Origin of the sequence: Streptomyces sp. NPDC001832 (genome assembly GCF_040297265.1) — a bacterium.
Classification (GTDB): Bacteria; Actinomycetota; Actinomycetes; order Streptomycetales; family Streptomycetaceae; genus Streptomyces.
The window spans coordinates 1-55965 of record NZ_JBEOYU010000002.1 but is presented as its reverse complement, the minus strand read 5'-3'; the positions used below and the strand labels follow the sequence as shown (position 1 = coordinate 55965).

Below are 55965 nucleotides of genomic sequence, written 5' to 3'. Positions count from 1 at the left end.
TGCCGGTCGAGATCGAAGACATTGTCCATGCCGGCGCCCGCATGGATGTTGTACGTGACCACGCGCAGCGGCACCGCGTGCCCCTGCCCGGCGGCCGATGCGGGGGGCGCGAGGGCGGTGCCCAACAGGCCCGCTGCGATGAGCACTTCCACCGTACGACGACGCAGTGACATACCACTCCAGTCCTTGTCGGATCAGCGGCGAGCACGGTACCGCGCGGAAATGAGCTGTACACCGTATGAGAGCAGCTATACGGTGTACAACTACCATTCGTGCACCGTACAAGGCATCAGGAGTCCGCATGACGGCGACCGCCGCCGAGCAGAACCACCTCGCGCCGCCGAGCCACCCGCAACGCTGGCTGATCCTCGGCGTCATCTGCCTCGCCCAGCTCACCGTGCTGCTCGACAACACCGTTCTCAACGTCGCGATCCCCTCTCTCACCCGGGAGCTGGACGCCTCCACCGCCGATGTGCAGTGGATGATCAACGCCTATTCGCTGGTCCAGTCGGGTCTGCTGCTCACGGCCGGCAGCTCCGCCGACCGCTACGGCCGCAAGAAGATGCTGGTCGCGGGGCTCGCCCTGTTCGGCATCGGTTCGCTGGTGGCCGGACTGGCCCAGACGTCCGCGCAGCTGATCGCCGCCCGCGCGGGCATGGGCATCGGCGGTGCGCTGCTGATGACCACGACCCTGGCCGTCGTCGTGCAGATCTTCGACGACACCGAACGGGTCAAGGCGATCGGCGTCTGGTCGACCGTCAGCTCACTCGGCTTCGCCGTTGGCCCGCTGGTCGGCGGAGTGATGCTCGACCACTTCTGGTGGGGCGCGATCTTCCTGATCAACATCCCCGTCGCGGTCATCGGTCTGGCCGCCGTCGTCCGGCTCGTCCCGGAGTCCAAGAACCCCAGCAGCGAACGCCCCGACCTGCTTGGCGCGCTGCTCTCCACCATCGGTATGGCATCCGTCGTGTACGCGATCATCTCCGGCCCGGCACACGGCTGGACGTCGGGCCGGGTGCTGCTGGCCGCCTTCGTCGGGGTCGCCGTCCTCGCCGGATTCGTGCTGTGGGAGCTGCACATCCCGTACCCGATGCTGGACATGCACTTCTTCCGGAACCAGAAGTTCATCGGGGCGGTCGCGGGCGCGATCCTGGTCGCGTTCGGGATGGGCGGCTCGCTGTTCCTGCTCACCCAGCAGCTTCAGTTCGTCCTCGGTTACGGGCCGCTGGAGGCCGGTCTGCGTACGGCTCCGCTGGCGCTGAGCGTCGTCGCGCTCAACCTGACCGGACTGGGGGCCAGGCTGGTGCCCAAGCTCGGCACGCCCGTCACCATCGCGGCCGGGATGAGCCTGCTGGCCGCCGGCCTCGCCGCGATCGCGCTGCTCGGCGGCAACGGCTACGGCGGCATGCTGCTCGGCCTGGTCGTGATGGGCGCGGGCATCGCGCTCGCCATGCCCGCCATGGCCAACGCGATCATGAGCGCCATTCCGCCGGAGAAGGCCGGCGTGGGCGCCGGGGTCAACGGCACGCTCGCCGAGTTCGGCAACGGTCTGGGGGTCGCCGTCCTCGGCGCGGTGCTCAACTCGCGTTTTGCGGCGCTCGTGCCGGCGGCCGTCGGGGCCGCCTCACTGCCCGCCGCGCTCGCCTCGGCCACCGACGACGGCGAACGGGCGCGGATCACGGACGCCTTCGCCTCGGGACTGGAGACCAGCCAGTTGGTCGGAGCGGTGGCGGTGCTGGCGGGCGGCCTGCTGGCCGCGGCGCTCCTGCGCCGCGCGGAGCGGGCAGAATCTGCTCGGGCGGACTCGGCCGAGGCAGTGGTGGCGGCATAGCATCGAGTCGGGGCGCATCGGACCGTACGAATCCGCTTCGTGCGCACGCGTACGCATTCCGGTCCGTCCCGCCGGCAAGACGAGGAGAGTGCGCCATGGTGTCCGCCGCCGACCGTGTGAAGAACCCTGCCAGGACCAGTGTGTGGTTGGATCAGCGGGAACCGTCGCGCACCCGTAAATCGGACCAGCCGCCCGGTCTCGACCGCGACAGGATAACCGCGGCCACGGTCCGGCTGCTGGACGCGGAGGGCCTCGCCAAATTCTCCATGCGACGGCTCGCCGCCGACCTGGGCGTCACCGCGATGTCCCTCTACTGGTACGTGGACACCAAGGACGATCTGCTGGAGCTGGCGCTCGACTCGGTCTACAGCGAGATCGCGCCCCCTCGCGAAGGCGCGCACTGGCACGACCAGCTGCGCGAAATGGCCGTCTCCTACCGCGAATTGCTGGTCAGGCATGCCTGGGCGTCGCCGCTCGCCGGTCACTTCCTCAACATGGGCCCCCACTCGATGCTGTTCTCGCACGCCATGCAGGACGTGATCCGGGCGACGGGGCTGCCGCTGCACCAGCAGACGGGGGCGCTCTCCGCGGTCTTCCAGTTCGTGTACGGATTCGGCACCATCGAGGGCCACTTCGTGCAGCGCAGCGCGGAGTCGGGGATCAGCCAGGACGAGTTCTTCCAGCAGGCGATGGGCGCCGTCCGGAGTCAGCCGCAGCTCAGCCGGATCGTGGAGTCCTCGCAGGACCTGATGGACGCCCGCGGCGGCGACACGGTCGAGGAGATGCGCGAGCGGGACTTCACCTTCGCCCTGGACCTGCTGATCGCGGGCATCGAGGCGATGCGGGACCGCTGAGGTCCTGCCCGTGGGTCAGCAGGATCGTCCGGTGCCTGGGCTGCACGAACGCCGGCAACGCGTCGAGTTCCACGATGGTGCTCGCCGCGCTGCCGGTCGCGGCACTACGACGGCAGGGACTCACCCTGCACGGCCTGGATGTCGAGCTCCACCCGCAGCGTCGTACCGATCGCCGCGATGCCCGCCTGCACCACCTGGTTGTAGTTCATGGCGAAGTCCTCGCGGCGCAGCTCCACTGTTGCGTTGAAGGCCGCACGCATGCCGCCCCACGGGTCCGGGCCCGTTCCGAGGTAGCTCAGGTTCAGATCGACCGGGCGCACGACGCCGTGCAGTGACAGTTCGCCGTGGACCAGCCAGCGGTCGGGTCCTGTCGGGGTCAGCCCGTTCGAGCGGTACGTGATCTCCGGGAACCGGTCCGAGTCCAGGAAGTCCGGCGAGCGCAGGTGCTTGTCGCGCATGCCGTTGCTGGTGTCGATGCTGGCCGCACTGATGACGGCGTCGACCCGGGACTGCTCGACGTTCTCCGCGATCTCGATCCGGCCGCCGAACTCGGTGAACCGGCCGTGCACGCTGGAGATCCCCAGGTGCTGCGCCACCGCGGCCACCGAGGAGTGCGCCGGGTCCAACGACCAGGCGCCCGGCGGCGGCAGCTCCACACCGCCCTGGCGGGCCAGCACCACCGTGCCGGCCTCGACCCGCCCGCTCGCCGTGACGAGGGCGGTAGAGGCGGCGGGGGCGTACCCGACGGCCGTGACGATCACTGTGTACGCACCGACCTGCAGGGGGCTGTCGGTCCGCACTGCCCCGTCTTCGTCGGCCGTGGCCCGCAGTACCTGCGCGCCGGTTGTGTCGGTGACCGTCACGACCGCGTGCGGGACCGCCCAGCCGTCCCGCGTTCGTACCTGTGCGCGAAGTCCCATCCCGTTTTCTCTCCTTGCTCAATGACTCAATGAGTCGGCCCCGGGGGCGGGGGACGACAGGCCGTCCCCTGCCTGCCGCCCCCGCCACCGGGGCCCATTTCCGCCGGCCGGTACAGCGTCTCCGCTCGAAACGCCGACCCGCCAGAGGTCTGTGGTTACTCGCCGGGGTGGGCGAGCTCGATGTCGTGACCGTCGACCCCGGGGCCCGCCACGGTCAGCGCGCCGGCCACCGGCGGGTAGCCGGTCGCGATGACCGAGTACTCGCCCGCGTCCAGGTCGGTGAAGGCGTACGCACCATCGTCCCCGGTCGTCGAGGTGGCGACTACATTGCCCGCCGCGTCGACCAGCGTGACCCGCGCGTCCGGCAGCGGTCGCCGACCGGAACCGGCGCGCACGACGCCCTGCACCAGCGCACCGGACTGCAGCGCGGCCTCGATCCGGGTGACGCCCTGGCCGCCTATCTCCACCGGCAGCGCCAGCGGACGGAATCCTGCGGCGTTCACCGCGACGGTCACCGAACCGGGGACCAGCCCACCGAAGGTGAACTCGCCCGTCTCACCGGACTTGCTGGTGGCCAGCACTTCGCCGCGCACATCGGTCACGATGACCATGGCACCCTTGACCGGCGCAGCGGTCTCGGCGGTCCGCACGGTTCCGGCCAGGCCGCTCGTGCCGAACAGCAGAATGTCGTACGAGAGCGGCTCGTCACCGACGACCACGGTGGACGCCTGCGGCTGGAAGCCGTCGGCGGACGCGATAAGGACGTAGCTGCCGGAGCCCGGCGCGTCCAGACCGTAGCTGCCGTCGGCCTGGGCGACGGAGCGTCCCAGCTGTCGGCCGGCCAACGAGATCAGCGTGACGGCGGCCCGTGCGACGGGTACGCCCTCGGCGCCGCGCACCACGCCGTGCACGGCCGTGCCCTGCAGGGTGGCGACCGGGGCTTCCAGGGTGGCGACCGAGGAGAGGGGGGCGGCAGCGATGGCCGGAGCCTCGACCGCCTCCGCGACGGGGAGCTCGGTCGTGGCCGGGACCTCGCTCAGGGCGTTCGTCTTCAGCGCGACCTCCTTGATGAAGATCGTGACCAGGAAAGCGATCAGCGCGGCCGGAGCGGCGTACAGGAAGACATCGCCGACACCGTGCCCGTAGGCGTTCTCCACGATCGTCCGGAACGGTGCGGGCAGCGCATCCAGGTTGGGGATGCCCCCGCCACCGGTGCCGCCGTGGCCCAGGGCCTCGCCCTTGGGGCCGAGCTCCGCAAGACCTTCATTGACGTAGTGGGTGACGCGGTTCGCCATGACGGCGCCCAACGCCGAGACGCCGATCGCACCACCGAGCGAACGGAAGAAGTTGACGACGGAGCTGACCGAGCCGAGGTCGGACGGATCGACCTGGTTCTGCGCGGCGAGCACCAGGTTCTGCATCATCATGCCGATGCCGAGACCCGTCACGGCCATGAAGACCGCGATGTGCCAGTACTCGGTGTCGTACCGGATGGTGCCCAGCAACCCGAGCCCGGCGGTGACCAGGAAGCCACCCGTGACCAGCCAGGCCTTCCAGCGGCCCGTCCTGGTGATGATCCGGCCGGAGACCGTCGAGGAGATGAACAGACCCGCGATCATCGGGATCGTCATGACACCGGACATCGTCGGCGACTTGCCGCGTGCCAGCTGGAAGTACTGGCTGAAGAAGACAGTGCCCGCGAACATCGCGATGCCGATGAACAGCGAGGCCAGCGAAGCCAGCGTGATGGTGCGGTTACGGAAGAGGCGCAGCGGGACGATCGGCTCGGCGGCCATGGACTCGACAACGACGAAGATGGCGGTGAGCGCGGCGGAGCCGATGAGCATCGCGGCGGTCTGCCAGGAGAGCCAGTCGTACTTGTTGCCCGCGAAGGTCACCCAGATGAGCAGCAGCGACGCGGCGGCACTGATGAAGAACGCGCCCCACCAGTCGACCTTGACCTCACGTTTCACGACCGGGAGCTTCAGCGTCTTCTGGAGCACGATGAGCGCGACGACCGCGAACGGCACACCGACGTAGAAGCACCAGCGCCAGCCCATCCAGCTGGTGTCCGTGATGACACCACCGAGCAGCGGACCACCGACGGTGGCGACGGCGTACACCGCACCGATGTATCCGCTGTAGCGACCACGCTCGCGCGGGGCGATCATTGCCGCCATCACGATCTGCGCGAGGGCGGAGAGACCGCCGATACCGATGCCCTGGACGACACGACAGGCGATCAGCATGCCGCTGCTGGTCGACAGACCGGCGACGATCGAGCCCGCGACATAGATGATGAGCGCTATCTGGACCAGCAGCTTCTTGCTGAACAGGTCGGAGAGCTTGCCCCACAGGGGGGTCGTGGCCGTCATCGCCAGCAGCGAGGCCGTGACGACCCAGGTGTAGGCGCTCTGCCCGCCGCCGAGGTCGGAGATGATCTCCGGAAGAGCGTTGGAGACGACCGTGGACGACAGGATCGCGACAAACATGCCGAGCATCAGCCCGGCCAGCGCTTCCATGATCTGTCGGTGTGTCATCGGCGCGCCGGACGAGGCGTCGGACGATCCCCCGTGCTTGGCGTGGCCGCCCCGCACACCGGATGGTGTGGTCGTAGCCATTGAGTTCCTTGTCTTTGCTTTTGTTACACAGGTGTACGGGTGTGCGAGTCGTTGTCGCTGTCGGCAGGTCGGAAATGGCAGTCACCGACGTGCTTCCCGGGGGCGCACCCCCCTGGGCCGCGACAGGCGAAACTGTCACGCAGCCGGGCCAACAGCGTGTTGAGCTGTCCGACGTCGTCGTCGGACCAGTCGGACAGGTTGTGGATGAACATGTCGGTGGTCCGCCGGTTCAGATCGTTGAGCACATCGTGCCCGGCGGGGGTCAGCCGCAGGATGCGGGACCGCTTGTCCGCTGGGTCCGAGGACCGTTCGATCCAGCCACGCTCTGCCACATGGGCGACATGACGGCTGGTCACCGACATGTCGACGGCCATCAGTTCGGCCAGTCTGCTGATTCGCATTTCGCCGTGCGCACGGAGAAGTGCCAGTACCGCGGCGGAGCCGCCAGGGCATTCGGCAGGCAGTATGCGGGCGAGACCCCGTTTGACAGCCCCAATGGCGCTGAGCTGCCGCGCCAGTTCTTCGTACTGACTCCGTAAGGCCACGGTCCCCCCACCGTCATCTTGTTGCTTAGGGCAACCATATAACTGCTGGTTGCCGCAGACAAACGAAACGGGCCTTGCAGAAGTAAAGGAAAGCAAAAGGCTGTGCAGGGCTCGGGTCAAACGCCCAGCGCGGGTCCCGAGCGCTTTCGGGGCCCGGCCGTCGCCCCGCAGGGGCGTAAGGTGCCGCCGGACCGCTAGGGTCCTGACCCATGGCATACAACCGTTCCTTGGCACCCGGCGCGAGGTGCTGTGCGTCTGGCGGGCCATCCCGAACGGTCTTGGATGGCCTGGTTCTCCGCTTTCGCACCCCGGTGGCGGCACGCGTCACGCGCGTGATCCAGTCCGTGGCGAGCAGAGTCCCTGAGGCGAGAGGGGCCGAGCGCTGGCCGCAGGGTCCTCTCCCAAGTGACGACGCTACAGTTCCACAGACTTCATATCTCAGTATCCGACGAGCACTTCACCCGATCGAGTGGGAATGCATTCATGCGTAATCAGCCGCCGGTAAATGGCAACCCCCAGGGCCCCGAGGGCAATTACGACCCCGCGGGCAGCACTCAGATGTTCCGCGCCTTCGTCGACGACGGCGAGCCGCAGCGTCGGCAGCAGCCGGCCGCCTCGTCCGGACCGAAGACCGGGGTGATCGTCACCGTCGTCGCGGTGATCGTCGTCCTCGCGGCGGTCGCCTGGCTCGCGCTCGGCTGACCGGCGCAGCAGTTCCTCCGTACCTCCTGCCCCCACCCGTCACTTCAATACGGCGGTGACGTCCCGGGTCTCGACGTGCATACCCAGGGGCACCCGCCAGGCGTCCACGCAGACGGTGTACGTCTTGGTCCGTGCCGCTCCCGCGTCGATCGGCGCGGGCAGCGGCTCGGACGACTCGATGGTCGCCCAGTCGATGCCCAGCCCGTCGATGATGTGCGTGGCGAAGGTTACGGCCCCTGAACGCGCCGGTGATCCCCCGGTGTTCCGGAACTCCACGGTCACCTTCTCGCACCAGCGCTCGTCCGCGGCCGCCCGCTCGGGGACACCCAACACCAGCACGGCAGGCGCGGGCGGGGTGGAGCCGGGGGCGGGTGCGGATGGGGGCGCGGGGGCCGTGGAGCCGCTTCCCATACCGCCTGAGCCGCCCGTACCACCGCCCCCGCTGCTACCGCTGCTCGTGCTGCCCGCACCGGCCGTGCGGGCAGCCCCCGGCGTCCGGCCGGTTTTGCCGCCCGCAGCGCCCGTACCCCCGTCGGCGGAGGCGTCTGGCGAGGGCCCGCCGCCGTCGGCCCGGCCCCCGGCACTCCCGCCGCCCTTGTCGCCCTTGGCATCCCCACCGTCCTTGCCGCCCCTGTCCAGTGGCACCAGCGTCACCTTCCCCGACGGCGCCACCGCCCCCGACGGCGTTCTCCCGGGGCCCGTTCCCGCTGCGCCGACCGCCACATAGCCGTTGTCCGCCGTCCCGCCGCCGCAGGCGGCCAGCGCGCCGCCCAGACACAGCACGGCCGCCGAGGCGGCGATCACGGTGCCCCGGCGGCCGGTCGAGTCGAGTATCTGACGTCGCATCGCGCCAGTGTGGCTGACGGTCCGTCAAATAGGAACCCTCGTGTTACGGCACGGCAGTTCACGGCGGTCAGTCGGCGATGAGCCCGTCCCTGAGCTGGGCGAGCGTACGGGTCAGCAGGCGTGAGACGTGCATCTGCGAGATACCGACCTCCTCGCCGATCTGGGACTGCGTCATGTTGGCGAAGAACCGCAGCATGATGATCTGGCGTTCACGCGGCGGAAGTTTGGCCAGCAGTGGCTTGAGCGATTCGCGGTACTCGACGCCCTCCAGCGCCGAGTCCTCGTATCCGAGCCGGTCCGCGAGGGATCCCTCGCCGCCGTCGTCCTCGGGCGAGGGCGAGTCCAGCGAGGAGGCGGTGTACGCGTTGCCGACGGCCAGTCCGTCGACCACGTCCTCCTCGGAGACGCCGAGCGCCTTGGCCAGCTCGGGCACGGTCGGCGAGCGGTCGAGCTTCTGAGCGAGGTCGTCGCTGGTCTTGGTCAGCGCGAGCCGCAGTTCCTGGAGGCGGCGCGGGACGCGCACCGACCACGAGGTGTCGCGGAAGAAGCGTTTGATCTCCCCGACGACGGTGGGCATCGCGAACGTCGGGAATTCCACGCCCCGCTCGCAGTCGAACCGGTCGATTGCCTTGATCAGGCCGATCGTGCCGACCTGGACGATGTCCTCCATCGGCTCGTTACGGCTACGGAACCGCGCCGCGGCGTAACGCACCAGCGGAAGGTTGAGCTCGATGAGTGTGTCCCGTACGTAGGCACGCTCCGGGCTGTCCGTTCCATCGGGGCCCGGTGCGGGCCCCAGTGCGGCGAGCCGCAGGAACAGGGAGCGGGACAGAGTGCGGGTGTCGATGGCTTCCGACGAGCTGGTGAGCACAACGGGTGCGGGTGCGCTCTTCGTGAGCGTGAGCACCTTCGAGCTGCCCTGTTCTGCGGACATGCCACCCCCTTGAGGTCGCGGACGGTCGCGTATTGAGCCGCGACCATCGGAGGAACGCAGCCTCCACCTGAATACCGGAGGCAAGGCCACGGCAAACGCGGTTCCCGCAGAATGTCACATGTCGGCAACACGCTGTAGTGACATGTCGACAAGTCTTTGTGGAATGTGCGCAGTTAACAGGGGGTGTGCGGCATTTCTGCCGTCCGAACCGGACTTCGAGTTCTCTACCCGTTCCGGTTATGCCTCGATCCTGTTTGCGGATCGAAGTCGGGCGAAACTACGGGCAAGAAGCCTTGACACATGCATCTGGGATACACCCAGTTCGGCGCTGATCTGTGACTGCGTCAGATTGCTGTAGTAGCGGAGCAGCAGGATGCGCTGCTCGCGCTCGGGCAGTTGTACGAGCAGATGCCGGACCAGGTCGCGGTGCTCGACCCCGGCGAGGGCCGGGTCCTCGTAGCCGAGCCGGTCCAGGAGGCCGGGCAGTCCATCGCCCTCCTGCGCGGCCTCCAGTGAGGTCGCGTGGTAGGAGCGGCCGGCCTCGATGCAGGCCAGCACCTCGTCCTCGGAGATCCTCAGCCGCTCGGCGATCTCCGCGGTGGTGGGAGAGCGGCCGTGAGCGGTCGTCAGGTCCTCGGTGGCGCCGGTGACCTGGACCCAGAGCTCGTGCAGTCGGCGCGGGACGTGGACGGTCCGTACGTTGTCCCGGAAGTACCGCTTGATCTCGCCGACGACGGTCGGCATCGCGAAGGTCGGGAACTGGACACCGCGTTCGGGGTCGAACCGGTCGATGGCGTTGATCAGGCCGATCGTGCCGACCTGGACGACGTCCTCCATCGGCTCGTTACGGCTCCGGAAGCGCGCCGCGGCGTACCGCACCAGGGGGAGGTTCGCCTCGATCAGCGCCGCCCGTACACGGCCGTGCTCCGGGGTCCCCGGCTCCAGGTTCTTGAGCTGTCCGAAAAGGAGCTGAGTGAGCGCCCTGGTGTCCGCGCCCCTGGCCCTGGCGGGCGGCGTCGTGCTGTCGGGCCTCTCGGTCCGGGCCGTCTCGACAGCCTCTACCGGCTGGACAGTCTGGGCGGTCTGGGGAGGCATTTGAGGCGCTGTACTGGCCGGCACGGTGACGCCACCCCTTTGCGGTCAACTTCGGTCAACTCATCCGTCAAAAGCGGTCATAGCATCACAAGACATGTCCACTGTGTGCAAGCACCGTATAGCGTCGTGTTGGGTTCAACTTGGTTTAAACGCCAAAAAGAGCCCCTCGCCGTGGTGGCGAGGGGCTCAGGGGGCCGACTGGACCAGGCGGACCAGGTGAATCAGAACGGATAGTCGGCGATCACCCAGGTGGCGAACGCGCGCCACTGCCCGGCGGCGGCCTGGTGGGCAGGGTGCTCGATGTAGCGCTTCAGAGCGCCCTCGTCGGCGACCGCGGAGTTGATGGCGAAGTCGTACGCGATCGGCCGGTCGGTGATGTTCCAGGCGCACTCCCAGAACTCCAGCTCGGGAACCTTCCCCGCCAGCTCCTGGAAGGCCTCCACCCCGGCGACGACCCGCGGGTCGTCCCGCTCGACGCCGTCGTTCAGCTTGAACAGGACCAGATGGCGGATCATGGGGTACTCCTACTTCACGAGCTCGGACATGAAGTCGCCGACGCCCTGTGCGGCACTCGAAATGCCCTCGAACCCTACCTGGACAAGTTCCGCCGCCCGGGCCGGGGACGTGATGATCGTGTACGCGACGAAGCCGACTATCACGTAGAGAGCTATCTTCTTCGCTTGCACCATCAGCCCCTGCCTCCCCTTTGCTCCCCTGCGCAGTCGGGCGATTCTATCCGCACGAATGGCCGTATCCCGCTGATGTTTCCGACCGCTCACACAGCCTTTAAGGACCAAGGGCCCGGCGATCGGGGCCGTTTGTCCGTTCGTAAGGCTTCTGCTCGGCCGCAGGATGGACGGTGAGCCCAGCGGATCTGGCAGGAATCCGAGGGGCGAGGAACAGGACCTCACTGTGGGGTTCTCGCCGCGAGCTTTCCCCCGACTGCGGCGAGGGCTTGAGGAGCCTGTTCTCATCGGGGGGAGCGGCTTGTCCCCCCGATGCCGCTTCCCCCGACCAACGGTTCACCGGTCGGCTGCGCGTCATCGAAGTGCTCGCCTTGTCAGGGGCTGGTGCGCTTGCCGCCCTCCCGCTGAACAGCCGGAATGACGCGTCTCCCCGTGTGCCCGCCTTGCGAGGCGTGATGGTCGCCATGGTCGAAGATCTCAGGGGTTCGGTGTGGCACGGCGTATTGCACGAGTGGTAGAAGAAAACCGCCCCCAACCTGTCCTTGCAGGTCGGAGGCGGTTTTGCTGGCGGTAGCGGAGGGATTTGAACCCTCGGTGAGTTTCCCCACACTCGCTTTCGAGGCGAGCTCCTTCGGCCGCTCGGACACGCTACCGAGAGAGAGCTTAGACCATCTCGGTCGTTCGCCGAAATCCGATTCGCCGCAACAGGCCGGGGACGCGCGGAAGCCTGGTCAGCGGCCGCGGAAGAAAGCTGTCAGCTGATCGGCGCAGGCGTCCTCCAGCACTCCTTGGATCACCTCGGGGCGGTGGTTGAGCCGGCGGTCGCGTACGACGTCCCAGAGCGAGCCCGCCGCACCTGCTTTCTCGTCCCGCGCCCCGTAGACCACCCGGTCCACGCGGGACTGCACCAGCGCGCCCGCGCACATGGTGCAGGGCTCCAGGGTGACCACCAGGGTGCATCCGGAGAGCCGCCATTGACCGAGCGCTGCTGCGGCCCGGCGGACAGCGAGGATCTCGGCGTGCGCGGTCGGGTCGCCGGTCGCCTCGCGTTCGTTGTGCCCCGTGGCGAGCAGGGAGCCGTCCGGGCCGAGCACGACGGCGCCGACCGGCACATCGCCGGCCCGCGCCGCCAGGTCGGCCTCGGCCAGGGCGCGGCGCATATGCGCCCGCCACGGGTCTCTCACGGGATCGTGTGGATCTCTTACGGGTTCGTGCGGTTCCGGCGGTCCTTGCGGGTGCGGTGCTTCGCTCACCCGCGGACCTTAACGGACGGACTCCAGGACCTCGGCCGCACCCAGCGCGTCCGCGATCTCCACCAGTGCGTCCGTGCGCAGCATCAGCAGCCCGGCCTCGGGGAGCCCGAGGTCGGCCAGGACCGCGGTGTCACCGAGCGGGCCCGTCGGTACCGCGTCGGCATCGAGTTCGTCGTCATCGTCGTTGTCGGGGGTGATGTCCGGCTCGCCGTCCTCCGTACCGTCGAGGCCGACGAGTTCTTCGAGGGCGGCAATCGTGTCCTCGGCCCCGGGTTCGCGGCCGAGCAGTTCATCGGTGAGCAGGATCTCCCCGTATGAGGAGCGTGCGGCGGCGGTGGCGTCCGAGATGAAAATCCGGGGGTCCTCCTCACCGTCCACCCGGACGACGCCGAACCAGGCGTCCTCCTGCTCGATGAAGACGAGCACCGTGTCCTCGTCCACCGAGGCCTCACGGGCCAGATCCGTCAGGTTGGAAAGGGTCTCCACATCGTCGAGTTCCGTGTCGCTCGCTTCCCACCCGTCTTCGGTGCGCGCGAGCAGTGCGGCGAAGTACACCGTGACTCTCCCACTGGTCATAGGGGTGTCGGTCCGGCGGGAGGGCAGTCGGTGGCCCGGCTGTCCTCCCGCCCATCGGAATCGTGGCAGAAACATAGGCTTTGCGAGAGGAGTTCGGCCGTTGCGTCGGCCATCAGTTCTCCTGGACGCCGCCACCAGAGGGACACCGTGCCGCCGTCCGACCTACCAGCGGAAGGTCCGCATCCGCATGGCCTGGCGCATCCGGGCCGCCCTGGCCCGGCGGGGCTGGACCCGGTCGCGGAGTGCCTTCGCCTCATGAAGCTCGCGCAGGAACTGGGCGCGCCTCCTGCGGCGCGCCGCGGCGGCCTCCTCCGTGTCCTGCGGGGCCGGTATGTCCGGTGTGTCTGGCGTGTCCGGCTGTTCCCGCTTCCGCTGTTCTCCGTCCGGCATTGGCTCATCACCCCAAGGCTGGGTCCGCATGCCCCCACCTTCCCTCCGAACGTGTGGTTGATGCCAGCGCACGGGTGCGGGAGGCCCGGTTACTGTTGAGCCCATGCGGATCCACGTCGTCGACCACCCACTGGTCGCGCACAAACTCACCACCCTGCGCGACAGGCGCACCGATTCCCCGACCTTCCGGCGGCTCGCCGACGAGCTGGTCACCCTGCTCGCCTACGAAGCCACCCGGGATGTGCGCACCGAGCAGGTCGGCATTGAGACCCCGGTCACACCGACGACCGGTGTGAAGCTGTCGCACCCGCGCCCGCTGGTCGTACCGATTCTGCGGGCCGGTCTCGGCATGCTCGACGGCATGGTGCGGCTGCTGCCGACCGCCGAGGTGGGCTTCCTGGGCATGATCCGCGACGAGGAGACGCTGCAGGCGTCCACCTACGCGACGCGGATGCCGGAGGACCTCTCGGGCCGCCAGGTGTACGTCCTCGACCCGATGCTGGCCACCGGCGGCACGTTGGTCGCGGCCATTCAGGAACTGATCAAGCGCGGTGCGGACGATGTCACCGCGGTCGTGCTGCTCGCGGCACCCGAGGGCGTCGAGGTGATGGAGCGCGAGCTGGCGGGTACGCCGGTCACCGTGGTCACCGCCTCGGTCGACGAGCGGCTCAACGAGAACGGCTACATCGTCCCGGGCCTCGGTGACGCGGGCGACCGGATGTACGGCACGGTCGACTAAGGGCTGTCCCGTAATCCGTAGCTGTCGTCGCGCGCCCGCCACGGATTACGGGACAGCACTTAGCCAGGACGCGCTGGGCTGCCGGGGACGTCCCGGCAGCCGTCAGCAGGACGGTGCGGGGGCCGGCTTCGTCAGGGCGGCGAGGGCCGCGGCGGCCGCCTGGGGCGTGCTGAACGCCTGGAACTTCGTACCGAGAATCAGGTCGACGTCCGCCGTCTTGCGGGCGTCGGTCTTCGCGACGGCCCCCTGTAACTGCGTACCGAGGACCGGGAACGAGCCGTTCGTGGCCGACGGAGCGCCCAGCAGCACCCCCGGACCGGGGACCTTCTTGTCGTACGCGGCCGTGGCGTTCCCCACCTTGCCGATGGTGAAGCCGCGCTTCTTCAGCTCCTCGGCGGCCTTCTTGGCGAGTCCGCTGCGCGGCGTCGCGTTGTAGACGTTGACCGTGATCTTGGCGGGCTTCGGCAGCGCCTTGGCGGGCGCGGACGCCTTGGCTGACGCGCAGTCCGTCGTGTGGTGGGCGGCGCTGGCCTTCCTGTTGCCGCCCGTGAAGACGTCGATGAGCTGCAGCGTGCCCCATCCGGCCAGCCCGAGGGCAACCACGGAAGCGGTGGCAGTGAGGATCAGTTTGCCGCGACGCCGGGGACGGCGCATACGCGGGTACTTGTCGCCCGTGATGCGGTACTTTCCGCCCATGCCGGGGGGAGTGAGCATGCTCATGGGCGCAGCGTAGTGCGACCCGGTGATGATGCCTACTAAATGATCAATGGATCGCAGCTGTCCGGGTGTGAAAGCACCCGAACGAACCCCGAGCGGCCCGCAGGGCTTGCGAGTCCGTGGAAGGAACCCGCGGCTCCGTCAGCCGAGTTCGAGTACCCGGGCGTGCAGTACCTGGCGCTGCTGGAGTGCGGCGCGGACCGCGCGGTGCAGTCCGTCCTCCAGGTAGAGGTCGCCCTGCCACTTCACGACGTGCGCGAACAGGTCGCCGTAGAACGTCGAGTCCTCGGCGAGAAGCGTCTCCAGGTCCAGATTGCCCTTGGTGGTCACCAGTTGATCGAGGCGGACCGGGCGCGGCGCGACATCCGCCCACTGCCGGGTGCTTTCCCGGCCGTGGTCGGGATAAGGCCGCCCATTTCCGATGCGCTTGAAGATCACACGGAAAGCCTACCGGGCAAGAGCCTCCGGGCGCAGCCATGGGGTGGGACTGCGATGCTGGCGAGAACGCCACAAAAGCGAGCATTCCGGAATAAGGGCCGTGATGAGTAACAGCGGCAACATGGGCCCAGACGCGAGTTCGGGTACCGGCGGCGGTTCCGGCAGGCCGCCCTGGATCTGGGCGTGTTGCTCTGGGAGCGGCGCGTCCTCGTCTTCCTGCGCACCCGCACGGGCTGATATCGCCGAAGGCTCTTCCCGCTGTTCCCACCAGGCCGCTCGGTGGGGCACCCCGAAAGCTTCGCTGGACCGTACGAACGGTTCTGATGCCCGAAGGGGCAGCGCCGGCTGCCCCTGGCCGGCGGGGTCCGGGCTGGACGAGGCAGTGGCACGTCGTGAAGGTGGAGTGGTGGGGCCATCACGACGCGCTTCCGACCGGGGCGCGGCCAGGGGAGATGACGATGCACGCACAGGAACGGGACCAGGAACACGACCACGAGCGGGATCACGGGCACGGGCAGGAGCACGATGAAGCCCTCCACGCGTCGAGGGCGACCGAGGGCCGCGAAGCGGTGGACACCCCGCACCTCTACCGCGCGGCGGCCGCAGGGCGGGCCGATGTGGTCGGGGCCGGCGGCATGAGCGTGCTCCAACGGGCGGTCGGCAACAGCGCCGTGGGGTCGATGCTCCAGAGGCGGGAGGAGGAAGAGCGCTCCCCCGTGCACGACGTGGTCTCGTCCGGCGGAGGGCAGCCCTTGGACACCGATACCCGCACTGATCTGGAGGGCCGGATGGGCGCGGACTTCTCCGACGTACGAATCCACACCGGCTCCGCCGCGCACGAGTCGGCGAAAAGTGTCGGCGCCCATGCGTACACGGTCGGCAACAACGTGGTCTTCCAGCGGGACGCGTACGATCCTTCCTCGCCGCAGGGCCGCACCACGCTGGCCCATGAGCTCACCCATGTGATGCAGCAGCGCAACGGCCCGGTGGAGGGTACGGAGGCACCGGGCGGTATCCGGGTGAGCGATCCGTCCGACCGGTTCGAGCGGGAGGCCGTCGCGAACGCCGACCGGGTGCTCTCGGCCCCGGCCCCGGCTCCGGCGGCTGCGACAGGGGTGGCCGGTCATGACTCGTCCCCCGCCGCGACGCCTGCTGTGCAAAGGGCGGCGACGGAGGACGAGGACGAGCAACCTGCCGATGTGCAGGGCTCCTTCGTCCAACGGGCGGAGGAAGGGGCCGAGGAGGAAGAGGCTCCGCCTGCTTGACGGGCCCGCTGACCGGTCGGCCCGATCCGTGGTGTCAGCCCGCGGTGTCCGTCCGCATCGTGCCGCCCAGGAACAGCGACTCCGCACACCGCGAGGGCGTCGGCGCGTTCACCGGCTTGCCCACCTTCCGGCAGTCGACGGTCATTGTGACCTTGCCGCCCGCGGGCACCTGGATCGGTGTGACGAAGTGGTAGTCGGAGTCCCGGAAGTTCTCCAGCGCGAGCCGGAGGACGGGCGCGTCCCTGCCGGAGGAGACCACGAGCGTTCCCGCGTCGCCCTGCGGGTTCTGGACCACGATGTCCGTCAGCTGGAAGGTGTGCCCGCTGGGCACCTGAAGGGCCGTCGAGGTGTTCGACCCACCCCCCACCGAGTCCCTGACCTGCACCTGTGCACTGGTCGGGGCCGCGGCGGCAGCGCCGTCGGATGCGCCGGGGCTCGGCGAGGGACTGGGCTTCGGTGAGCCCCCGTTCGCACCGGAGGAGTCCCCTCCACCCGATCCGGTTCCGGCCGTCGAGCCGTTGTCCGGGGCCTTGCTCTTGTCGGCCGCGGCGGCGGACCGGACCGCCTCCGGCGTGATCGCCTCCCGGGCCGCCGACTTCACGGCCGGTCGCAGCAGCGCGTACCAGAGCCCGACCAGCGCGATCAGCAGGACGGCCGCGGTGATGAGCGCCCGGGGAAGCCAGCGCGGCAGGATCGGCTCCTGCTGGTAGGAGCCGTCCAGAACCACCGGTGCCAGCGGGGCTTGACCCTCCGCCACATCCGGTGTTGCGGAGACCTGGAAGGGATGCGTGACCGGCGTACCGCGCCACACGCGCTTGGCCGGCCGGATCCGCACCTTCCCGAACTCCGCCCGCCCGGGAGCGATCTGCAGTGTGTCCGCCGCGAACGTGACCCGGACCCGCTCCGTACCGGCCTGCGCCCCCAGCCGCACAGTAGCCGGGGTGTTTCCCCGGTTGTCGACGGCGAGTTGGTGCCTGCCGCGCCAGGCACCGTGCGAGCTGCGCGGCACCAGCTCGGCGGTCGTCTCGGTGAACGGGAGTACGGTCACCCGCCCTTCGGGCACCACTGTGTCGCCCTGCTCGCTGGTGGGCACCACCCGGATCCCGAAGTGCGTCTCCCCTGCGAGTACGGTCGAGTCGCGGGGCGGACGCAGCATGAGGGAGACCGTCTGCGAGTCGCCCGGATACAGGGACAGGGTCGTCGGCTCCACCGTCGACCAGGCGGCGCACTCACCGACCACCTCGAAGCGGTATTCCTCTACGGTGCTGCCGGAGTTGAGGATCCGCAGAGGGAGAGCCGTCTCCTCGCCCGGTGCGGCAGTGACGGACGAAACGTCGAGGCTTGCCGTGAGACTCATAGGGCGCACCGTAGGGTCGGCGCCGAACGCCGACACCGGCCGTGAAGGAACACTTCCGGGCAGATTCTGTGCCCGGATCGGCTTTTCTGTTTCCCTGTAGGTATACGCGGGAATCGTTTGACCGCCTCAAAGCGAATGAGGCACACGAATGCAGCCGTGATGGTTGTGCCCGCTGTGATGCCATCGGCTGTTGCCCAGGGGGAGCATTGCCATGGAGCGCATCACTGTCGCATTACGGGCCCAGGATCCGATCTCACAGGCGGGCGTGGCCAGTCAGCTGCGTACCCGACCCGAAGTCAGCGTGACGGAGTGGGGGGAGAGTGACCCCTCACCTCAGATCGTGGTCGTCGTCGTGGACGCGGTCGATGAGGAGGTGTTGACGATGCTGCGCCACATTCAGCGCACCAGCACCTCACGCACCGTCCTCGTCACCACGGACATCGACGAGCAGAAACTGGTGAGCGCCGCGGAGTGCGGTGTCGCCGGCGTGGTCAGGCGCGCCGAGTCGACTCCGGAGCATCTGGTGCAGGTCATCAGGACGGTGTCGCGGGGCGAAGGCCATCTGCCTTCCGACCTGCTGGGAAGGCTGCTCGAAGAGGTGGGTCGCCTCCAGGGACAGGTGCTCGGCCCTCGTGGCCTGCACTTCACCGGTCTGGCGGCGCGTGAGGTGGATGTGCTGCGCCTGGTCGCGGAGGGGTACGACACTGCGGACATTGCGACGAAGCTGGCTTATTCCGAGCGCACGATCAAGAACGTGCTGCATTCGGTGATGACCAGGCTGCAGCTGCGGAACCGGTCGCACGCGGTGGCGTACGCGATGCGACAGGGACTGATCTGAACCGTCCGCTACGGACGTGAGCTGTCTCATGAGCCGTCCGGTAGGGACGTGAGCCGTCTGGTGCGGACGCGTACGGCCGCTCTGAGGGCCACGGCAGATCCGCCAGTTCTGGCAGTTGCGGTAGATACCTCGGCTGCCCGAAAGGGCAGCAGGGGCTTCCCGAGGGTGTGGCTCCCGTACCGCTGCGGGCCGACTGTGCGTACCGGACCGTGGTGTCCGGTACGCCGATCGTGGCCGAGGGTGGGGGAGGACTTCCGTGCGCTGGTTCCAGCCGCTTCAGCGGGCGCCGCGGTCGTGGACGGGTCCGGTGGCCCGGCCCCGGTCCTCCGCCTCGCGGAGGACCCTCGTCGTGCTCCGTGTCCCGGTGCTGGCCCTTCTCCTCGTGGCCACCGGCATCGCCCCCGGCTCGGCCGCCACCTCCGGGGCGCCGGCGGTGGCGGTGCCCGAACCCTGGGTCACGCCCGCCCAGTTCACCGACGCGGTCGACCCGGGCGGCTCCACGGGTGTGGCGAAGCAGGTGCGTACGCCCGCGATTCCACCGAAGCCGGATGTGATCCTGCTGGTCGACGGCACCGCCAGCATGGTCGACCCGATCAAGAGCGTGCGGGACAACCTGCCCAAGATCACCGACAAGATCCGTGCCGAGCAGCCCGATTCCCGGTTCGCCGTTGCCACGTTCGGCGACCAGGAGGGCGACGTCAACGCCGGTTTCAGCGTGCTTCAGGGGCTGACGTACGACCTCACAGCGGTGCAGAAAGGTGTCAACAACCTGAAGACCACGCTGGGCGGCAAGAGCCGCGGCCCGTCCGAGGACTGGATCAACGGGCTGTGGGAGATCGCGAACGGGGCCGGCGGCCAGACCGTCTTCCGTGACGGGGCGAGTCCGGTCATCGTGCTGGTCGGCGATGCGTCCAGCCACGCCCCCAGCAACGGTCACAGCATCGACGACACGATCTTCGATCTCCAGGACCGGAGCGTCCGGGTGATCGGTGTCGATGTGGCGAGCGGAATTGGCGACGGCTTGAACGGCAACGGCGATGCCGGCGACCCCGAATATGTCGAGGACCCGCCCACCACGCCCGGCCAGGCCACCCGCATCATCAACGCCACCAACGGCCGCCTGCTGGAGGGGATCGACGGTGACAAGGTCGCGGAGGCGATCGCCGAAGGCTTCAACAACCTCCCCACCACGGTCGGTTACCGGCTCGACAACTGCGATCCGTCCCTGACCGTCGCTCTCGACCCCCCTACCCGCAACGTGACCAGTGGCGAAACCGCAACGTTCGCGGAGAACATCGACGTCGCCGCAGACGCACCGCAAGGCACCACCCTGACCTGCACCGTCCAGTTCCTGTTGGGCACTCAGGCTCCCGGCACGGATGCCATCGGACCTGCGGCGGCCGCCGACCCGGACTTCCAGGAGCAGATCAGCATCGATGTGAACGACATCGACGCGCCCGTCGTCACCGTGGACGATCTGACCATCCGGGCCAAGGACAAGAAGGGCGCGCGCGTGACGTACGACGCCACCGCCCAGGACGCCACCGACGGCACGCTCCCGGTGACCTGCACCCCGCCCTCCGGCTCGCTCTTCCCGGTCGGCAGCACCACGGTGACTTGCTCGGCCACGGACTCGGCGGGCAACACCGGGACGGACACGGCAGAGATCGAGGTCCTTGAGGCCCCTGTGCCGCCCTCGGCCGATGTGGCGATGCAGGTCGACGTCAGCCCGGACCGTACGTACACCGGCCGCCCGGCCCGTGCCCGCTTCACCGTCACCAATGCCGGCCCGGATGCGGCGACGGGCGTGGTCATCGGCTCGGCCTGGCCGAAACCGTCCAAGGCGAAGGACCGCAGCCTGCCTGGCTTGACCAGTTGCACGACGGCCAAACCGTGCACCATCCCGGCCGGCGGTCGCATCGAGGTGACACAGGCGGCGACATACCGCGCGGCGGTTACCGGGGACGTACGGGCCACCGTGCGCGGCACGCTGCCCGACCGCCGGAAGACCAATAACCAGGACACCGACCGGCTGCGTGTGCTGAAGCCTTCGCTGACCGTGACGCCGCAGGTCGTCAAGCCAGGGCAAGTGGTGCTGGCGCGGGGCAAGGACTATCCGCCGGGGCAGACCGTACGTTTCACGTGGAACATCGGGATCACTGCGGAGATGACCGGTGTGACCGTGAGCCGCGACGGCAGCTTCGAGGTCCAGATCCCCGTCCTGCGCAAGGACAAGCTCGGCCCTCGCAAGCTCCGGGTGGACACCCGCGACATCGATCGACTGCAGAAGCCGGTCCTGGTGGTTCAACTCAACCTGCAGCCCCCTGACTTCGCAGGCCGCGCATGAGCGCCGTCGACCGTACGGGAGTGATCGGATGATCCACGAGGTCGACGACGTACTGCGGGCCCTGATCAGGGCGGAGGTGCTCGAAGGCGGCCAGATCGCGGTGGTCTTCGACGCCCCGACCCGGGAGTGGGCGGCGAAGGTCAACGCCCCTATGGTCAATCTCTACCTCTACGACATCCGCGAGGACATGCGCAGGCGCGAGCGAGGTCTGCACAACGAGTACGACGAGCGCGGCACGATCATCGCGCGCCGCCGCCCGCCCCGCTTCTTCAAGTTGTCGTACCTGATCACGGCATGGACGAAGCGCCCGGAGGACGAGCACCGGTTGCTCTCGTCGCTGCTCGGCTGCCTGCTGCGGTACGAGGCTCTGCCTCCGGAGCGGTTGACGGGCACCTTGGCAGAGATCGGGGCGTCCGTACCGATGTCGATCGCGCTGCCGCCGCCGGAGGACCGCTCGTTTGCCGACGTATGGAGCGCGCTGGGCGGCGAGTTGAAGCCCTCGCTGGACCTGGTGATCAGCGTGCCGGTGACGGCGTCGCCGAGCTATGTGGTTGGCCCGCCGGTGGGCGACGAGGGGCTGCAGGCCCGCTTCGGGGACGTGCCTGAGGCGGCCGAGCCGGTGTCGGAACCGATGCCGGGGCGCGGGGGACTTCCGGTGTACGGAGGCCGTCCGGGGCGGCCGGGTGGGGGCGCCGCCTCGCGCGTCCCCGATGCGGAACGGCGGCGCGGTCTGTCCCTCCGCATCACGGAGACCCGGAAGGCCCGGGACACGCGCACGGAAGACCGGACGGCCCGTACGGAGGAAAGCGCCGAATGACGACCGTGGGTGATCCGAACCTGCGCCATCTCCTCGCCCGCTCGGTAGCGGTGGAGCAGCGCATCCGACGGGCGGTCGAGGCCCGGCAGCTCACCGATCCGGACCCGGACGACGCCTTCCGCGGCCTCTACCTCACGGACGAGAACATCGCCCGCCTGCTGGACGAGACCGAGGCCCGCGCCTTTCCGTACCCCGTACCGGACTCCGGTGAGGCGCCGGTCTCCGGGGAGGCGTCGGCGGAGCGGTCCAGACTCACGTCCCTGGCGCGCGAGTTCGGCCTCACCGCCCTCGATATCGAGATCCTCCTCATCACCCTCGTACCGGATCTCGACGACCGCTTCGAGGCGTTCTACGGCTACCTGAACGATGACGTCACCCGCCGCCGTCCGTCCATCGGCCTGGCCCTGGGCCTGTGCGGGCTGTCCCCCGCCGACCAGGTGGCGCGCGGCCGGCTGTCGGCCCGTGCCCCGCTCCGCGAGGGCCGCCTCCTCCTGGTCGAGGACCTGGACCGGCCGTTTCTGACCCGAGCACTGCGCGTCCCTGACCGGGTTACCGCGCACCTCCTGGGCGACGACACCCCCGACCCCCGGCTGGCCGACCTCCTCGCCCCCTGGCGCGCCGTCCCGGGAGTCGGCGACCCGGCCCCGCTCGCCGGGGCGCTCGCCCACGGCGCTTCGCTGGCCTACCTCCGCGAGGACCAGGGCGGCGCGGGCACGGCCCTCGCGGCCTCCGCGCTGACCCACGCGGGCCACCGGGTGCTGGGCCTGGACCTGGCACGACTGGCGGAAGACCCGTCCCCCGCCGAAGCGGTCCGCTCCCTGGTCCGCGAGGCCCGGTTGACCGGCGCCGGCGTGGTCTGCGCCCCGCTCGATGCGGTCTCCCGCGACCACCCGGAGCTCCTCCGGCTGCTCACCGGCACCCCGGTCCCCACGATCCTGGTGGGCCGGGCCCCCTGGGACGCGGCCTGGTCCGCCGCCCCACCACTCCTCCTGCACGCCCCACGCGTCGAACCCTCCACCAGGGCCGCCCTCTGGACCGACGCGTACGACGCCCCCGTCCCCGACACCATCGACGTGGACCGGCTGCTCTCGCCGTTCCTCCTCACCCCGGAACAGATCACCCGCGCTGCCCGGGGCGCCGCCCAGACCACCCACCTGGATGGCGGCACCCTCACCCCCGACCATGTCCGCCAGGGCGCCCGCGCCCAGAACGCGGCGGGCCTGGACCGCCTGGCCCGCCGCATTGAACCCACCGTCACCTGGGACGACCTGGTCCTCCCGCCCGACACCCACGCCCAGCTCCGCGAACTCACCGCCCGCGCGCGGCATCGCGACCGGGTCCTTGGGGAGTGGGGCATGCGCCCCGGCGGCGGGCGGGGACGGGGCGTCTCCGCCCTCTTCGCGGGCGACTCGGGCACCGGCAAGACGATGTCGGCGGAGGTCATCGCCGCGGACCTCGGCCTGGACCTCTACACGGTCGACCTGGCGACGGTGATCGACAAGTACGTGGGCGAGACGGAGAAGAACCTGGAACGCATCTTCTCGGAGGCGGCGGGCGTGAACGGGGTCCTCCTCTTCGACGAGGCGGACGCGATCTTCGGCAAGCGCTCCGACGTGAAGGACGCCCACGACCGCTACGCGAACGTCGAGAGCGCGTACCTCCTCCAGCGCATGGAGTCCTTCGACGGGCTGGCCATCCTCGCCACCAACCTCCGGGCCAACCTGGACGACGCGTTCACCCGCCGCCTGGACCTCGTCATCGACTTCCCGGTCCCGGACCCCGAACAGCGCCTCGTCCTCTGGGAGCGCTGCCTGGGCCCCGTACTCCCCCGGGGCAAGGACCTGGACCTCGCCTTCTGCGCGGAGAACTTCGAGCTGGCGGGCGGCAACATCCGCTCGATCGCGGTGACGTCCGCGTACCTGGCGGCGGACACGGGCGAGCCGGTGACGATGCCGACGCTGATCCACGCGATCCAGCGCGAGTACCAGAAGCTGGGCCGGCTGACGCTGGCGTCGGAGTTCGGCCCGTATCTGGAGTTGCTGGCGTGAGCGCCCGACATCTGTCGATCACCTGGAAGATCGGCTTGCTGTGCCCGGACGAGCCGGTCGGGCACAGCGTCAGGCGATCACGACGCGGGAGCCGTTGAAGTTGGCAACAATCTCCAGTTGCCCACCGAGTGCGGCAATGTACGCAGCGATGGTTCCGACCTCCGTAGCTGTCGTCCTCCCACGTTCAATGGCCGACACCCGCTCCTGCCGCACGTGCATACGATCAGCGATCTCGCTCTGGGCCAGACCCAGTTGTTTCCGCATTTCGACCAGTCGATGTGCTCGCGCCTCGGCCACCATGCGATGGGCTCCGCGCTCGATCTTCTCAAGATCCTCGGCATCGAAGACCTCGTTCTTCACTTCGTCCCAGGAGTGGAAAGTAGTCATTTCGATGTGCCCTTCTGCCGCTGAGCCAAGCGTGCCAACCAGTCGTCGTACCGCCCCTCGGCCACGGGGATCGACTGGCTGTACCACTCATGCCACCTTCCCGACTTGTTGCCGGCTACCAAGAGAACCGCATTGCGGTCAGGGTCGAAGACGAACAGGATGCGAATTTCGCTCCTCCCGCCAGAGCCGGGCCGCAGTTATTTGAGGTTGTGCAGCGACGACCCTTTGATCCTGTCCACCAGAGGGCGTCCAAGGTTGGGCCCTTCCTCGACTAGCGCTTGGAGCGCCTGCCCTACAAGCCGAGCCGTGTCCCGCTCATCCTTTCGCAGGCCGAGCAGCCACTCGCGAACCTCGCCCACCATTTCAAGGCTCCATGGCGAGGTGAGGCGGAAACGTGTTAGCTGTCCCTCAAACGGGTGGTGCGTCGGGCCCCGCAGAAGTTGGCATGGTCTCAGTGCCTTGGTGTCGCGCCTGCTCGTCGAGAGCCTTGCGCGAGATCGGGGTTGCCGCCACCGTGGTCAGGGTCGGGCCGGTGACCGACCGGTTCCTCTCTGTACGGCGACGGGAGTCAGCGTGACCGCATTGCCTGTTCTGCCCCACGAATTGCACGGCGACGGCCCGCACAAGGTGATCGCGGTGCACGGCTGGCTCGCCGACCGCTCCGCGTACGCCCCCGTGCTGCCCGACCTCGATCTCGGCTCGTTCCAGTACGCGGTGGTGGACCTGCGCGGATACGGCGAGGCGCGGGACGCGGACGGCTCGTACACCACGGCCGAGGGGGCCGAGGACGTGCTCGCGCTGGCCGACCGGCTCGGCTGGGAGCGGTTCTCGCTGATCGGTCACTCGATGGGCGGCTCCGTCGTCCAGCGGACGCTGGCCACCGCGCCGGAGCGGGTGCGCAGGATCGTCGGGATCTCGCCAGTCCCCGCGTCCGGCCTGCCCCTTCCGCCCGAGCAGTGGGAACTCTTTGCCGCAGCGGCACACACCCCGCAGAACCGGCGGATCATCCTCGACACCACCACCGGAGGCCGTCGCCCCGCGGGCTGGCTAGACCGCATGGTGCGCCGCTCGGTCGCATGCAGCGACGCCACGGCGTTCCGGGCCTGGCTGGATTCCTGGGCGGGCGAGGACTTCCACGAACAGATCGAGGGTTCACCCGTACCCGCTCTCGCCGTCGTGGGCGCGCTGGACCCGGCCCTGTCCGCCAACTTGCAGCGGGCCACCTGGATGCGCTGGTTTCCCCGGGCCGAACTGGTGGAGCTGCCGTCGTGCGGACACTACGCGATGGACGAGGCCCCGCTCGACCTGATCCGCGTGATGGAGGACTTCCTGAGGGCGGACGCGGAGGACGGCGAGGCGGAGGCATGACCGGGTCCGGGGCCGTGCCGGACGTCTTCGATCCCAGGCTGTACGGCTGGGGCATCCCCCACGACCGCTACCGCCTCCTGCGCGACCACCACCCCGTGGCATGGCAGGAGGAGCCGGAGGTGCTCGGCTGGCCGGCGGGCCCCGGTTTCTGGGCGGTCACCCGGCACAAGGACGTGGTCCGGGTCCTGAAGGACTCCTCGACCTACTCCTCGTACCTGGGCGCCACCCAGATCCGCGACCCGGTCCCCGCCGACCTCCCGTTCATACGCCGGATGATGCTCAACCAGGATCCGCCGCACCACCGACGCCTGCGCGTACTTGTCAGCCGCGCCTTCACCCCGAAGCGCATCGACCGCTTCGAGACTGTCGTCCGTGAACGCGCCCGCTCCCTGCTCACCCGGGCGGTCACTGAGGCACGGGCCGGCGACGGCACCTGCGACCTCGTTGCCCAGGTCACCGACGACTACGCCCTGCTCAACCTCACCGACCTGCTAGGCGTACCCGACACCGACCGCGCGCTCCTCCTCCACTGGACCCGACGCGTCATCGGCTACCAGGACCCCGACGAGGCCGGAACACCGGAACTGGGCCCGGACGGTCGACCGCTGAACCCCCGTTCCCCATCCGCCCTGCGGGACATGTTCGACTACGCCCACGCGTTGGCGGCCCACAAGCGCCGACACCCCGCCGACGACGTGATGACGTCCTTGGCCACGGACCCCGAACTGACCGCGCCCGAAATGGAGATGTTCTTCTTCCTGCTGGTGATCGCCGGGAACGACACCGTACGCAGCGCGGCCCCCGGCGGCCTGCACCTCCTGGCGGAGAACCCCGAGGCGTACGGCCGCCTGCGCAACGGCGAGGCGCGGTTCGCCACCGCCGTGGATGAACTCCTCCGCCGCCACCCCCCGGTCCTGACCTTCCGCCGCACCGCCACCCAGGACACGGTGTTGGCGGGCACCCGTATCCGCACCGGTGACAAGGTGGTCGTCTTCCACGCCTCGGCCAACCACGACGAACGCGTCTTCCCCGCCCCGTTCACCCTGAACCTCACCCGCACCCCGAACCCCCACGTCTCCTTCGGCGACGGCCCGCATGTCTGCTTGGGCGCCCACTTCGCGCGGCTGCAACTGCGGGCGCTGTACGAGGAGGTGTGCCGCGCCCTGCCACCCGGTCGACTCCAACTCGCAGACCCGCCAAGTCGCTTGGTATCGAACTTCATCAATGGGTTGAAGTCGCTGCCGGTGCTGGTGGTTTGACGCCTGACAACCAGGACGTTCGCACCTCTGACCCTGAGCATGACCCAAGCGTCCATTGGACACGGCCTTCGAGCGCAAGCCCTTCATGCTTCGCACCGAATCGCGCAATGCGGAGAATCATCAATCACGGCCGCCTTCGGACGCGTAGTATCTAAGATTGCGCTTGGCGATATATCGAGAGAGGAAGAAAAAATGGTCACACGTGCCGATCTGGTCAGTGTATTTGGGGTGAAGTACACATTTCTCGTACCCGCTGCGACCCTTGCAGAAATTCCGCTTCCCGATGCTCCGCGTGCAGAACTCATCTCAATCGGGATTCCTTCGGTGGTCCGCTCCGCCGTTTATATCGATCGCGATATTGTGTCGGGTATCCCGACGTACGGTGACTGGTGCGAAAGCGGAAATCTCTCGTTTTCGCCTGAGGCAGGTCAACTGCTGCGGATCGGATATTGGCACGCTGGAAGCATCTGCCTTTCTCCGTCCAGTGGGGCAGTATATTATGTTTCTCCCTATGAGGCCACAGAAGTAGAACTTATGAGTTCATCACCCGCTCAGTTGAGTGAATGTATGATGATTGCCCATAAGGACGGTCAGGCTAGCGACTTCTTGCCTTCACACGAAGTCATGGCTGAGCGGGAGGCGATTGTGGAAAAACTGCTTGCAGTCGACGAGCCAGCAGTCTCTCCAGTGGATAGCCCGTGGCGAGTCCTGGCGAAAGAGGTCACTGGTCCTGAGTATCGGGACTGAACCTTTTCGGCTCGTTAGCTTCCACCACCCTGGCCGGCCAGTGATTCGGTCTGCTGATCGGACTCGGACTCGCGCTTCTTAATCAGTTCCTGAAGCTCGTCGATATCGGCCAACTGGTCGCGAAGCAGCTTGTCCGGGAACCTTTTGTCAAGAAGATCCATTTGCTGTGTCACTTTGCCGACACCACCGACATCGTCGCGCCTACGGTAGTTCGGCTTATTTTCGGCCAGTCGCTTGTGCTCTTCTTCTTTTGATCCCGAAATTTGCGCCACCTCGGACGAGCTGAAATTCAAACTCCGGAGAGAGTCCATGGTGGCTGCCTCGGAAACCACGCCGGCGGCCGCCAGTATGGCAATGCCGAGTCGCCCGGCCTCGGAGCCACTGACGCTGTGCCACTGAGATTCTTCTGGCACGGCCGGTGCTTTTGATGACGCACCTTGGGCCGACAGAGCCTTTTGGTACTCCTTTCGGGCTTTCTCTATCTGCTTCAGGGTGTCTTCCGAGCTCTGTCCCCAGCGGCGAATCTTGATTCCTTTAGTGAGGTCATCGAGAGTCTTCTGGGTGTCTGAAAGGTCTATAAGGTGAGACTGTGTAATGTATTTATCGATAAGGTCTGAATTTGATTCCCATGCGTCGTTTGCAATATTTGCCCGACCTTCATAAAAGGTTCCAGCCAGCGCATTCGCGCTTATGGTCGCACCTCGAGACCTGAGTTTCTTGATGAATTCTGCAATGTGTAATGCGCAGTTCACGCAAGAGCTTCGGTTGATGAATATGGATATATTGAAGACCACTCCCCCCAGTGGTTCCTCTGATCCGAATCTTTCATTGACGAGGGCGTTCATTGCGTCCGCGACCTTCTCCTCTCCGTGGGCGTCGCTGCTGCTGTTTATGAGTTTTTGGTCGCGCTTCGCCAAGCTTGAGCTCTGAAATATTTTACTGTAGTAGGAAACTGCTTCGCCTGAGGCTTCCCACCCTATGAATCCGCGCGAGAATGTCGGTATGTCGTATTCTTTCTTGGCATCAGTTTCTTTCTTGGTCTTGTCATGCATGTTTCGTGTGGGGCTCTGACCCTTTAGTACGGTCCAGCTCCTGGCTTCATGGATGAGTGCGGGGATTACTTTATTCTTTGCGTTGAAGAAGATTCTTCCAATGAGTCCGCTTTCGTGTGTCGGGTTTACCTTTGCCTGAATCTTGAGGCTGCCGCCCTTGCCGCCTCGAACGAACTTCAAACTCTTGAGGCCGCGGCTTGCGTATCTGTTAAATATGTCTTTCAGGGTGCCGGTGGCATCGTCTTTGCTCTTCCCTCCAGATATCTCTCGATATGCCTCTCGGACGGCTTTGGCGGCCAGTCGCTCCATTGATTCTTTGGAGGGTTTTTGGTCTTCCTTTCCCTTGCCGTTCCCGTTCTTCCCGTCTTTTTTGTCTTTCCCTTTGAGTTTGCCCCAAAGGGCTTTGCCCTTTTTTGCAATGAAGTTGACGATTTTGTTGATGGCGCGGTTGACGGGCCTGGAGACGGCGTGGAAGACGGACTTCACCTTGTTGGCGAGGGAGCCGATGCCGAGGAGTGAGGCGAGGAAGCCGATCAGTAGCGGGACGCTGGCGGCGAGGGCGGCCTCGACCATCTTGGGGACGCCTGCCGAGCCGCCGTTGGCGATGGCGATGACCGCGTCCAGGACGGCGTTGACGAACTCGACGATCTGGGCGCCCTGGTTCACGATGAACGTGACGATGTCGATGATGCCCTTGACTGCGCGGACGAAGGCGGAGGCGGGGTTGAGGAGGGAGATGATCCAGGTGATCCCGGCGATGATGACGGTCGGGATCAGGTAGCTGGTGAGTTTTTCGAGGATGGTGGCCTTGAGGTCGCCCGCCTCGGACTCGATTTCCTTGACGGCGCCTGCGGGGCCTTCCGCGGCGAGTTTCTTCGCGACGGGGACGGAGGACTCGACCGCGGTCATGGCCTGGTCGGGGATGCCCTTGCGGGTGATGCGGGCGCGGATGTTGGCCCAGGTCAGGCCGAGCAGCGAGGCGATGAGCTGGAGGATGCCCTTGAGGTCGAACTTCTGGGGGAGTTCGAGGCCGGCCTTGACGGCGGTGCCGAGCAGCCAGGACACGACGCCTGTTTTGAGGTGTTCGGCGATGTTGGTGATGAAGAGGTTGAGGCCCGCGCCGACCGCGCGTACGAGGTTGCCGAGGAACCCGATGGGGTCCTTGATGATCTTCATGATCGCGGAGGCGGCCTTGGCGAGGATGCCAAGCAGGAGGTTCTTCAGCTCGTTGATCGTCTTGATGACGCCGACGATCGCGTCCTTAGCCTTGTCGATCAGGCCCTTGTTGGCTTCCTGAAGCTTCTTGATCTCCTCGTCGATCTTGTTCAGGGCTGCGGTGTACTTCGTGGCCAGGTCCTGGACCAGTTGCTCGGACTTCTCGTTGACCGTGGCTTCCAGGTCGTCGAACTTTCCCGCGAAGTTCTTCGCCGCGTCCTCGCCGAACTGACGCAGGTCGGCGGGGAGTTTGTCGACCTCGGCCTTCAGCTCCGTACGGCCCTTCGCGATGCGTGCCTTCGCCTTGCCGAGTTCAGCGCCGATGATGTCGGCGACTGACGAGATGACGGTCTGCATCTTCGCGACGTAGAGCTTGCGGGCTTCCTGGAAGAGGTTGTTGGCCTCCTCCGGCATGCCCATGAGCTTGTCCTTGGCCCATTTCGCCGGGCCGAGCATGCCTGAGTAGCGTTTGTCCTTGTACGCCTTCATGCGGCGTTTGTGGTCGGCGGTGAACGCGTCCCGGGCCGCCTTCTCACCCGACGTGAACGCGGTGTCGACCTTCTTGTCGAGGTCGGAGAGGGTGGTCTCGACGTCCTTCTTCGTTCCGTCGTAGACCTTCTGCAGCTTCGCGGTGACCTCGGCCCGCCGTTTCTCGTCCTTCGACTTCGTCTCGCCCTTGCCGCCGTCGACCTGTTTGCCCGCCGCGGTGCGGGTTGCGGTGAGGGCGTTCATGGCCTGGGCGCCGGACGCCGCCGCACCTGCCTTGGCCGTGGACAGTTGTTGGGCTTCGGCTGCCTTGCCCTTGGCGGGGGCCTTCGCGGAGTCCGCTTCCGCCGTCTTCTTCGCGGACAGGGCCTCGTTGAACTCCTGTTCGTTGCCCTTGGCGAGTTGGTCCTCGGTGACCTCGGCGTCCGCCATCGCCTTGTCGTTGGCGGCCGGCCCCTCGGAGAAGTCCGTGACGGAGGCGGGTTGTTGGGCGGGGACGGCGTCTGCCGCGGACGGGGCCCCGGGGTTGGCGGGTGGCTGGTCAGGGGTGAGCGGGGTGACGGGTTTGTCCTTGGCCGCCGATGTGTCGGGTGGGGCCTTGGTGGCCGTGTCGATGTCCTTGGCCGAGGACTCCTTGCCGTCCTTGACCTTTCCGTCGACCTCGTCCTTGATCTGGTCGGCCTTGCCGGACTTGGAGAACTTGTCGGCCTGATCGAGGTTCTTCGGGGCCTGGGCGTCGATCGCTTTGTTCACCGCGTCGATGAACGCCTGCTTGTTGAACTCGCCGGGCTTCGCCGCGTTCATCTTCTCCGCGTTCGCCGCCTTGCCCTGCGCCTCCTTGTCGTCCGGTGGTGCAACGGCCGCGTCCTGCGCCGACTTCGACTCGGCGGTGGCCGGGGCATGGACGGCGATCCTGGTGCGTTTGGCGGCGACATCGGCTTTCACTTTGCGGAATCCGGGAGCCTGAGTCGGGGACGGTTTCACGGGGGCCGTGTAGCGCTGGGCGACCAGGCGGGACACGGCGGCGTTGCCCGCCGCGCGTTGCAGTCGTTGCAGGCTGCGGGGGTCGGGGCCGGGGCGGTCCCCGAGCGGGCGTTCCGGTGCGGGTGTCGTCGTACGTGAGACATCCGTACGAGGAGGAGTGGTATCGCTACGGACAGAGGCGGGGTCCTTCTCCGGAACCGCCTTCATCCGCCCTCCCGGCCAAACGTGTGCCCTGTCGCCGTCCCAGGGTGTGTTCAGTACCTGCGCAGTACGCAGGGCATGCGCACCGCGGTCGGGGGCAGCGCCCACCGGCACGTACAGCACGTGGGCATTGCCTGATCGGGCAGCAGCCGGTGCACGGGTGGGCGGCCGTGTGTCCGTTCCCGGTGATCGCGGCTGTCGCGAGAATTGCGGGCGTTCCCCGGCCAAGGAGAGACTCATATGCCGTCGTACCTGTCCCCGGGCGTCTACGTCGAAGAGATCGAGTCCGGGTCCCGGCCGATCGAAGGGGTGGGCACCTCGGTCGCCGCCTTCGTCGGCTTCGCCCAGAAGGGCCCGTTCGACGAGCCGACGCTGATCACCAACTGGAGCCAGTTCGCCGGCACGTTCGGTGACTTCGTCGACGGTGCGTATTTGGCGTCGGCCGTGTACGGGTTCTTCGCCAACGGTGGCGGCGTCTGCTACGTGGTACGTATCGGTGACGGCACCGAGCCGCAGGCGGAAGGGGACGACGAGCCCAGCGCCGGGCAGCTGCCCGCGGGGTCGGAGACGCAGCTCGGGCCGTACGCGGTGAAGCCCCGCCCCGGTGTGACGGGAGAGGTCACCGTCGAGGTGACGGAGGTCGAGGGGGACGATCCGCCCTCCGACGTCTTCCAGTTGATCGTGAAGCGGGACGGGCAGGTCGCGGAGACGTACCCGGGCGTCACGACCAAGCGCAGCAAGGAGAACGTCGCCACCCGGGTCAGCGCGAAGTCGGAGCTCATCGAGATACGCGAGACGGCCCGCGGTGCCGCCCCGGCCAAGCCCGAGCCGCAGACCGTGACCCTGGCTCCGGCGGCGCCCGCGTCACCCGGAGCCGGGGCGCTGACTCCGGAGGTGTACGTCGGCGATCCCGACCGCCGGACCGGCCTCGGCGGGCTCGAAGCCGTCGAAGAGGTCACCACCATCGCCGTCCCGGACCTGATGAGCGCATACGAACGCGGGCTGCTGGACCTGGAGTCGGTCATCGCTGTGCAGCAGGGGCTGGTCAGTCACTGCGAGTTGATGGGCGACCGTGTCGCCATCCTCGACCCGCCGCCCGGACTGAGCCCGCAGCAGATCCGCGCCTGGCGGACCGACCGGGCGAACTTCGACTCCAAGTACGCCACGCTCTACTACCCCTGGATCCGGGTCGCCGATCCCTCGTCGGGGCGCGCGCAACTGGTCCCGCCGAGCGGCCACATCGCTGGGGTCTGGGCCCGCAACGACGAGTCGCGCGGTGTGCACAAGGCCCCCGCCAACGAGGTCGTACGAGGGGCGGTGGCCCTGCAGACCCAGCTGACCAAGGGCGAACACGATCTGCTCAACCCGATCGGGCTGAACTGCATCCGGTCCTTTCCCGGACGCGGCATCCGGGTCTGGGGCGCACGCACGCTGGCCTCGGACCCGGCCTGGCGCTATCTGAATGTCCGGCGTCTCTTCAACTACCTGGAGGAGTCGATCCTCGCCGGTACGCAGTGGGTCGTCTTCGAACCGAACGACGACGCCCTGTGGGCCCGTATCCGGCGCACGGTCTCGGCATTCCTGGTCAACGAGTGGCGCAAGGGAGCGCTGTTCGGGCTCACCCCGGAAGAGGCGTTCTACGTCAAGTGCGACCGCGAGACCAACCCGCCGGAAAGCATCGACGCAGGTCAGGTCATCTGCGAGATCGGGGTGGCACCGGTCAGGCCGGCCGAGTTCGTCGTCTTCCGCCTCTCCCAGCTGACCGGGGGCACCGGCGGCGTTGACGAATAGCACCGCCGGAGCCGGGCCGAGCAGCGCGGCCGTCCTGAGGTCCACCAAGCGGTAAAAGCCGTAAAGGAGCCTGTTGTGCCACTTCCCGATCTCGACAGCACCGTCGGGGCCTCCTTCGGCCTCGAATTCGACAGCGTCGTCATCAAGCAGATCACCGAGGTCAGTGGTCTGAAGATGGAGCAGGACGTCATCGAGCTGAAGCAGAACACCGCCGACGGCCGCTACGCCATCAAGAAGCTCCCGGGCCGACCGAAGGCCGGTGAAGTGACCGTGACCCGGGGCCTCACTGAGGACAACAGCTTCGAACGGTGGATCAAGGACTCCCGGTTCGGCCGGATGACCACGGCCCGCCGCAACGGTGCGGTCATCGTGTACGACCACGAGGGCATCGCCATCAAGCGCTACAAACTCATCAACGCCTGGCCGAAGTCCCTCGAAATCGGCACTCTCAAGGCCGGTGACACCTCGGTCCTGACGGAGAAGCTCGCGATCACCTACGAGAGCATGGAACTCGACTGATGCGGCGTACGGCTCCGGCCCAGGCCCCTGAGCGGCCGGACGCGCACCTTCCGGCCGGCGGCAGTGGGCGGCCCGGTCAACGGGAGTCGCTCCGTACCGAGTTCACCTTCGAGCTGCCGCGCGGGTACGTCGACGACGCGGGCGTCGTCCACCATACGGGCGTCATGCGGCTCGCGACCGCACGCGACGAACTCGTGCCGCTGCGGGACGACCGGGTGCGGGAGAACTCCGCGTACCTCTCGGTCGTGCTCATTGCCCGGGTCGTCACCCGAATCGGCACGATCGACGACATCCACCCCGGCATCATCGAGGACCTCTTCGCCTCCGACCTGGCCTTTCTCCAGGACTTCTACCGGCGGATCAACGCCGAGGGACACACCCGCGCCGCTGTTACCTGTCCGTCCTGCCAGGAGGAGTTCGCGGTGAATCTCGCCGGTGGCCGCCTGGGGGAATCGTGACGTACGCGGCCGACCTGCTCTACGAGGAGGTCGCGTACCTCGCCTATCACTTCCACTGGCCGCTCGATGAGCTGCTGGACCTGGAGCACCCGGAACGACTGAGGTTCGTCGCACAGATCGCTCGCCTCAACGGGCAGTAGCGAACAGCGCAGGGAGGGCGGGAAAATCTATGGGCCTGATGTCCTGGCTGCGCGGTGGCGGGCGCACGGAGGCGAGTACGGGCGCCGAGGCGGGCAGTGCGGGCGCCGCCCCGCAGGCGTCGCTGCGCGAACGGGTCGACCTGTCCGAACTGCCGCCCATCCAGCGGACTCTGGGCACTCAGGATCTGGTCATCGACCCCTCCGGATTCCAGGGTTCGCTCTCCACTCGGCAGGACGCCTCGCTCGGGACACCCCTCGGGCATCTGGTCAGCCCCGACGCGCCCACCGGGCTGGTGCACGGGATCACCGCCCCGGTCACCACGGACCGTCCGTCACCGGTGCAGCGGTCCGTGGAGCGTTCGGCGGAGCTGCCGGTCGAGGCCAGGTCCGTCCCCCTGCCCGTATCCCTGTCCGTGCCCATGCAGCGCGTCGTTCCGGGTGATGCGCCTGTGATGACGTCGGCCGGGGAGGTGGCCGCGGCGGAGTTGCCGGTGCGCCAACTGGTGGGCGAGCAGCCCCTTGCGGCGGCATCCGAATCGGCTGCGCCCGAGCCCGCGACGCGGAACCCGTCCCCGTCCCCGGCTCCGCCCGTTCAGCGATCGGCGGTGCCGCCCGCCCCCGGTCCAGCTCGGCGTGCGCCCGGTCTTGGTGCTCCCATGTCCGCACTGCCGCCAACGGCACGGCGACAGGCCGCCGTTGAAGGTCCCGGTGCGGAGTCCAGGGAGATTCTGGTTGCCCGGAGCGTGGTGGACGGTGGGGGCGGTGAGGTTGCCGAGGCCGCTCAGGTGCCTTTGGCCCCGGAGGCGGAACCCGGCTCCGGGGGGCCCACCGCGCCGCTGCTTGGTGACTCTCCCTTGCTCCCCGCGGCGCCGGGCCCCGCGCCGGCGGTGCAGCGGACTCCTGCCGTGGAGCCGCGGTCTCCCCTGGCGCCGCCCCCGAGCACGGCCCCGGTCGCGCCGCTGCTCGCCGACCGGCCCGTGACGCTGCAGAACGTGAGTGGTGGTGGGCCCAGGGCCGTACAGCGTTCCGCAGTGGACAGGATGGCACCGTCTTTGCCGGCCGGCGCGGGACCGGTGCCGAGTCCCGAGCAGGTGTCCTTGGCCGATGCCGTTCCGGTGCGCTGGACGTCCGGCGGGGCGGGGGCACCGGCGATGACGGCGACACCGTCCGTACCGGCGGAGCTGCAACGTGCCGTCACAGCTTCGAGGCAGGAGGCGGGCGCGGCTTCCCCGCCGCTTCCCGCCCTTCAGCGGCAGGCAGCCGGGGGGCCGCCGGTGCCTCGTTCATTGCCGGGTTCCGGTAGCCGTACCGCACCGTCCGCCGCCCACGCCCCCTCCGCGCCCTCCACCCCCTCCGCGCCCTCCTTCACCTCGGCCGGTTCGGTCGCCGTGGCCGCCGGAGTGGCTCAGCGGATGGCCGACGGCAGCGTCGTCTTCGGGTCGCCGCCACCGTCGTACGCGCCGCCCGTCGTCCAGCGCGAGACCGAGACGGAGGAGCCACCGCCACCGGATCCGCCCCAGGAGGCCGCGCCCGAACCCGACCCGGAGCCCTATCCGGAACCCGGCCCCACGGCCGAGGACCACGGCTCGGCCGCCCCCGGCGGCCCGCCCGATCAGCGCGGCGGTCACGGCGGTGGCGGGGCACCCGTCGTCACCGACGAGCTGGTACGCGCCCTGTACACACCGCTCAGCAGGCTCTTCAAGGCGGATCTGCGACTGGAACGCGAACGAGCGGGATTTCTCATCAACACCCGGCACTGATGAACGGCAGCGACAGCGACAACACAGGGAATTGAGAGGTACGTGCCATGGCCACCGCCCAGGACAACGACCCCGCCGTCAGCGTCTGCTTCGTCGTCACGATCGACGACATCGAGCTCGGGTCGTTCAACACATGTGACGGGCTGGGCTGTGAAGTGGTGCTCGAAACACGCGAGGAGGGCGGCAACAACGGGCATCTGTGGCAGCTTCCGACCCGCCTGAAGTACTCGAACGTGAAGCTGTCCAGGCCGCTGACCAAGGAGACCGAGAAGGTGGCCCGCTGGTTCGCCACCATGACGACCGGGTTCAGCCGCAAGACGGCACACATCGAGGCGCGTACCGGGGACGGGCAGAAGGTGGCCCAGTGGGGGCTGCTGGAGGTCGTGCCCGTCCGATGGACCGGCCCCTCCTTCACCCCGGAATCGCCCAAGGTCGCGATGGAGACGATCGAGATCGCCCATCACGGCTATGTGATGGAGGGCTGAGAGTCGTGAGTGGCGCAGGTCCCATCGCGTTCAGTGCCGCCGGTACGTCCGGGGCGGCGGCGAAGGTGGGCAAGGGAGGCTCGGCCCGGCCCAAGCTGGAGCACGCCTATCTGGAACTGCGGACGCCGCCGACCGGCGGTGGCCTCACGCCCGGTGGTCCGTGCGGACGGATCGACTTCCAGTTCAACCCCAAGGAGCTGAGCCTCACCAAGGCCGCCTCCTGGAAGCGGAGTCCGGCCAAGGGCGCCAAGAGCTCGGGTCCACCGGAATATCAGGGATCGCAGCCCAGCAAGCTCACCGTGGAGATGTTCTTCGACGCCAGCGACACCCAGGACACCCGGGTTGTGACCTCGGTGGAGCAGCTCTTCGCGTGCTGTGTGCCGACGAGCGAGACCCGTCAGCAGCAGCGTTCGTCGCCGCCGTGGGTGGTCTTCCACTGGGGCGGGCTGACCGGGTTCCCCGGCTATGTCAGTCAAGTGCAGGCGAAGTACACCCTGTTCACCACTTCGGGCGTGCCGATCCGGGCCGTCTGCCAGGTCACGATGGAGGAGATCAGTGGTGACACCCCGGGGCAGAACCCGACCTCGGGTGCCCTCGCGGCCCGCCGGGTGCACCGGCTGGACGCCGGGGACTCGCTGCCGTCGCTCGCTCAGCGGGAGTACGGCGATCCGGCGGCCTGGCGGGTGATCGCGGAGGCGAACGGGATAGACGACCCGATGCGGCTGGCCCCTGGACAGCAGCTGCTGCTCCCCGCGCTCGACGAGCTGAACCGGCTCGAAGAGGAACGGGACGGGGGGCGGCCCTGATGGCACAGCCGGGCGTCGCAACGGCGCTGGTGGTGGAGTTCGGCGGCCGCCCGCTGCCGCCCAAGTTCGTGAACACACTGGTCGAGGGGTACGTCGACGACAGCCGGACGCTCCCTGACCTGTTCCTCCTGCGCTTCCGCGATCCGGACCGGGTACTGCTGGAGCAGACCGGACTGAAGATCGGCAGCGAGGCCCGGCTGCTGGCCCGCGCGGGTGGGGACACGGCCTTGAAGCCGCTGCTGAAGGGGGTGGTCACCGCCCTGGAGGTGGAGCTCGACGAGACCGGCACCTTCACCGTCGTACGCGGGCTCGACGAGTCGCACCGGCTGTTCCGGGGCCGTCGGGTGGCCAGTTACCAGAACATGACGCTCGCCGACATCTGCGCCCAGGTGGCCCAGCGCGCCGGGCTGAAGCCGGGGACGGTGGACGTGACCGGCCCTGTACTCGAACACATCGCCCAGCCCAATGTCACGGACTGGGAGTTCGTGCGCGATCTCGCGGAGGAGGCGGGCGCCCAGGCGTACGTACTCGACGGGCAGCTGCACATCACCAGACCCGCGGAGGCGAGCGGCGCTCCCGACGGTTCGGCGCGCGCCGACCGGAATCCGCTGGTCCTGGAGATGGGCAGCAACCTGCTGCGCTGCCGGGCCGGGGTGTCCTGTGCGGAGCAGGTCTCCGAGGTCGAGGTGCGCGGCTGGGACATCAAGACCAAGCAGCCGCTCGTCGGGCGGGCGCCTGCGGGGAAGTCGGCGACGCTGGAGCTGGGGGTGAGCGCGGCCGAGGTGTCCGCGCCCTTCGGCGAGGCGCGTTTCGTGGTCACGGACACGGCGTACGGGGCGCAGGCACAGGTGGACCAGGCGGCGAAGGCGCTGGCGGAGCGGATCGCCGGATCGTTCGCGGAGTTGGAGGCGGTGATCCGGGGGAACCCGGAGGTGCGGGCGGGCAGTGCGGTGGCGCTCAACGCGGTGGGGGCGCCTTTCGAGGGGCGGTACACGGTCACGTCGTCGCGGCATGTCTTCGACCCGGTCCGCGGCTACGAGACATGGCTCACGGTCTCCGGGCAACAGGAGCGTTCGCTGTTCGGGCTGACCGGCGGAGGTCCGGGTCCGGGCGGGTCCGGAGCAGCGTCCGGTGGCGGGTCGCGCTGCGTGGGGCTGGTCAGCGGAACGGTCACGGACACCCATGATCCGGAGAGCTCGGGCCGGGTCAAGGTGCGGTTTCCATGGCTGTCGGACGAGTACGCGAGCGACTGGGCGCGCACGGCGCAGTCGGGCGGGACGAGCGGCGGCGAGGCGTTCATCCCCGAGGTCGGGGACGAGGTCCTGGTGGGATTCGAGCACGGGCATCTGGACCGTCCGTACGTCCTCGCCTGTCTGTACAACGGGAAGGACCGGCCGTCGCAGGGCAGCGGCGGCGGGTCGGGCGGGGGCGCTGGTGGTGCTTCCGGGGCGGGTGTCTCCGCGCCGCCCGCCGGAGCCGGCCCGTCCACCGGCGCGGCGCCCGCCGCACCCCCCGCCCCAGGGCTGGTAGACCCGACCACCGGGGCGGTCAACCGGCGTTCGATCGCCTCCAAGAGCGGAAACCAGCTGGAACTCCTGGACGGCGCGGGCGGACCGCAGGGCGTACGCCTCCTCACGGGCGACGGCAAGCTGAAGATCGATCTCGACCGCAGGGGCACCGTGATCGTGATCAACAGCGACGGCAGCGTGAACATCGAGGCCAAGCAGCAGGTGTCCATCAAGGCGGCAAGCGGCGTCACGCTGGACGGCGGACAGGGAACGCTCGAACTGAGCGGCGACAGCGTCACGTTGACATCCCGCAGCGGAGTGCGGGTCGACGGCGGAAACGGCGAGGTCAAGCTCTCCACCGGCGGCACGGTGGACGTCCAAGGTGCCCAGGTCGCCGTCAACGGAACACAGCGGACGGACATCAAGGGCGGCAGCTCCCTGGCCATCAACGCACCCCTGGTGAGGATCAATTGACGGCGCCCGAGCGCCGAGCGGGCTGAGCGAGAGGAACGGACTTCCATGTCAGCAGCCGCGGCGGCAGCCGCACGGGTCGGCGACCCCACCGGACACCCCGGCACGGTCGGGCCGCCCGGTGTCCCGTCCGTGCTCATCGGCGGCCTCCCCGCCGCCACGGTCGGCACCCCGCACCTGTGCGCGATGCCCCCGCCCGCAGTCCACCCGCCGTCTGCGATCGCGCCGCCCGGCAGCGCCACGGTGCTGATCGGCGGGCAGCCCGCCGCACGCGTCGGGGACCTGGCCGCCTGCGGCTCACCCGTCGTGTCCGGCTGCCCCACGGTGCTGATCGGAGGCTGAGCATCCATGGGGCAGCAGTTCATCGGTGCGGGCTGGGCCTTCCCACCGCGTACGGACGCCACCGGCTCCATCGCCCTGGTGCGCGGCGAGCACGAGCTGGAGGAGTCGATCCGGCTGATCCTGGCGACGTCACCGGGCGAGCGGCCCATGCGCCCGGAGTTCGGCTGCGCGATCAACGACTACGTCTTCGCCCCGGCGGACGCGGGCACGGCCGGGCAGCTGGCGTACGAGGTACGTCTCGCGCTGGACCGGTGGGAGCCCCGGATCGAGGTCACCGAGGTCGTCGTCCGGTTCGACGAGGTCGACCACGGGGTCCTGTACATCGACATCGGCTACACCGTCCGGGGCGCCAACGACCCCCGGAACCTGGTCTTTCCGTTCTATGTGATCCCGCAGCACGAGGAGGGGGACGGCGCGTGACGCTGCCCAGTCCGCATCTGGACGACCGTCGCTTCCAGGGCCTGGTCGACGAGGCGAAACGGCTCGTCCAGCAGCGCTGCCCCGAGTGGACCGACCACAATGTGTCGGACCCCGGCGTGACCCTCATCGAAGCCTTCGCGACCATGGTCGACCAACTCGTCTACCGGGTGAACCGGGTGCCGGAGAAGAGCTATCTGACCTTCCTCGACCTGATCGGCGTCCGGCTCCACCCGCCCACGGCCGCCCATACCGATGTGACGTTCAGGCTCTCCGCACCGCAGCCCGAACCGGTACGGGTGAGGGCCGGTACGGAGGTGGCAACCGTCCGTACGGAGACCGAGGAAGCCGTCGTGTTCACGACCGGCCGCGAACTGTCCATCGTGCCGTGCGAGTTCGCCCACCTCGCCACCTGGCCGACATCCGGCGACGCCGTCGACCGTACCGAGGAACTCACGCTCGGCCGGGCCGTCTCCTGCTTCGACACCACGCCCGCGCCCGGCGACGCCCTCTATGTGGGCCTGTCGGCCGCCGTTCCGTCGGGAGTCGTCGTGCTGCGGCTGGACTGCGCGGTCGAGGGGGTCGGCGTGGACCCGCTGCGACCGCCACTGCTCTGGGAGGCCTGGGACGGCAGCGCCTGGACGGTCTGCGAGGTCGAGAAGGACGACACCGGCGGCTTCAACCGGTCCGGAGAGCTGATCCTGCACCTTCCGGAGGGACACACTCCGGCCGTCGTCGTGCGCCGGACCGGCGGCTGGCTGCGGTGCCGCCTGGTGGAGGCCACCCCCGGGCAGCCCACCTATATGGCGTCTCCGGTGGTGCGCCGGATCACGGCGTTCACGATCGGTGCGACCGTCGGGGCGGTCCATGCCGAGACCGTGACGGACGAGGTGCTCGGACCGGCCGAGGGCGTACCGGGACAGACCTTCATGGTGAGCCGCCCGCCCGTCGTGCCCGGCGACTTCGTCGTCGAGGTCGCCGACCCCGCGGGTGGTCCGCAGGGCACGGAGTGGACCCGCGTCGACGACTTCGCGCACTCCGGACCCGACGACCGGCACATCACACTCGACCCCAACTCGGGGCGGGTCGAATTCGGTCCGGCAGTACGGGAACGGGACGGCTCCATCCGCTACTACGGCGCGGTCCCGCCGAAGGGCGCCACCGTACGCGTGCGCGCGTACCGCACCGGCGGCGGGCTGCGCGGCAATGTCGCCCGCTCCACGCTCCGGGTGCTGCGCAGCGCCATCCCGTACGTGGCCCGGGTGGAGAACCGGCGGCCGGCCCTTGGCGGAGTCGACGGTGAGACGGTGGACAGCGCACGGGTACGCGGGCCGATGACGCTGCGGACTCTGCACCGGGCCGTCGTACCGCACGACTACGAACTGCTGGCCCGCGAGGTCGCACCCGACGCATCCCGGGTGCAGTGCATCCCGGCCGGCGGGGACTCGGACGTCGAGGCGGGCGGGGTGCGGCTGCTCGTGGTACCGGCCGGACGCAGCGACGAGCAGGGCCGGATCCGGTTCAACGAACTCATCCCGCCGCAGCACACCCTCGCCCTGATCGCGGGGCATCTGGACGAACGGCGGCCCATCGGCGCCCGGTTGGTGGTCGAACCGCCCTACTACCAGGGGGTCACCGTGGTCGCCTCGGTCCAGGCCCGCAGGGGTGTCGTGCTGGAACGGGTACGCGAGGAGGCCCTGGAGGCCCTTTACAGCTACTTCAACCCGCTGAGTGGCGGACCAGGCGGCGAGGGCTGGCCGTTCGGCCGGCCGATCCAGTCGGGTGAGGCGTTCGCCGTACTGCAACAGGTACCGGGGGTGGATCTGGTCGAGGACGTACGACTCTTCCCCGCGGACCCCGTGACCGGGCAGCGCGGCGAACCCACCACCAAGATCGCACTGGACCGGCACGCACTGGTCTTCAGCTACGAGCACCAGCTCCGGGTACAGGAGGCCTGACCGCCATGCGTACAGCCGTGACCGGCCTGCCGACACCGCACCCGCTGATCGAGCAGCTTCCTGCGGTCTATCTCGAGCAGGACTTCCTGCAACGGTTCCTCGCGGCGCTCGACGACGTACTCGCCCCGGTCCTGCTCTCCATCGACAATCTGCCCGCCCACCTCGACCCCCGCAGCGCGCCCGAGGACTTCCTCTCCTGGCTGGCCCAGTGGGTGGCCGTCGACCCCCGTGCGGACCAACCGGTAGAGCAGCGGCGCGCGGCGGTACGGGGCGCGGTCGAGCGGCACAGCAGGCGCGGTACCCGGCGCGGTCTCGCGGAGGCGTTGTTCCTGGAGACCGGGATCGAGCCCGAGATCGTCGAGAGCGGCGGCACGGCGTGGTCGTCGACGCCGCACACACAGTTCCCGGGCGGCCCGCGGCCGTGGGTGACGGTCCGGGTCCGGGCCTCGCAGCCGTACCAGGTCGACCGGGTGCGGCTGGAGGAGCTGATCCGTACGGAGATACCGGCGCATGTGGGCTTTGACCTGGAGGTTTCGTGATCTGTGAGGCGTGCGGGCAGAGCAACGCACGGGGGACACAGTTCTGTACCTCGTGCCGGGCGTTCCTGGAGTGGGAGGGGACGCCGGGGGCTGGTGGTTCTCCCGCTCCCTCTGCTTCTCCTGCTTCTCCTGTTCCCGCACAGCCGCCGCCGAGGCCTCAGCCGTCCCCACCACCGCCTCCCGCGTCACCGCCTGAGCCGTCCCCACAACCGCAGCCGTCCCCACAACCGCAGCCGCCTGTCGCTGCGGCCGCCCCACGCCGCCCCGGTGACGAGCCGGACGAGTCGGTGCCGGGGCCCGAGGCGCTGCCCGACGTACCGCCGGGCCCCCCGGACACACCCCTGGGTCCACCTGCCGCCCCACCACTTCGCTGCCCCAACTGCCACACGGAGAACGCCCCGGACCGCACCCTGTGCATCCGCTGCGCCCTGCTCCTGGACCCGGGTCCGCCGCCCGAGGTCCAGCCCCCCTGGTGGCGTCGGATCCTCCGAAGGAGACCGCGTCAGGCGCCCACCGCCGGTACCCGGCCGCGGCGCCGGCTGTGGCGCGGCCCCGGCCTGGCGCTTCCGATCGTGCTGATCCTGGTGGTGTGCGGCGTCTGGTTCGCGCTTCCGCATGTGCCGGGCTGGTTCGGCTTCGCCAAGGACGAGACCGGGACGCCGGAGGCGGTGCCGCCCACCCGGTTCCGAGCCTCCAGCACGGCTCCGGGCCACCCGGCGAGTGTGGCATTCGACGGTTTCAACAACCGTTACTGGGCGCCCTCGGCCGCAGGTTCCGACACCGGTGTGGGCCAGTACCTGGAGTGCGACTTCGAGCAGCCGGTACGGGTACTGAAGCTGGTCGTCTTCTCCGGTACGTCGGCCAAGAAGGACGAGTTCCTCACCCAGGCCCGCCCGGCCAGGATCACCGTACTGCTCACCTCCGCCGACGGAAGCCGGGTCAGCAAGGAGATCAGGGTCAAGGACCAGCCCGGTCAGCAGACCTTCGACCTGCGCGGTTCGGAGATCGTCCGGGTCCGCCTCACGACCGACACCACCTATGGTGCGGGCCCCGGCCGTCGACTTGCCGTTGCCGAGGTCGAGTTCTTCGGCCGAAGGCCCTGACCCGGAAAGGAGCCGCAGACGGGGCCGCAGCTCGCGAGGCTCAGGTCGCGCGCAGTGCCACCAGTGCCCCCGCGTGCGCGAGGCCGCTCTCCTCGACGACCTCGCGCACGCTCTGCGCCTCGCGTACGAGCGCGAAGTGCACCCGCCCGTCGGCACCCGTCCGGTAGCCGTACACGGCCGGCCTCGGCAGCGAGTTGTACGAGAAGTGCGACGAGAAGTAGTACGCCCCGGTGTCGTGGAGCGCCACCACGTCGCCGGGCTCGATAACCGGGAGCGCGCGCCCGGTCGCGGTCAGGTCCCCCGCGAAACAGCACGGGCCCGCGATGTCGACGATCTCGGTCGGGCCCTGCTTGGGGCGGCCCGCGGCGTCGAACACCCCGACGCGCAGTGGCCAGGCACCGGGCATGAACACCGTACGGGTGGCGACCTGGGCCCCCGCGTGCGTGACCGCGATCTGCCGCCCCCCGGCCGACTTGGTGTATTCGACGACCGTTGCGACCGTTCCGCTCTTGGCCAGCAGGGAGCGGCCGAACTCCGTGATCAGGGTGTAGCGCCCGTCGAAGAGCCCGGGTACGGAGCCACGGAGTTCGGCAACATGGTCGGCGTACGTCGGACGGTCGTCCTCACTGTCGAAGTTGACGGGCAGGCCGCCGCCGATGTCGAGCCCGGTGATCTGGTCGCGGCCCAGCTGTGCGTTGATGCGCTCGGCCAGTTCGTACGCGACGCGGATGCCCTGGGCGATGAGCGGCAGCGGGCAGCCCTGGGAACCGACGTGTGCGTGCAGGCGGTTGAGCCACGGCCGGCGCGCGAAGGCGTCGATCACCGAGTCGACCGCCCCCGGATCGCGCAGCGCGACGCCGAACTTCGAGGTCGCTGTCGCGGTGCTCATCGCATCGATGGCACCCGCCCCCACCTGAGGATTCACCCGCAGCCCGATCGGCCCGGCGGCCGGTCGTCCGGCCAGCAGACGGTCGACGCGGGCCATCTCCTGGAAGTTGTCCAGGTTGATCGCGATGCCATGGGTGAGGGCGAACTCCAGCTCTTCGACCGTCTTCGCGGGACTGTCGAAGACCAGCCGGTCGTACGTGAACCCGGCTGCCAGCGCCTGTTCCAGCTCACCGGGCGAGGCCACCTCGCAGCCCATCCCGGCCTCGGAGAGCAGCCGCAGCACGGGCACCAGGCCGCATGCCTTGGCCGCGAACGTGTGCCGTACCGGGGCGGGCCCCTGGAACGCCTCGTTCAGTGCGTCGACGGCGGCGAGCACACCGTCTACATCCAAGAGGCCGACCACGGGGGAGTGCGGACCGAGCAGCCCGTCCTCGACGGCTCGCGCCAGCGCCGCCGCACGCCGGGTGCCGCGCTGCTTGGCTGCCGAGCGTTCTGCCGAATCTGCCGAGCCGGAAGTCATGTGAACCACAACAACCCCTCCATCTGTCACGTCGGCTGTAGGGACAGCTTCGACGCGGAGGGCAGGACGCGTCTTCGACCGACACGACGACGCCTGCCCGACTCCTTTGTCGCACCCGACAGCTCGACGATCAACGGCTGCTCGACCCGTGCACTCTGCGAGCCGCGATCCGCAGCCCGATGTCCGCCAGTAGCCGCACGGCCGGGTCGGCCAGATCGACGCCGAACAGGTCCCGGGCCCGGCGAAGCCGGTACCGCAAGGTGTTGGGGTGCACATTCAGGCGCTGTGCGGCCGTGCCCGTATCGCCGAACGCGTCGAGGTAGGCGGCGACCGACTCGCCGTACTCCGAACCGTGTGCGCGGTCGTGCTCCACCATCGTGTGCACGGGCCCCGACAGCGACTTCCACAACGGCTCGACCCCATCGAGCACCCGGAGCACCGACGTGTCGGCGACCACCTCGCCGAACGACGCCACCGCCGACACCACCTCTGCGACCGGCAGCCGCGCAGCCCGCTCCCGGAGCACCCGCACCACCAGCTCCGCGGCCTCCCGCGACGCGGGCAGCCCCGACAGGTCCGTCGTCACGGGCCCGACGCCCGCGAACACCACACTGCGCGGCACCGAGCAAGCCGTCGCCAGCAGGGTGCGCGCCGGCCCGGCCTCACCGTCCGCCGCAGGGACCAGGACGTACAGCCGCCGCCCGGACCGCGCGGTCACGCACTCCGGCCGGTACGCTGCGGCCTGCAAGGCGAGCACATCCAGCACCCGCTGCTCGGCGGCGCCCGGGGCCGTGCTGCCGAACCACCTGCTGACGTACGCCTCCGCGACCATCACCGCGTACGGCCGGTCTTCCGCGATCCCGGCATCGTGCGCGGCCTGCGACGCGTGCGCGGCCCCGTCCAGGACCGCATGCACCGCCCCCTCCCGCGCCCTGGCCGCCGCGCGGCCCCACGTCCGATGGTGGGACAGATGCGGTACGGCGGCCCGGGCTGCCGTACGCAGCGCCTCCGCCGCGCTCTCGGCGAGCGGTCGGCCGTCGGCGGCGGCCCAGATGGACCCGAGCACCTCGGACCCGTGGCGCACGGCGATGGCCAGCCGCTCGGCGGACCGGCCGTCGGCGGGTCGACGCACCACGTCGTCGGTGCTCCACAGTGCTTGGAAGAAGCCGCTCTCGCGCAGTTCGTCGACCCGCCAGCGGGGGACCTCCTGCCCGAGGATCGTCAGCCGGCGCATCGGATCGGGTTCGTGGTCCATCCGCGAGTACGCCAGCACTCGCGACTGCGGATCCTCGATCGTGATGGCACCGCCGACCAGGTAGGCCACCGTATTGGCCAGCCCCGACAGGTCGCCGAGCCGCAGGCCGCCCACCCCGTCGGGGTCGGCCGATTCGATGCCGGAACAGACCGGGGAGCTGTGCACCAGAGCGGTCCGCAACCGACCGAGCACCTCCGTCCAACCCTGCCCCGGCTGCCGGGTCAGCAACGCCGTACGCCCCTGACCGGCCGCCTCCACCAGTGCCGCCCGCGGCCCGCGACTGCCCCGCCGCATGACCACGGCCGCCGCTCCCGCCCGGTCGGCTTCGCGCAGCACGTCGACCGCCTCGGGCGAGGCGACCTCCACACCGACGGCGAGCAGGATCAGCCCGGACGCAGTCCAGGCATCGTCGTCCCGTTCCTCACCGGAATCGTGCAGCACCACATCGGCCACCGGCACGCCGGTACCGCGCGGTGCTGCGACGACTTCGAGCATTCCGGGGGCGATCAGCCCGAGGATCTGCTCCAGCGAGGGCCCGGTGTCGCGCCGGTCCGGTTCATGCGTCGGCATCCGCCCATCATGGCCCGCTTGTACTCCGATTCGTCCCCGTCGGCCAGCCGGGCCCGTCCGGCCACGGCTGACCGGAGGCCCTGCGCATCGGCACCTGGATTTTTTTCCGGAATGGGATGAAAACCCTTGACCTGTGAGAAATAGGGAGGACAATCTTCAATACACCAGAAAACCAGAGCGAGCCGCACCAGTCGGTGAAGACGTTCGCCGATCCGAGTGACCCACTCGTTGGCTCTGGCCAGGCCCCCGGCGGATCCTCTCGGTCCCAGAACTTTCAGCGACGGCTGAAAGCTCATGGAACCAAGAAGGACTACCGGGGACTGCATGTCTGCACCCACGAACGGAATGCAGTTGGGCCCCACCGCGAGCGGTGGGGCCCAACTGCGTGTCATCGGCATCTTCGTCCGGGACGCAAGGTGATCGATCCGGCCTTATTTTCAGTCAGCCGGCAGGCCGGTCACCGGAGCACGAACCCGGTGCCGAGGCCGTCTGCGGGATCGATCTCGAAGCGGTGCTCACCGGTCCGGTACGCCGTCCCCGTGACCTCCGGAACGACGGCGGGGTAGCCGTGGACGGTCAGTTCCTCGACGAACCGGGCGTGGAATCGGGTGCCGACGATCGAGTCGTGGACGAGTCTCTGGCCCTGCTTGAGGTGACCGGTCGTCGCGAGCACGGCGACCCGTGAGCAGGTGCCGGAGCCGCACGGGGAGCGGTCGACCTGGCCGTCGGCGAAGACCGTGACGTTGCGCTGGTGCGGGTTGCCGTCCTCGTCGGTGCCGAGGTCGTCGTACAGGATGGTGCCGTAGATGCCGCTGAGGCGGTCGTCGACGGGGTGGCGGGCGTGCTCGGTCCCGTTCAGCGCCCATTTCACCTCGCGTCCGATCGCGATGAGGCCGGAGTAGTGCTCGGGCGTGACGGCCAGGCCCACGTCGGAGGCGTTCAGGTGCGCGTAGATGGCACCGCCGTAGCCGATGTCGACGAGGACGTCCCCGCGCGAGGTCTCGACGGTGACGCTTTCGCCGAGCCGGTAGCTGGGGACGTTGACGAAGTCGACGCCGATGATCCGCTCGTCAGCCGAGTGCACGCGCATGCTGACCCGGCCTGAGGGGACGTCCACGACGACCATGGTGATTCCGGAGGGATCGCGGGCGACGCGGCCGGTCTGCACGGCCCAGACAGCGAGTGCGATGGAGCCGTGGCCGCAAGCGGTCGAGAAGCCGTCCTTGTGCCAGAACAGCACCCCGAAGTGGGCGTCCTCGTCGTCGGGCGGGGTAATGAACCCGCCGTACATGTCCGCGTGCCCGCGGGGCTCGAAGCACAGCAGCTTGCGCAGGTTGTCCACCTCGGGGTCGCTGATGGCGAACATGCGGCGCTCGGCGACGTTGGCCCCTTCGATGGTGACCGGCGGCTCGGGGACGATACGGAATGGTTCACCGCCGGTGTGGTAGTCGGTGGTGGATACCTGATGGATAGTCATGAGGTCCTTCGCGGCTGGTGTGTCATGTGGTCCATCGGCTGGGGTGGGTCAGAATGACACGCGTTCACCCCGCTTCTTGTTCTCCTCCGGAAAGCCATCGGCCGGCAGCGGCCCGGAATCCTTGAAGAACACGTAACTGCTGGTCATAGCCACGAGCAGGGCCGTGCTCAGCATGAAGAGGATGCGACCTGGGCGCCTCGCGACGCACACCGCCGCACCCGACAGACGCACAGAGCGGGACCCTTGGGAGGCGGCGAAGCCGTCGAAAGCCATGGCGGTGCTTCCCGGGCGCTCGTTCAATTGCCGGCCTCCGGGCCGTACCACTGCATAGCTTGACCGGTGACTGCGGCGATGCATTCGAAGTCGTGGTCGCGGTGCAGGAGGGTCAGGCCCTGGAGTTCTGCAGTGGCGGCAACGACGAAGTCCACAGCTCCCGCCCTGCGGTGCTGACCGCGCTGGGTGAGCAGCCCCTGAACCTGCCAGGCGCGGTCGTACGCTCGGTCATCGACGGGCACCCAGCCGAACAGCAGCCGCATGTCGTCAATGCCGCGTGTACGGTCTGCGGCGGAGCGGGCGCTGTAGAAGAACTCCAGCTCGGTGATCGGGCAGCTTGCGATGAGCCCCGCCGTGGCGGCCTGGTCCCATCCGTACTGTTCGGCATCGCCACGCAGGAATCGGGCGAGCGCGCTGGTGTCGATCAGGAACTGGGCCGCGCTCATCGCCGGTAGTCCCTCTTGTCCGTGAACAGGTCCAGGTCGAAGCCCCCGTCGTCCGCTGCCGCACGCAGCCGAGTGAGAGCGAGGGCCCGTCGGCGGTTCTCGAGCACCTCGCGCAGAGCGGTATTGACCGTCTCCTTCTTGGTGCTGGTCCCCAGCGCCTGAGCCACGGCAGCCAGCAGTTCGTCGTCGAGGTCGATCACAGTTCGGCTCATCCGGACACCTTCTGAGATATCAACTGTGGCATTAAGTATATCGCGGCAGATGCCGCGGTTCTTGGGCGCGTTCTGCTCGTGCGACGGCGGCCAGGGGTGAACGAGAGGCCGCACCCGCAGGGCGGTCAGGGCCCGCAACGGGAACGTCGGCCGGTGCGCGGGGACGGCCTTCGGCGCCGCCGACGGTGATCGAGCAGGTTGCGATGAGCCCTGCCGCGGCAGCCCGGTCCCATCCGTACACACGCGCGCGGTCATCACCCATTGGGGCGCGGCGCGCACTCATTCGGGCGCATCACCCGCGCCGTCACTCCCTCTCACTCCCCGCTGTGGGTTGGGTGATCTTCCGTACGTCGTCATGCGTCCTTCCGGGGCTGGTCCGCACGGCCCCTGTTCCCGTGCCACTCCGCACGGTGACGGCGTCCCCAGACACGATCACCAGGAGTTGTAGTGACATCACCACGACGGTGTGCCGGGCTTGCCGCCGCGGCTGCCCTGTTGGGCTCGCTGTTTCTCGGCGCTCCGGCCACCCAGGCGGCACCGGTCGCAACGGCCGCCGATGACAGTCGGCCATACGTCTGCCGGGGCCTGGTACCGGACCCCATTCCGTACGCCCTGCGCTCAAGCTACTTCTGCGACGACTGGCGGCTCGGCCCCAAGAAGCTGCCGACCCGTGGGCTGGTGGCGAACACCCTCGACGGCTACCAGCGCCTCGGCCGCCTCACCGCGACCCAGTTCCTGAACCGGTGGTGGGACCCGGCCGCCGACACCGGCCAGGGCGACTGGCGCTACCCGGACGCCGACGGTTACGCGAAGGACTCCCAGGGACAGCCGGTCGCCGCCGAACTCGTGCTCCACGCGGGCCAGAAGGTCGACCGCTTCGGCAATGAGGCAGGCCGCTACCTGGCACCCGCCGGCACCAAGTACGGGAAGCGGAGCATCCCGCCGTCCAGCCTCAACACCGCCGATCCGCGCCACTCGTACAACTACTACCTGTACCGGGTGACCAGGGACGTCACGGTGTGCGCGGGGCCGATCGCCCCGGCGTTCGAGCAGCCCGGCCTGGGTGTCCAGTACGTGACGTCAAGCTCGTACTGCCCGAACATTCCGCGCACCTCCGTGCTGGACCTGGTGCGCAACGGGACCCTGGTGCGGCTCGCGACCTCGTAGCTTCCCGGCTGCGACGGCTGGCGCACGCCTCGTACAGATCGCCCCGGATGGGAGACTGGTTCCGTGGACCGTAAGCAGCTGTGCGAGGCGCTGCGGGCAGCCGGAGTCCCCGATGCCCACTACGAGATCCCCGGCTGCCCGGGCGACCACCCCCCGCTTGAGGGCTACTACCTGGCTCAGCGCGAGGGCGAGTGGATCGTGGGAGTCCACGAGCGTGGCAGACGCGAGGTGCTGGAGACCTTCGCCGACGAAAGCCGGGCCTGTGCATGGCTCTACGAACGCCTCACCGACGAGAGTTCACCGCCTGCCCGGCTCACAGCGACGGAGATGGACGAGCTGCTGCACGACAGTGAGGGCATCGAACGGCGAGCACAGGAGCAGCTCGAACAGGCGCTCGCGGAGAGCCGGCGCGGGACCCGCGACGACCCATCGACCGGTGGCCACTGAGCGGTGCCGACCCAAGGGGCGCGTCGGCAACGGGACGGGCGATGGCATGGGTCAGACCTGGCCGTAGAGGGCTGCCAGGTCGACCAGCCGGACGCCGGGGTCGGCCTCGGCAATGGCGCGTGCCTTGTCATTGAAGCCGGCTCCGCTGAAGCAGACGAGCCGGGCACTGGTGGCGTCGTAGCGGCCTGCCAGAGTGATCAGATCGCGGATGTGCCGGAGACGTTCGATGTGGGCGGCGCCCATGGTGTCGTTCCACTTGGCCTCTCCGATGGCCAGCAGTGGTGGCTTGCTGCCATCTGCGATTCCGATGACCGCCACGTCGACCTCGTGGCCGGTATGGGCCTTGGGCTCCAGAGATAGAAGTACGCCTCCATAAAACGTACTCCTACTACTGTGGATCTCGGCTGTGTGCATGCGTCGGCAAGCCACGCCTTGCCCATGAGGTGCGACGTCCAGATGACGAGGTCTGCCAGCTGCGGCAGCGGAATCACCACCGAGAGCTGTGTTCTGAAGTCCGCCACCGATGCCTTCGAGCACGGCTACGCCCCCTGGATCGCCACCCGATGCCTGCGCCAGCGACGCCGGCCCCGACGTTCACGGCGCCGGGCTCGTCGTCGCCCGCTGACTGATCGGAACTGGCCAACTTGTCTCCAGCGAACATGTGGTAGGACAGCGCACTGCGTACGCCGGGGCCGCAGTGCTGGAATAGCCCCATGGTCGACACACCGCCCCGCACCGGTTCACCCACCATCCACGACGCGGACTTGATCATCATCGGCGGCGGCCCGGCTGGCTGCGCCGCCGCCCGCATGGCCGCCAGCGTCGGCATGCGCTCGATTCTGGTCGAGCCGGATCGGCTGTGCCGCAACCTCTACCGGATCCCGGCCCTGAACAACGTGCTCGGCGGCTACGCCAGCGGCCCCGAACTGGCCGACTCCATCGTCGCGGAACTGAAGAGCACGGAGCTGTGCCGCCTCGAACTCGGCCGACACGTCACCGAACTCCACGCCGACAAGGACCACGTGACCGTCACGGTCGACACCAGCGCCCGGCTCACGGCTCGGTACGCCATCGTCGCCACCGGCGTCGGCCCCCTCCAGCCACGCGACATTGCATGGATCACCGCCCCCGACGGCCTCACCCTGCCTCCGCTCTGGCAAGCCGAGGCAGACGCCGCCGAGGGCCGCGATCTCCTCGTCCTCGGCGGCGACCGCCCGATCGGCACCTTCCTGCGCGCCAACCCGACTACAGACACCCGCCTGTTCGTGGCGTACCCGGCGGCTGACGCGTACAAGATCGAGGAGATCCGCGAAGATTCCCGAGTTGTCCTCCTCCCCGTCGAGCACCTGACGCTGAGCTGTGGGGAGGACTCCCCGGTGTCAGCGGAAGTGCTGGGTCGGAACGGCGAACAGCAGACGGTCACGGCAGACGCCGCCTATCTCAGCATCGGGAACGCGCCCACCGCCCCGTCCGGCGACCTGGTCCGTGGCGCGGACGGATACTGCCCGCCAACCGACCAGCACCCCCGCGTCATCGTGGCCGGCGACCTCCGCTTCGCCCGCTTCCAACGGATCATGACCGCCTCAGGGTCCGGTAGCGAGGCTGCGCTACACGCCTACTACGCAACCAGGGAACTGCTCGCCGAGGGTGTGTCAATTTAACGGCTGATCTTGGTTGTTGAGTTGGTCAGTGGTCGGTGGGGGTCAGGCGACCCTCGAAGGCGACCTGGAAAGCGTTCAAGGGCGCCTTCCAGCGCATGGTCCACCGCTTGCGGTCGGCTCGAACGTGCCGGCCACGTCCCGGGGAACCTTCACCTCGACCGGGCCGACGTCGGTGACACGGTCTCCGCTCGGGTTCCGTTCCTGCTGTTGCCGCTGTTACGGCCCTCGGTGTCGTGCTTCTCGTACCCGAGGTGATCGGTGATCTCGCCCTCCAGGGCGGGGCGGGGGCAGCAGGGCCTCGGCGAGGTTGGGCTCAGCGAACACGGCCAGGTGTGGGAGCGCGTGGTCGCCGTGGAGCGCGCCGCTGGCCTGCCGGGTGGCTTCGCGGAAGGGGGCGCAACTGAGACCAAAAATGAGACCACGGAACGACGAAGGGTCCCACTGAAACTTCAGCGGGACCCTTCGTTTCGCCTGTTCAGGCGGGTGCGGAGGATACGAGATTCGAACTCGTGAGGGGTTGCCCCCAACACGCTTTCCAAGCGTGCGCCCTAGGCCACTAGGCGAATCCTCCGCGGCAAACAATACAAGACGTTGAGGAGTGCTCGCGAACCCGTTCCCCTCCGGCTCCCCTCCGGCTCCCCTCCGGCTCCCCTCCGGCTCGTCCGGAGTGGTTGTGAATGGTGGGGCAGTGGACTGGCAGGGGTGGGGATCGGCTAAGGTGGGCTTCAGCCCCTCACGTGGCGCTATCTGACTGAACTCCCCCAGGGCCGGAAGGCAGCAAGGGTAGGTCGGCTCTGGCGGGTGCGTGGGGGGCCCTTGTGTTTCCGGGGGTGCGGGGCGGCGCTTCGCCGGTCCGGGGCCGGTTGTCGGTCCGCCCGGATAACCTCGTATGTGTGTCGTCCCTTGCGCTGTACCGCCGCTATCGCCCCGAGTCGTTCGCCGAGGTCATCGGGCAGGAGCATGTCACTGACCCGCTGCAGCAGGCCCTGCGGAACAACCGGGTCAATCACGCGTACCTGTTCAGTGGTCCGCGCGGCTGCGGCAAGACGACCAGCGCGCGCATCCTCGCCCGCTGCCTGAACTGCGAGCAGGGGCCGACGCCCACGCCGTGCGGGGAGTGCCAGTCCTGCCGGGACCTCGCGCGCAACGGGCCGGGATCGATCGATGTCATCGAGATCGACGCCGCATCGCACGGTGGCGTTGACGACGCCCGTGATCTGCGGGAGAAGGCGTTCTTCGGGCCCGCGTCGAGTCGTTACAAGATCTACATCATCGACGAGGCGCACATGGTCACATCGGCGGGGTTCAACGCCCTGCTGAAGGTGGTCGAGGAGCCGCCGGAGCACCTCAAGTTCATCTTCGCGACCACCGAGCCCGAGAAGGTCATCGGCACCATTCGGTCGCGTACACACCACTACCCGTTCCGTCTCGTGCCGCCGGGGACGCTGCGCGCATATCTCGCCGAGGTCTGCGGCAAGGAGAACAGCCCCGTCGAGGACGGCGTGCTGCCGCTCGTCGTGCGGGCCGGGGCCGGGTCAGTGCGTGACTCGATGTCGGTGATGGACCAGCTGCTGGCCGGCGCGGGCGACGACGGTGTGACATACGCCATGGCGACCTCGCTGCTCGGTTATACGGACGGCTCGCTGCTCGACTCGATCGTGGACGCCTTCGCGGCGGGCGACGGGGCCGCGGCCTTCGAGGTTGTGGACCGGGTGATCGAGGGGGGCAACGACCCGCGCCGCTTTGTCGCCGACCTGTTGGAGCGGCTGCGGGACCTGGTGATTCTGGCCGCCGTGCCGGACGCCGCTGAGAAGGGCCTGATCGACGCCCCCGCCGATGTCGTCGAGCGGATGCAGGCCCAGGCGTCCGTCTTCGGTGCCGCCGAGCTGAGCCGCGCCGCCGACCTGGTCAACGAGGGGCTGACGGAGATGCGCGGGGCGACCTCGCCGCGCCTCCAGGTCGAGCTGATCTGCGCCCGGGTGCTGCTGCCCGCGGCCTTCGACGATGAGCGTTCGCTGCAGGCCCGGCTCGACCGGCTGGAGCGCGGCGCGTCCTTCGCGACCGCCGGTACGGGGCCCGCCATGGGGTACGTACCGGGGCCGGAGGCTCTGACCCATGCCCCCGTCGCCGTTGCCCCGGCCGCCGTGCATCCCGGCGCCGGACCCGCTGCCGCGCGTGCGGCGGTACGGGGAGAGGCGCCCGCCCCCGTGGCACCGCCCGCACCGCCCGCACCTGCCGCAGCGCCCCCGGCACCCGCGCAGCCCGTGGCACCCGCTGCTCCCGTGGCTCCGCAGCCGCCGGCCCATGCCCCGGCCACGGCTCCCGCGGGCGGCCAGCGCCCCGGTGCCTGGCCCACCGCGGCCGCGCCGGAATCGGGCCGCCGTCCCGGTGGCTGGCCGACCGCTTCCGCCCCCGGCCAGTCACCGGTCCCGCAGGCAGCCCCGGCCACCGCCCCGGCCCAGGCCGCGCCCCCGGCACCGGTGCCCGCCGCCGAACCGAGCCCGGGAATGGCACAGGGCGCCGGCCAGGTACGGAACATGTGGCCGGACATCCTGGAGGCCGTGAAGAACCGTCGCCGGTTCACCTGGATCCTGCTCAGTCAGAACGCCCAGGTCACCGGCTTCGACGGCACCACCCTGCAGATCGGCTTCCTGAACGCGGGCGCGCGCGACAACTTCGCGAGCAGCGGCAGCGAGGATGTGCTGAAGCAGGCCCTCGCCGAGCGGTTCAACGCACAGTGGAAGATCGAGGCGGTCGTCGACCCGTCGGGCGGTGCGGGCGCTCCCCCGCAGACCGGTGGTGGCCGCCCCTCCGCCGTACCGCCCGCGCCGCAGCGTCCAGCCCCCGCGCCCCAGCAGAGTTACGAACCCCGACCCGCCCCCGCCCCGTACCAGCAGCCGAGCGCCGCACCCGCCGCGGAGCCCGCGCCTCAGCCGTACTCCGCGCCCGAACCCCTGCGGTCGGTCGCTCCCGAGGACGACACCCCGGAGGCGGACGACCCGGATCTCGTCGACTCGGCGCTCTCCGGGCACGACCTGATCGTTCGCGAGCTGGGTGCCACTGTGGTCGAGGAGTTCCCCAACGATTGACATCCTCGCCGCCCTGAGGGACGGCGATTCCCGTCTACCGTGCCATTGAGGGCTGTGGTGTCGGGTGGGTTCCCGCTTCGCTGCGCGGTGCCGGGACGAGTCCCGGTCTTACCAGCGCTCCACGGGCTGACACGGCCAGTCCGGC

General features: G+C 68.9%; 53 protein-coding genes, 2 tRNA genes, 1 other RNA gene and 2 pseudogenes (1 of these 58 only partly in view). 30 read left to right on the top strand and 28 right to left on the bottom strand.

Annotation, left to right across the window (positions count from 1 at the left end; genetic code table 11):
- Positions 1–173 carry the 5' portion of an endonuclease/exonuclease/phosphatase family protein gene (locus ABT115_RS02480; RefSeq protein WP_351783204.1) on the bottom strand. 685 nt of this gene lie to the left of the window's left edge, so only the first 173 of its 858 coding nucleotides appear in the window; its start codon is at positions 171–173; the stop codon falls past the left edge of the window.
- 128 nt (positions 174–301) lie between these two features.
- Between ABT115_RS02480 and ABT115_RS02475 the strand changes: the two genes are divergently transcribed.
- Positions 302–1831, top strand: a complete 1530-nt coding sequence (locus ABT115_RS02475) for an MFS transporter (protein WP_351783202.1) — start codon at positions 302–304, stop codon at positions 1829–1831.
- A gap of 95 nt (positions 1832–1926) precedes the next feature.
- On the top strand, positions 1927–2685 hold the full coding sequence (locus tag ABT115_RS02470) for a TetR/AcrR family transcriptional regulator (protein WP_351783200.1): 759 nt from the start codon (positions 1927–1929) through the stop codon (positions 2683–2685).
- A 104-nt stretch (positions 2686–2789) separates the two neighbouring features.
- Here ABT115_RS02470 and ABT115_RS02465 read toward each other — a convergent pair whose 3' ends face one another.
- From ABT115_RS02465 to ABT115_RS02455, 3 genes are all read right to left on the bottom strand, one after another.
- The gene (locus tag ABT115_RS02465; protein ID WP_351783198.1) at positions 2790–3605 is read right to left on the bottom strand and encodes a YceI family protein; all 816 of its coding nucleotides are present in this window, start codon (positions 3603–3605) and stop codon (positions 2790–2792) included.
- Between the two features lie 155 nt (positions 3606–3760).
- A complete protein-coding gene (locus tag ABT115_RS02460; protein WP_502969019.1) occupies positions 3761–6145 on the bottom strand; it encodes an MFS transporter in 2385 nt (794 codons plus the stop codon).
- 104 nt (positions 6146–6249) lie between these two features.
- Complete coding sequence (locus ABT115_RS02455) at positions 6250–6771, bottom strand: MarR family winged helix-turn-helix transcriptional regulator (protein ID WP_351783194.1); 522 nt, start codon at positions 6769–6771, stop codon at positions 6250–6252.
- 483 nt (positions 6772–7254) lie between these two features.
- Here ABT115_RS02455 and ABT115_RS02450 point away from each other — a divergent pair, with 483 nt between their 5' ends.
- Positions 7255–7473 carry a hypothetical protein gene (locus ABT115_RS02450; RefSeq protein WP_351783192.1) on the top strand — a complete coding sequence of 73 codons (219 nt, stop codon included), beginning with the start codon at positions 7255–7257 and terminating at the stop codon, positions 7471–7473.
- 39 nt (positions 7474–7512) lie between these two features.
- On the opposite strand, the gene ABT115_RS02445 is transcribed toward ABT115_RS02450, so the two are convergent.
- From ABT115_RS02445 to ABT115_RS02405, 9 genes are all read right to left on the bottom strand, one after another.
- Entirely contained in the window at positions 7513–8319 is an 807-nt protein-coding gene (locus tag ABT115_RS02445; RefSeq protein WP_351783190.1) for a hypothetical protein, read from the bottom strand.
- Positions 8320–8386: 67 nt separating this feature from the next.
- Entirely contained in the window at positions 8387–9253 is an 867-nt protein-coding gene (locus ABT115_RS02440) for an RNA polymerase sigma factor SigF (protein ID WP_351783187.1), read from the bottom strand.
- A gap of 237 nt (positions 9254–9490) precedes the next feature.
- The gene (locus ABT115_RS02435; protein ID WP_351783184.1) at positions 9491–10348 is read right to left on the bottom strand and encodes an RNA polymerase sigma factor SigF; all 858 of its coding nucleotides are present in this window, start codon (positions 10346–10348) and stop codon (positions 9491–9493) included.
- A 221-nt stretch (positions 10349–10569) separates the two neighbouring features.
- Positions 10570–10863 (bottom strand): Dabb family protein, encoded by a 294-nt coding sequence (locus ABT115_RS02430; protein ID WP_351783181.1) that lies wholly within the window; start codon positions 10861–10863, stop codon positions 10570–10572.
- A gap of 9 nt (positions 10864–10872) precedes the next feature.
- On the bottom strand, positions 10873–11034 hold the full coding sequence (locus tag ABT115_RS02425) for a hypothetical protein (protein WP_351783627.1): 162 nt from the start codon (positions 11032–11034) through the stop codon (positions 10873–10875).
- Positions 11035–11599: 565 nt separating this feature from the next.
- Positions 11600–11687 (bottom strand) — tRNA-Ser (locus ABT115_RS02420).
- A gap of 78 nt (positions 11688–11765) precedes the next feature.
- Positions 11766–12287, bottom strand: a complete 522-nt coding sequence (gene tadA, locus ABT115_RS02415) for a tRNA adenosine(34) deaminase TadA (RefSeq protein ID WP_502969011.1) — start codon at positions 12285–12287, stop codon at positions 11766–11768.
- A gap of 9 nt (positions 12288–12296) precedes the next feature.
- Positions 12297–12842: a tRNA adenosine deaminase-associated protein gene (locus ABT115_RS02410; protein WP_351783593.1), complete on the bottom strand. Its 546-nt coding sequence runs from the start codon at positions 12840–12842 to the stop codon at positions 12297–12299.
- A 183-nt stretch (positions 12843–13025) separates the two neighbouring features.
- Positions 13026–13253, bottom strand: coding sequence for a hypothetical protein (locus tag ABT115_RS02405; protein ID WP_351783591.1), 228 nt, complete (start codon positions 13251–13253; stop codon positions 13026–13028).
- Between the two features lie 103 nt (positions 13254–13356).
- On the opposite strand from ABT115_RS02405, the gene upp reads away from it, so the two are divergent.
- On the top strand, positions 13357–13992 hold the full coding sequence (upp, locus tag ABT115_RS02400) for a uracil phosphoribosyltransferase (protein ID WP_351783178.1): 636 nt from the start codon (positions 13357–13359) through the stop codon (positions 13990–13992).
- A gap of 102 nt (positions 13993–14094) precedes the next feature.
- Here the strand turns inward: upp and ABT115_RS02395 are convergent, their stop codons facing one another.
- Positions 14095–14688 (bottom strand): LytR C-terminal domain-containing protein, encoded by a 594-nt coding sequence (locus tag ABT115_RS02395; RefSeq protein ID WP_351783589.1) that lies wholly within the window; start codon positions 14686–14688, stop codon positions 14095–14097.
- A gap of 162 nt (positions 14689–14850) precedes the next feature.
- Positions 14851–15147: a type II toxin-antitoxin system VapB family antitoxin gene (locus tag ABT115_RS02390; protein ID WP_072488263.1), complete on the bottom strand. Its 297-nt coding sequence runs from the start codon at positions 15145–15147 to the stop codon at positions 14851–14853.
- A gap of 452 nt (positions 15148–15599) precedes the next feature.
- Here ABT115_RS02390 and ABT115_RS02385 point away from each other — a divergent pair, with 452 nt between their 5' ends.
- On the top strand, positions 15600–16412 hold the full coding sequence (locus tag ABT115_RS02385) for an eCIS core domain-containing protein (RefSeq protein ID WP_351783176.1): 813 nt from the start codon (positions 15600–15602) through the stop codon (positions 16410–16412).
- A gap of 34 nt (positions 16413–16446) precedes the next feature.
- Here ABT115_RS02385 and ABT115_RS02380 read toward each other — a convergent pair whose 3' ends face one another.
- Positions 16447–17769, bottom strand: a complete 1323-nt coding sequence (locus ABT115_RS02380; protein ID WP_351783173.1) for a COG1470 family protein — start codon at positions 17767–17769, stop codon at positions 16447–16449.
- 211 nt (positions 17770–17980) lie between these two features.
- Between ABT115_RS02380 and ABT115_RS02375 the strand changes: the two genes are divergently transcribed.
- The 4 genes from ABT115_RS02375 to ABT115_RS02360 all read left to right on the top strand — a co-directional run bounded on the left by ABT115_RS02375 (position 17981) and on the right by ABT115_RS02360 (position 23819).
- Positions 17981–18607 (top strand): helix-turn-helix transcriptional regulator, encoded by a 627-nt coding sequence (locus tag ABT115_RS02375; RefSeq protein WP_351783170.1) that lies wholly within the window; start codon positions 17981–17983, stop codon positions 18605–18607.
- Between the two features lie 349 nt (positions 18608–18956).
- Positions 18957–20954 (top strand): HYR domain-containing protein, encoded by a 1998-nt coding sequence (locus tag ABT115_RS02370; RefSeq protein WP_351783167.1) that lies wholly within the window; start codon positions 18957–18959, stop codon positions 20952–20954.
- Between the two features lie 28 nt (positions 20955–20982).
- Positions 20983–21771 carry a Pvc16 family protein gene (locus tag ABT115_RS02365; RefSeq protein ID WP_351783164.1) on the top strand — a complete coding sequence of 263 codons (789 nt, stop codon included), beginning with the start codon at positions 20983–20985 and terminating at the stop codon, positions 21769–21771.
- The gene (locus ABT115_RS02360; protein WP_351783161.1) at positions 21768–23819 is read left to right on the top strand and encodes an ATP-binding protein; all 2052 of its coding nucleotides are present in this window, start codon (positions 21768–21770) and stop codon (positions 23817–23819) included. Before ABT115_RS02365 ends, ABT115_RS02360 begins: the two co-directional genes overlap by 4 nt.
- Positions 23820–23888: 69 nt before the next feature.
- Here ABT115_RS02360 and ABT115_RS02355 read toward each other — a convergent pair whose 3' ends face one another.
- Complete coding sequence (locus ABT115_RS02355; protein ID WP_351783158.1) at positions 23889–24206, bottom strand: helix-turn-helix domain-containing protein; 318 nt, start codon at positions 24204–24206, stop codon at positions 23889–23891.
- Positions 24203–24568, bottom strand: a pseudogene (locus ABT115_RS02350) (type II toxin-antitoxin system RelE/ParE family toxin). Before ABT115_RS02350 ends, ABT115_RS02355 begins: the two are co-directional and overlap by 4 nt.
- Positions 24569–24779: 211 nt before the next feature.
- Here ABT115_RS02350 and ABT115_RS02345 point away from each other — a divergent pair.
- The 3 genes from ABT115_RS02345 to ABT115_RS02335 all read left to right on the top strand — a co-directional run bounded on the left by ABT115_RS02345 (position 24780) and on the right by ABT115_RS02335 (position 27580).
- Complete coding sequence (locus ABT115_RS02345) at positions 24780–25574, top strand: alpha/beta fold hydrolase (RefSeq protein ID WP_351783155.1); 795 nt, start codon at positions 24780–24782, stop codon at positions 25572–25574.
- Positions 25571–26833, top strand: coding sequence for a cytochrome P450 (locus tag ABT115_RS02340; protein WP_351783152.1), 1263 nt, complete (start codon positions 25571–25573; stop codon positions 26831–26833). The genes ABT115_RS02345 and ABT115_RS02340 overlap by 4 nt, the downstream gene beginning before the upstream one ends.
- Before the next feature lie 192 nt (positions 26834–27025).
- A complete protein-coding gene (locus ABT115_RS02335) occupies positions 27026–27580 on the top strand; it encodes an SUKH-4 family immunity protein (RefSeq protein ID WP_351783149.1) in 555 nt (184 codons plus the stop codon).
- Positions 27581–27594: 14 nt separating this feature from the next.
- Here ABT115_RS02335 and ABT115_RS02330 read toward each other — a convergent pair whose 3' ends face one another.
- Complete coding sequence (locus ABT115_RS02330; RefSeq protein ID WP_502969018.1) at positions 27595–31524, bottom strand: phage tail protein; 3930 nt, start codon at positions 31522–31524, stop codon at positions 27595–27597.
- Between the two features lie 234 nt (positions 31525–31758).
- Between ABT115_RS02330 and ABT115_RS02325 the strand changes: the two genes are divergently transcribed.
- The 13 genes from ABT115_RS02325 (at position 31759) to ABT115_RS02265 (ending at position 43815) form a co-directional block, all read left to right on the top strand.
- On the top strand, positions 31759–33309 hold the full coding sequence (locus tag ABT115_RS02325; protein ID WP_351783143.1) for a phage tail sheath family protein: 1551 nt from the start codon (positions 31759–31761) through the stop codon (positions 33307–33309).
- A 75-nt stretch (positions 33310–33384) separates the two neighbouring features.
- Complete coding sequence (locus ABT115_RS02320) at positions 33385–33828, top strand: phage tail protein (protein ID WP_148833117.1); 444 nt, start codon at positions 33385–33387, stop codon at positions 33826–33828.
- Positions 33828–34286: a hypothetical protein gene (locus ABT115_RS02315; RefSeq protein WP_351783140.1), complete on the top strand. Its 459-nt coding sequence runs from the start codon at positions 33828–33830 to the stop codon at positions 34284–34286. The genes ABT115_RS02320 and ABT115_RS02315 overlap by 1 nt, the downstream gene beginning before the upstream one ends.
- Positions 34283–34426: a DUF6760 family protein gene (locus ABT115_RS02310; RefSeq protein ID WP_093896703.1), complete on the top strand. Its 144-nt coding sequence runs from the start codon at positions 34283–34285 to the stop codon at positions 34424–34426. The genes ABT115_RS02315 and ABT115_RS02310 overlap by 4 nt, the downstream gene beginning before the upstream one ends.
- Before the next feature lie 29 nt (positions 34427–34455).
- Positions 34456–36186 carry a hypothetical protein gene (locus ABT115_RS02305; protein ID WP_351783137.1) on the top strand — a complete coding sequence of 577 codons (1731 nt, stop codon included), beginning with the start codon at positions 34456–34458 and terminating at the stop codon, positions 36184–36186.
- Positions 36187–36233: 47 nt separating this feature from the next.
- Positions 36234–36671: a phage tail protein gene (locus ABT115_RS02300; RefSeq protein ID WP_093549687.1), complete on the top strand. Its 438-nt coding sequence runs from the start codon at positions 36234–36236 to the stop codon at positions 36669–36671.
- 5 nt (positions 36672–36676) lie between these two features.
- A complete protein-coding gene (locus ABT115_RS02295; RefSeq protein ID WP_351783134.1) occupies positions 36677–37477 on the top strand; it encodes a CIS tube protein in 801 nt (266 codons plus the stop codon).
- On the top strand, positions 37477–39459 hold the full coding sequence (locus tag ABT115_RS02290) for a VgrG-related protein (RefSeq protein ID WP_351783131.1): 1983 nt from the start codon (positions 37477–37479) through the stop codon (positions 39457–39459). The genes ABT115_RS02295 and ABT115_RS02290 overlap by 1 nt, the downstream gene beginning before the upstream one ends.
- Positions 39460–39504: 45 nt before the next feature.
- The gene (locus ABT115_RS02285; protein WP_114245645.1) at positions 39505–39798 is read left to right on the top strand and encodes a PAAR domain-containing protein; all 294 of its coding nucleotides are present in this window, start codon (positions 39505–39507) and stop codon (positions 39796–39798) included.
- Between the two features lie 6 nt (positions 39799–39804).
- Positions 39805–40218: a GPW/gp25 family protein gene (locus tag ABT115_RS02280; RefSeq protein WP_351783128.1), complete on the top strand. Its 414-nt coding sequence runs from the start codon at positions 39805–39807 to the stop codon at positions 40216–40218.
- Positions 40215–42173, top strand: a complete 1959-nt coding sequence (locus ABT115_RS02275) for a putative baseplate assembly protein (protein ID WP_351783125.1) — start codon at positions 40215–40217, stop codon at positions 42171–42173. The genes ABT115_RS02280 and ABT115_RS02275 overlap by 4 nt, the downstream gene beginning before the upstream one ends.
- Before the next feature lie 5 nt (positions 42174–42178).
- The gene (locus tag ABT115_RS02270) at positions 42179–42712 is read left to right on the top strand and encodes a phage tail protein (RefSeq protein ID WP_351783122.1); all 534 of its coding nucleotides are present in this window, start codon (positions 42179–42181) and stop codon (positions 42710–42712) included.
- Between the two features lie 572 nt (positions 42713–43284).
- Positions 43285–43815 (top strand): discoidin domain-containing protein, encoded by a 531-nt coding sequence (locus ABT115_RS02265; protein WP_351783119.1) that lies wholly within the window; start codon positions 43285–43287, stop codon positions 43813–43815.
- 40 nt (positions 43816–43855) lie between these two features.
- Here the strand turns inward: ABT115_RS02265 and ABT115_RS02260 are convergent, their stop codons facing one another.
- The 6 genes from ABT115_RS02260 to ABT115_RS02235 all read right to left on the bottom strand — a co-directional run bounded on the left by ABT115_RS02260 (position 43856) and on the right by ABT115_RS02235 (position 49456).
- On the bottom strand, positions 43856–45223 hold the full coding sequence (locus ABT115_RS02260; RefSeq protein ID WP_351783587.1) for a type III PLP-dependent enzyme domain-containing protein: 1368 nt from the start codon (positions 45221–45223) through the stop codon (positions 43856–43858).
- A 130-nt stretch (positions 45224–45353) separates the two neighbouring features.
- A complete protein-coding gene (locus ABT115_RS02255) occupies positions 45354–47048 on the bottom strand; it encodes a PucR family transcriptional regulator (protein WP_351783116.1) in 1695 nt (564 codons plus the stop codon).
- Positions 47049–47505: 457 nt separating this feature from the next.
- Positions 47506–48525: a proline racemase family protein gene (locus ABT115_RS02250; RefSeq protein WP_351783113.1), complete on the bottom strand. Its 1020-nt coding sequence runs from the start codon at positions 48523–48525 to the stop codon at positions 47506–47508.
- A gap of 48 nt (positions 48526–48573) precedes the next feature.
- Positions 48574–48798 (bottom strand): hypothetical protein, encoded by a 225-nt coding sequence (locus tag ABT115_RS02245; protein ID WP_351783110.1) that lies wholly within the window; start codon positions 48796–48798, stop codon positions 48574–48576.
- A 23-nt stretch (positions 48799–48821) separates the two neighbouring features.
- Complete coding sequence (locus ABT115_RS02240; RefSeq protein WP_351783108.1) at positions 48822–49244, bottom strand: PIN domain nuclease; 423 nt, start codon at positions 49242–49244, stop codon at positions 48822–48824.
- Complete coding sequence (locus ABT115_RS02235) at positions 49241–49456, bottom strand: type II toxin-antitoxin system VapB family antitoxin (RefSeq protein WP_351783106.1); 216 nt, start codon at positions 49454–49456, stop codon at positions 49241–49243. The genes ABT115_RS02240 and ABT115_RS02235 overlap by 4 nt, the downstream gene beginning before the upstream one ends.
- Positions 49457–49903: 447 nt before the next feature.
- On the opposite strand from ABT115_RS02235, the gene ABT115_RS02230 reads away from it, so the two are divergent.
- Together ABT115_RS02230 and ABT115_RS02225 are read left to right on the top strand one after the other, a co-directional pair.
- A complete protein-coding gene (locus ABT115_RS02230; protein ID WP_351783103.1) occupies positions 49904–50623 on the top strand; it encodes a TNT domain-containing protein in 720 nt (239 codons plus the stop codon).
- A gap of 63 nt (positions 50624–50686) precedes the next feature.
- Positions 50687–51070 carry a hypothetical protein gene (locus tag ABT115_RS02225; RefSeq protein ID WP_351783100.1) on the top strand — a complete coding sequence of 128 codons (384 nt, stop codon included), beginning with the start codon at positions 50687–50689 and terminating at the stop codon, positions 51068–51070.
- Positions 51071–51121: 51 nt separating this feature from the next.
- Here the strand turns inward: ABT115_RS02225 and ABT115_RS02220 are convergent, their stop codons facing one another.
- Positions 51122–51388, bottom strand: a complete 267-nt coding sequence (locus ABT115_RS02220) for a hypothetical protein (RefSeq protein WP_351783097.1) — start codon at positions 51386–51388, stop codon at positions 51122–51124.
- Positions 51389–51783: 395 nt separating this feature from the next.
- Here ABT115_RS02220 and ABT115_RS02215 point away from each other — a divergent pair, with 395 nt between their 5' ends.
- The gene (locus tag ABT115_RS02215) at positions 51784–52731 is read left to right on the top strand and encodes an FAD-dependent oxidoreductase (RefSeq protein ID WP_351783094.1); all 948 of its coding nucleotides are present in this window, start codon (positions 51784–51786) and stop codon (positions 52729–52731) included.
- A gap of 114 nt (positions 52732–52845) precedes the next feature.
- On the opposite strand, the pseudogene ABT115_RS02210 reads toward ABT115_RS02215, so the two are convergent.
- Together ABT115_RS02210 and ABT115_RS02205 are read right to left on the bottom strand one after the other, a co-directional pair.
- A pseudogene (locus ABT115_RS02210) lies at positions 52846–53009 on the bottom strand (transposase); the annotation flags it as partial.
- Between the two features lie 208 nt (positions 53010–53217).
- A tRNA-Ser gene (locus ABT115_RS02205) sits at positions 53218–53302 on the bottom strand.
- A 153-nt stretch (positions 53303–53455) separates the two neighbouring features.
- Here ABT115_RS02205 and ffs point away from each other — a divergent pair.
- Together ffs and ABT115_RS02195 are read left to right on the top strand one after the other, a co-directional pair.
- Positions 53456–53552: signal recognition particle sRNA small type (gene ffs, locus ABT115_RS02200), an RNA gene on the top strand.
- 72 nt (positions 53553–53624) lie between these two features.
- On the top strand, positions 53625–55820 hold the full coding sequence (locus ABT115_RS02195; protein ID WP_351783091.1) for a DNA polymerase III subunit gamma and tau: 2196 nt from the start codon (positions 53625–53627) through the stop codon (positions 55818–55820).
- Positions 55821–55965 lie beyond the last annotated feature (145 nt).

Coding starts and splice junctions, on each gene's coding strand:
- ABT115_RS02330 (WP_502969018.1), bottom strand. CDS start 31,524: ATGAAGGCGGTTCCGGAGAAGGACCCCGCCTCTGTCCGTAGCGATACC.
- ABT115_RS02380 (WP_351783173.1), bottom strand. CDS start 17,769: ATGAGTCTCACGGCAAGCCTCGACGTTTCGTCCGTCACTGCCGCACCG.
- ABT115_RS02305 (WP_351783137.1), top strand. CDS start 34,456: ATGGGCCTGATGTCCTGGCTGCGCGGTGGCGGGCGCACGGAGGCGAGT.
- ABT115_RS02440 (WP_351783187.1), bottom strand. CDS start 9,253: ATGTCCGCAGAACAGGGCAGCTCGAAGGTGCTCACGCTCACGAAGAGC.
- ABT115_RS02405 (WP_351783591.1), bottom strand. CDS start 13,253: ATGCCGGACGGAGAACAGCGGAAGCGGGAACAGCCGGACACGCCAGAC.
- ABT115_RS02430 (WP_351783181.1), bottom strand. CDS start 10,863: ATGATCCGCCATCTGGTCCTGTTCAAGCTGAACGACGGCGTCGAGCGG.
- upp (WP_351783178.1), top strand. CDS start 13,357: ATGCGGATCCACGTCGTCGACCACCCACTGGTCGCGCACAAACTCACC.
- ABT115_RS02240 (WP_351783108.1), bottom strand. CDS start 49,244: ATGAGCGCGGCCCAGTTCCTGATCGACACCAGCGCGCTCGCCCGATTC.
- ABT115_RS02215 (WP_351783094.1), top strand. CDS start 51,784: ATGGTCGACACACCGCCCCGCACCGGTTCACCCACCATCCACGACGCG.
- ABT115_RS02385 (WP_351783176.1), top strand. CDS start 15,600: ATGACGATGCACGCACAGGAACGGGACCAGGAACACGACCACGAGCGG.
- ABT115_RS02255 (WP_351783116.1), bottom strand. CDS start 47,048: ATGCCGACGCATGAACCGGACCGGCGCGACACCGGGCCCTCGCTGGAG.
- ABT115_RS02300 (WP_093549687.1), top strand. CDS start 36,234: ATGGCCACCGCCCAGGACAACGACCCCGCCGTCAGCGTCTGCTTCGTC.
- ABT115_RS02270 (WP_351783122.1), top strand. CDS start 42,179: ATGCGTACAGCCGTGACCGGCCTGCCGACACCGCACCCGCTGATCGAG.
- ABT115_RS02245 (WP_351783110.1), bottom strand. CDS start 48,798: ATGGCTTTCGACGGCTTCGCCGCCTCCCAAGGGTCCCGCTCTGTGCGT.
- ABT115_RS02395 (WP_351783589.1), bottom strand. CDS start 14,688: ATGGGCGGAAAGTACCGCATCACGGGCGACAAGTACCCGCGTATGCGC.
- ABT115_RS02235 (WP_351783106.1), bottom strand. CDS start 49,456: ATGAGCCGAACTGTGATCGACCTCGACGACGAACTGCTGGCTGCCGTG.
- ABT115_RS02465 (WP_351783198.1), bottom strand. CDS start 3,605: ATGGGACTTCGCGCACAGGTACGAACGCGGGACGGCTGGGCGGTCCCG.
- ABT115_RS02355 (WP_351783158.1), bottom strand. CDS start 24,206: ATGACTACTTTCCACTCCTGGGACGAAGTGAAGAACGAGGTCTTCGAT.
- ABT115_RS02260 (WP_351783587.1), bottom strand. CDS start 45,223: ATGACTTCCGGCTCGGCAGATTCGGCAGAACGCTCGGCAGCCAAGCAG.
- ABT115_RS02285 (WP_114245645.1), top strand. CDS start 39,505: ATGTCAGCAGCCGCGGCGGCAGCCGCACGGGTCGGCGACCCCACCGGA.
- ABT115_RS02435 (WP_351783184.1), bottom strand. CDS start 10,348: ATGCCTCCCCAGACCGCCCAGACTGTCCAGCCGGTAGAGGCTGTCGAG.
- ABT115_RS02315 (WP_351783140.1), top strand. CDS start 33,828: ATGCGGCGTACGGCTCCGGCCCAGGCCCCTGAGCGGCCGGACGCGCAC.
- ABT115_RS02360 (WP_351783161.1), top strand. CDS start 21,768: ATGACGACCGTGGGTGATCCGAACCTGCGCCATCTCCTCGCCCGCTCG.
- ABT115_RS02340 (WP_351783152.1), top strand. CDS start 25,571: ATGACCGGGTCCGGGGCCGTGCCGGACGTCTTCGATCCCAGGCTGTAC.
- ABT115_RS02290 (WP_351783131.1), top strand. CDS start 37,477: ATGGCACAGCCGGGCGTCGCAACGGCGCTGGTGGTGGAGTTCGGCGGC.
- ABT115_RS02335 (WP_351783149.1), top strand. CDS start 27,026: ATGGTCACACGTGCCGATCTGGTCAGTGTATTTGGGGTGAAGTACACA.
- ABT115_RS02460 (WP_502969019.1), bottom strand. CDS start 6,145: ATGACACACCGACAGATCATGGAAGCGCTGGCCGGGCTGATGCTCGGC.
- ABT115_RS02280 (WP_351783128.1), top strand. CDS start 39,805: ATGGGGCAGCAGTTCATCGGTGCGGGCTGGGCCTTCCCACCGCGTACG.
- ABT115_RS02470 (WP_351783200.1), top strand. CDS start 1,927: ATGGTGTCCGCCGCCGACCGTGTGAAGAACCCTGCCAGGACCAGTGTG.
- ABT115_RS02365 (WP_351783164.1), top strand. CDS start 20,983: ATGATCCACGAGGTCGACGACGTACTGCGGGCCCTGATCAGGGCGGAG.
- ABT115_RS02375 (WP_351783170.1), top strand. CDS start 17,981: ATGGAGCGCATCACTGTCGCATTACGGGCCCAGGATCCGATCTCACAG.
- ABT115_RS02450 (WP_351783192.1), top strand. CDS start 7,255: ATGCGTAATCAGCCGCCGGTAAATGGCAACCCCCAGGGCCCCGAGGGC.
- ABT115_RS02475 (WP_351783202.1), top strand. CDS start 302: ATGACGGCGACCGCCGCCGAGCAGAACCACCTCGCGCCGCCGAGCCAC.
- ABT115_RS02250 (WP_351783113.1), bottom strand. CDS start 48,525: ATGACTATCCATCAGGTATCCACCACCGACTACCACACCGGCGGTGAA.
- ABT115_RS02445 (WP_351783190.1), bottom strand. CDS start 8,319: ATGCGACGTCAGATACTCGACTCGACCGGCCGCCGGGGCACCGTGATC.
- ABT115_RS02325 (WP_351783143.1), top strand. CDS start 31,759: ATGCCGTCGTACCTGTCCCCGGGCGTCTACGTCGAAGAGATCGAGTCC.